Source organism: Bacillus sp. PK5-006 (assembly GCF_054161415.1).
This window is the reverse complement of record NZ_CP096414.1, coordinates 632,907-690,577: the sequence shown is the minus strand read 5'-3', so window position 1 is coordinate 690,577 and position 57,671 is coordinate 632,907. Positions and strand designations below refer to the sequence as shown.

Below are 57,671 nucleotides of genomic sequence, written 5' to 3'. Positions count from 1 at the left end.
TTAGGGCCTCCTGCAAATCGATAGGCAAACCTAGCATCTGCCCATTTCACCATTTGATGTCCGAAGGCAAGGCTCACACCAATATAAACAGCCGCAAGCCCGTGGATGACACTCGCCACAGCCCCTTGCCTTAAATCTATATAAGTAGCCGCAAGAAGGATGAGATCTAAAACTGGCGTACAGACAAGAAAAAAAGCACCCCACTTTTTCTGTTTAAACACATAACGAAGCGTTAAGCCCATTAGAATAAACAGCCAAAAACCAATTTCGCATGCCACAATCAATAACCCGACCAATTTCTCCACATCCTTTTTAATACAATTGTATTAAATAAAAAATAACACATCTGTGTTAAAAAAACAACAGCTATGCTAAAATCAATGTATGCCAAAAATCGTCGATCACCATAAACAAAAACAAAAGGTCGCTCAAGCTGCAATGAGAGTGATTAAACAAGAGGGATTGGAAAACGCTTCTGTACGAAAAATAGCAGTCGAAGCTGGAATTTCAGCCGGCTCTATGCGTCATTATTTTTCCACACAGCAAGAGTTATTTCTCTTCTCTATGAGTTTAATTCAGGAAAGAGTCAAGGAGCGGATTACAGGGCTTTCATTAAACGGTTCAACGGAGGAAAATGTTCTCACTTTATTGGAGCAGCTTCTTCCACTTGATGAAGAACGAAAATTTGAAATGGAGGTGTGGCAGGCTTTTACAGTCAAGGCGCTGACTGAACCAGATCTACAGCCGCTCAATGCAAAGATGTATGAAGAGCTTTTCCAAACGGTCCAATATTGTTTAATGAAATTGAAAGAGGATGGGCTGCTGCTAACTGATATCGATCTTTTATTAGAAACTGAGCGGCTTTATGCGGTCATCAATGGGCTTGCATTGAATGGAATCTTGCAGCCCGAACGTATACCGCCTCAGCTCATACGCTCCGTACTGCAGATGCACCTGCAATCCATCACAAAAAAAGACATGTCTCCTTAATTGGAGAGCATGTCTTTTTTTAATCTTCCATAAAAATACGTTTCGCTTCGTAGTAAAGCACCTGCACAAATTTCTTCACATTGATACGGGTGTGTTCTTCTCTTCCGCTCATCTCTTTCGTCAATTCACTCATTTTCTTTCGTACGATGGTGAAATCGAAAAATTTAGATGCGTAATTTTCAAACGTTGGATGAGAAAAATCGGTTAGCCCAAGTGATGCGATGTGCTTTAATGATTGATTGATCGCACGTCTTACTCGCTGTTCGGCTGCCTTTGCTTCTCTTGCGATGTCTGCCGATGTGTAGGGCTCACTTAACTTATCCTCTGTAATCCCAGTGAAAATGATCTTTAACGAAGGAAAGGAATCATGATGATCAGCATGCAGTGCTAAATACTGGTCTGTAAACAGAATCATATCTAATAAATCTTTAGACCCCTTCTCCCCAACAATGCCAAGCTCCGCCAGCAAAAACTGCCCCGCCTCTGCAAGACTTTTCCCCCGCTGCTTCGTTTTCGTCTGACCGCGCTGCTGAAATTGCATGACCGATTTGAGTGAGTGCTGAATATTTTCAATTGAATGCTCTAAATGAAGACGTTCAATCATGAGATGGAGGACACTTAAGACCTCTACACGATTGATCGGCTTTGTCACATAATATTCGACGCCAAGCGTATACGCCTGTCCGATTAATTCCTTTGTTTCAACCTGTGACAGCATTAAGTATTTCCCATGAAACTCATCCTTGATCGCTCGAATCGTTTCAAGCCCGTCCCTTTCCGGCATCAATAGATCAATACATAAGATATCAATGTGCAAATCATTTAAGTAGCTGGCTGTTAACTCTGCGCCATCCTCTGCTTCCCCGGCCACAATGCCAAGCTCTTCATCTTCAATGAGCTGAGCCAGTGAAGAACGAACGGCTTCATCATCATCAACAATAAAAAATCTCATCTCCCAATCCCCTCTTTTCTACTGACTTGATCTACTGGTATCGTTAATGTAAAAATCGTTTGTTCATTTGGGATACTCTTCATCTCAACACTTCCGCCAAGCTTCTCCGCTGTATCCTTTACATAGGCAAGCCCGATACCGCTCGATGGATTCCCAGCCTGATCGTATTTTAAAGTGAAGCCCGGTTTAAAAATCACATGATAATTACGTTCTTTTATGCCAGGCCCGTTGTCGCTGATTTGAAAAATCACGTGGTTTTCTTTCTGTGAAATAGAAAGTGACACCTCTCCTTCTACAGGAATGGCTTCAACAGCGTTGGATACGATGTTATTTAACAAAGATAGAATGGTATACACGTGATAGGCGGGATGCTTTCCATCTTCATCATAATGAAAGACGATGTTTTTTTTAAGAGATTCTGCATAATTTTCATGAATGCGAATAACAAGCCCAGCGATATGAGAAGGACTCTCATAAGCCTGGAAGTTTTCCTCATGAATCAGCTTTGATAAGGCAGAAAAAATCCGCTGGTTATCCTTTTTGATTTCATGCACCTCTCCTGCAATCTGCAAGGCGGTTTTACCGAGCTTTTTCAAATCCAATGATTCCGCATCCTTTGCGTGGTGAAGGGATTGATACAATTGATAGGATGTAGCCGTAATATGCTCAGCATGTGCGAGTGTTTTATGAAAATATGTAGATTCTGTGTAAAGATTAGACAGAAGCATCAGCAGATGTTCCTTTTCCTTTTTCATCTGACGCTCTCTCGCCTGCTCTTCATATAAGCGAATCATTGTATAACAAGCCAACACGAAAAAGCTTCTGAATATCGCCAAAACAAATAATTGAAACAGCGTCCTCACCGTTAAAATTTCATCCATCGTGCCTCGAAGTGCGATGATTTCAACAACGCTTGCGCACAGCTCCATGACGATGCCTGTTGCTCCAATCAGCCATGGCTGATCGCGGAAACGTCTGACCTTCAATAAATAAAAGAGTGTGCCATAGACAACATAATAAAGCAGGGAAGGAAATCTTAATGAAACTGCCTCTTCCAGCGGAAGATGCCCTGTTACGGCTGTATCAAGCAGCACGCGAAACGCAAAAACAGATATCCCAGCGATGATGCCGCTTGCCCATGCCGGAAATCTTTTCATTTGAAGCAGGATAAAGAAAAAGACAACGGTTCCAAAGCTGACCCGAAAGCTGTCCTCAAACGGATAAAATTTAAACTCTCCGCCAATCGGCGTCAGTACAATGAGCAGCACAATTAAATAAGGCTCTGTATTCAGCCATTTTTTCAGTAGATTCAAACGCAGTCACATCCCTAATAATTGACGATAGTATACTATGTGAGCTAAAGAAAAACAAACCTCCAAGAAAAAGCGCACACCGGAACTTTGCCGGTGTGCGCTTCTCATGATGCCGCTTAATCTTCTAAACGATCCTTTTCTAAAAGTGATGCACCAGCAATACCTGGTTTTGTCATTTCAAAAGGATTTAAGATGACATCAAGCTCTTCCTCTGTTAACACATCATTTTGCAGACAAAGCTCACGTACAGATGCACCTGTAAGGATGGCTTCTCTTGCAATTCGTGCAGCCGCTTCATAACCAATGTGCGGGTTTACCGCCGTCATGACACCGGCACTCTTTTCTACATATTCTTTTAATCTAGATTCATCTGCTTTTAGGTCACGCAAGCAGTTGTCCACGAAGGACTCGAATACATTTTTCATCATGCTGAGAGATTGAAGCAGGTTGAACACTAACACTGGTTCCATAACGTTTAGTTCAAGCTGGCCAGCCTCTGATGCAAGACAGATTGTGTGATCATTCCCAATGACTTGGAATGCCACTTGGTTCATGACCTCAGGCATAACTGGGTTAACTTTCCCTGGCATGATAGATGAACCTGGCTGTCTCGGCGGCAGGTGCAGCTCACCAAAGCCTGCTCTTGGACCTGAAGCCATCAGACGAATATCGTTCGCCATTTTGGACATGTTCATCATACATACTTTAAGTGCAGCCGATACTTCTGTATAAGCATCCGTATTTTGCGTTGCATCGACTAAGTCTTCAGCGCCAACTAACGGTAATCCGCTAATGTCAGATAGGTAGCCAACCACTTGGCGAATATATTTAGGATCTGCATTCAATCCAGTTCCGACTGCTGTTGCACCCATATTGACTTCATATAAATGCTGTCTAGACTGCTTGATACGTTTAATATCACGAGCAAGAACTTTTGCATACGCACTAAACTCTTGTCCAAGTCTGATTGGAACAGCGTCCTGAAGATGCGTGCGTCCCATTTTGATGACATGATCGAATTCCTGCGCTTTTTCGGTCATGACTTGATGCATGTTTTCCATCGTATAAAGTAGTTTTTCAATCATATTCAATGTTGAAATATGAATCGCTGTTGGGAAAACGTCGTTTGTTGACTGCGACATGTTCACATGCGTGTTTGGACTTAGCTCAGTATAAGCGCCTTTTTCCTTTCCTAGTAGTTCAAGCGCTCTGTTTGCAATGACTTCATTGGCATTCATATTCATTGAAGTGCCAGCCCCGCCTTGAATTGGATCGACAATAAATTGATTGTTCCATTTTCCTTCGATGACCTCATCTGCGGCTTGAACAATTTTTTCTCCAAGACCAGAATATAGTCGCTGTGTATCCATATTTGCAAGTGCGGCTGCCTTTTTGACAATCCCTAATGCTTTGATGAGTTCCTCATGAATACGGTAGCCTGTAATTGGAAAGTTCTCCACTGCACGTAATGTTTGAATTCCATAATATGCTTGAGTGTCTACTTCCTTTTCACCTAGAAAGTCACGTTCGATTCGAACTTGCTTGTCCTGTAGCTTCGTCATTTGAAAAGATCTCCTTTTTTACGCTGCTTTTGTTTGTTGTTTTAATTCCTCAATATACTTCTTCGATTTCTCTTGATCAAATACTTTTTCCCACTTAGACATGACAATGGCTGCAAGTGAGTTACCAAATACGTTCACTGTTGTACGAACCATGTCAAGAAGTCGGTCGATCCCAACGATGAAGGCAAGTCCTTCAAGCGGCAGTCCCATAGCACCAAGAGTTGTGATGACAACAACGATTGATGCACCTGGTACACCAGCCATTCCTTTAGATGTCAGCATTAAAATTAATAGTAACGTAATTTGCTCATAGATGGAAAGCGGCATGCCGTACATTTGTGCAACAAATATCGCAGCAATGGATTGATAGATGGCACTTCCATCTAAGTTAAAGGTGTAGCCTGTTGGAATAACGAACGACGTGATCGCTTTCGGGCAGCCGAACTTCTCCATTTTGTCCATTAATCTAGGCAGTACAGCTTCTGAACTTGCTGTTGAGAATGCAAGAATGATTTCTTCTTTTAATACTTTAAATAGTGTAAAGACGCTTGTTCCAGCCATTTTCGCAATAATGCCAAGTACAACAATGACGAAGAATGCCATTGTACCGTAAACAACAAGTACCAGTTTACCTAGCGGGAGAAGCGCTCCGACCCCGAATTTGATCACCGTCACACTGATGAGCGCGAATACACCAAATGGTGCAAACTTCATCACTTTATTGGTCACCCAGAACATCGCTTCGAGTATCCCCTCAAAGAATCCTAATACTGGTTTTCCTTTGTCTCCTACTGCGGCAATTCCTAATCCGAATAAGACTGTAAAGAAGATGGTTGGTAATAGATCACCTTCTGCAATAGATTGGAAAACGTTTGTTGGTACAAGATGCACCAACGTTTCAGAGAAAGTCGCTTTTTCAGAAGAAGCCTTAGATGTCTCTTCATATTTAGAGATATCGCCTTTCTCCATGTTGCTCATATCAATTCCTGTACCAGGATGGAAGACGTTTGCTGCAAGCAGTCCAACTGCTAATGCAATCGTTGTCACAATCTCGAAGTAAAGAATGGTTTTTCCGCCGAGTCTTCCGATTGTTTTCATATCTCCTACACCTGCAACTGCTACAATCAATGCAGCAATAACAATTGGAAGAACGATCATTTTAATTAAATGGATAAATATATCGCCAATCGGCGTTAACACATTAATAACGGTTTCATTTTGATAAAACAGCGCTCCCACGACAACACCCAGAACAAGTGCAATGAGTATTTGAGAAGCTAACCCTAACTTTTTCATACGTGAACCCCCTTTTTTTGATAACGCTTTCTTTGTTGCTTAATCGCATCTTAACGACGAACCTACAAAAAACGACAAAAAGGAACAAAAAGAAGTGAATTTTTTATGAAAAATCTTTAAAAAGGTGGGTTTTTCCACAATATTGTAAAAAAAAGACTTCGCTTTTGGCGAAGTCTTAGAATATAGACAACGTGCTAAAATGATTTTGTTTTAGCACGTTGTCTTCTTTTCAGCGTAATAGAAAACCTTTGAAGTCTAGGAAGGGCGAGCACCAGCGCGGAGCGAATAGACATTCGTGAGCACTGGCGCACAGACCTGACAAAGAATGCGAGGGTTTGTCTACACGCTGGGACTTCGCTTTTGGCGAAGTCTTAATGATTTTGCATCTGTTCACTTGGTGTATGTTGATTTGGAAAAAATTCATTATAAATCGTATATCCAATGAGCACAAGAGCAACGTAGAACAATGCACTAACGGTCCAAATCCATTTGACATTCAGCTTCATTCTGCCACTCCCTCTCTAACTGGCTTCAATCGCTGCAATCTGAGCGCATTCAGCACAACGGACACGGAGCTAAAGGCCATTGCTGCTCCTGCAAGCCATGGCGCAAGAAAACCAAATGCAGCAATCGGTATCCCAATACAGTTATAGGCAAGCGCCCAAAATAGGTTTTGTTTAATGTTTCTCATTGTTTTTTGACTAAATTCCAGCGCATCTGCAATGGCATGGAGATCTCCCGTCATGAGCGTAATATCTGCTGCTTCCATGGCAACGTCTGTCCCTGTTCCCACAGCCATCCCAATATTCGCTGTTGCAAGAGCTGGGGCATCATTGATACCGTCTCCGACCATGGCGACTTTCTTTCCCTGTTCCTGAAGCGCTGCAATGTGAGCCGCTTTTTCTTCAGGCAGCACTTCAGCAATGACATGATCAATGCCCGCCTGTTTCGCAATCGCCTCAGCTGTTAGTTTATTATCACCTGTCATCATCACAACGTGAATCCCCTGCTCTTTTAGACGAGCGATGGCTTGTCGAGAGGATGATTTGATTGTATCTGCGACCGCGACAATGCCGGCGACTTCGCCGTCAATTGCAACAAGCATAGCGGTTTTCCCTTGCTCCTCCAGCGTTGTGACGGATGCTTCGACTTGATCATATGGGATATGATGTTTCTGTAATAGCTTACGCGTTCCAATCAAAAGCTTGTATCCTGCTGCCTTTGCTTCAATTCCATGACCTGGATCTGCTTGGAACGCTTCAACCTCGACCGCTTCAAGACCTTGTTCCTTCATTCCATCTGTGATGGCTCTAGCAAGCGGGTGTTCCGACTGCTGTTCTGCCGAGCCTGCTAACTGAAGCAGCGCATCTTCTGTCCAATTAGTATATGCCTGCACATCTGTCAGACTCGGTTCCCCTTTTGTCACAGTTCCCGTTTTATCTAACACCACCGTGTCGAGTGATTGAGTCACTTCTAAATGCTCTCCGCCTTTAAACAGAATGCCTGATTCAGCCGCACGGCCGCTGCCAGCCATAATAGAGGTTGGTGTCGCAAGGCCGAGCGCACACGGACATGCGATGACAATGACGGCTATAAAGGTTTCAAGTGCTGACGTCACATTTCCTGGGTCCACAAAGAAAAACCATATGAGGAATGTGAGCACAGCAATTCCTACAACAATAGGAACAAATATCCCTGATATTTGATCGGCCATCCTTTGAATCGGTGCTTTTGAGCCCTGTGCTTGTTCTACGACTCGGATAATCTGTGAAAGGGCGGTCTCTTTCCCAACCTTTGTCGCTTTCACTTTTACAAATCCATTTTTATTGATGGTTGCCCCAATGACCGAATCACCAGTCGTTTTATCAACAGGCAAACTTTCGCCCGTAATCATGGACTCATCGATTGCGGTTGTGCCCTCCATGATCTCTCCATCGACCGGTACTTTCTCTCCCGGTTTGACAAACACAAGGTCATTTACTTTCACTTCAGAAATAGGGACGGTCATCTCTTTCCCATCGCGCTCGATGACCGCTTCTTTCGCTTGTAGGCTCATCAGCTTTTGAATCGCTTCTGATGTTCTCCCTTTTGCTCTTGCTTCCATTAATTTACCGAGTACGATCAACGTAATGAGGACAGCACTTGTTTCATAATAGAGGGCTGCCTCATGTGTGCCTTGAACCGCTGACTGAATGCTTTCATATAAACTATAGAAAAACGCAGCTGATGTCCCAAGTGCGACAAGAACATCCATATTGGCACTTTTATTACGTAACGCTTTATACGCACCTACATAAAAGGGCCAGCCGACAATGAACTGCACCGGCGCTGCTAACGCCAGCTGTACCCATGGATTCATAAACGCTTCTGGCAGCCAAATAAAGGACGTAAAAGAAAAATGGCTGACCATTGCCCAAAGAAGCGGCAGTGATAAAATCATCGAGAATAAAAAGCGTGCCGTTTGCTTTTCTATTGCAGCTTGCCGGTGGTCTTTTTTTCCTTCCTCCGCTTGATCTGCATCTGGTTCTATTAAAGAATACCCAATAGACTGCACCGCATCTTTTATGTCATTTGCAGACGTTTGGCCCGGATGATATGTGACCTGAAGTGTCTCAAGGGCAAAGTTTACAGACCCGTGATCGACACCGTCCATTCGGTTAATTTTTTTCTCGATTCGGTTTGCACAAGCTGCACAGGTCATTCCCTCTATATCAAATTCTGCTTGCTCCATCACCACATCATAGCCAAGAGATTGAACTTTTCGCTTCAAATCATCTGGTGTTAGCTGCTCTGTTTCATAAATGATATGAGAAGTTTCAAGCGCCAAATTCACACTGGCATCCTCCACACCTTCCAGCCTGTTCAATCCCTTTTCGATGCGGCCTGCACAGGCAGCACAGGTCATCCCCGTAATTTGAAAATCAATTTCCTTTTTCATTGATCTCACCTCTCCACATACTCCATGGGGGTATAATATTTTGAAAAAAATACGTGCTGTCATGCAGCACGTCTACTTATTTATACAACATCATATCCCTGTTCTTCTATCACATCAGAGATACGGTGTAACGTGACTTGATCTGGGTGAAATGAAACCTCCACCTGTCCTTTGTCTAAATGGACTTTCACAGATTCAACACCTGCTAATTCTCCTACATTTCCTTCGACTGCTTTCACGCAATGTCCGCAAGACATGCCCTGCACTTGAAGTGTTGCTTGTTCCACTTCTCATCGCCTCCATCAATCATTTTCTACAATTTACTATACCCTAGTAGGGTATCAATGTAAACATAAATGCTACGATTTTGTCAGTTTCGTAAAGACCGTCATTAACTCTTCAATGGCTTCATCCCCATTGCCGCTCTTGATAGCATCTGCAACACAATGGTGTGTATGCTTTTCCATCAAATGAAGACTGACTTTTTTCAAAGCCGCATTGACTGCGGAAATTTGATTCACAACATCTATACAGTAACGATCGTTTTCAATCATTTGCTGAATCCCGCGCACTTGTCCTTCCACTCGTTTTAAGCGATTGATCAATTGGTCCTTTTCCTTTTCGGCTCTAGGCGAAGCCATATGTCTTTCTTCATGTTCTGTCATGTGATCACCTTTTTTCCATTATGACTTGTCTGTACCTAAATTAAAGCATATCTCCACCGGAAAAGGCAAAGATATGCTGAGCACCGCATATAAAGCTGTGTTTGTCCTAATTTGTTAATTGTTCGATATCCTGCAAAAGATTGACGGATTGCTGAAGCTGTTTCATCAATCCCTGCTGATCCTCCAGTATGGCGGCAGCATCGATATCGCCTGCTTTCAATTGCTGTAAATACGTTTGGATTTCCTCTGACAGCACTTTATTTTTTTCAATGATTTGCGCATGCAGGTCTTCTGCCATTTTTGGCGCTGTGACTTCATTAAAATCTTGAATGTCTTTCTTCAATGATTCAAGCTGCTGCGTTAATTCTGCTTTTTTGGCGGTATTTTGCACAGCTTCTTCAGCGAGTTTTGGAAAATCCTCTGTAAATTGCTGAATGTCTGTCACATAGTCATTTGCCTCAGTGACATATGTCGTTGTATCGTTGACCTGATCAAGCAAGCCGGAGCACCCGCTTAATACAAGCGTTCCGGAGAATAGGAAAGCCATCACATATTTTTTCAAGATCGATCATCCTTTCATCTGTAGGATTAAAAGCATCATTTGTTCCGCTTCTCTATCACACAGATGCAAAAAGACCTTAAAAATAGCCAGACCTTTGCCCCATGTGTGATAGGCAAAGGTCTGGCTAACATTGTTCATGCCGGAATAGCCGAGAAACAACGAATGTTTCTGTAGTGACGACCAAACCGTAAAAGCTACTCCCCTTTAGGAAACCGTTCAAATGTTATGTTTATCATATCGAATGTCAGGACAACAGTCAATTCGGAAGATCCTGCTCTTGATACAGCACATGGCCCTTACCAGTGGATGCATAAATCCGGTTCCGTCCTTGGCGTTTTGACATATACAAGGCCTGATCCGCTTCAAATAGAAGTGTCTCTAATACACAAGGATCATTGGCTGTGTGAGCAATTCCAAAGCTCGCTGTCACTCGCACTTTTTCTTCATCATTTGTAAAGAAACTTGCTTCAAACGAATGTCTTATTTTTTCCGCGATATGACATGCCTCTTTAAATGACTGATGAGGCAGACAAATGGCAAACTCTTCTCCCCCATATCGTCCAAATAAATCATCCATTTGTAAATGCTCCTGACAAATAGAGACAACATGACGCAGCGCTTCATCCCCGATATGATGTCCGTGTGTGTCATTGATTTGTTTAAAAAAATCAATATCAAACAGCATAACAGCCGTATCCTGTGCATCCTCTTCCAAGATCATCTGCGTTCGTTCGATGAAAGAAGAACGATTGTAAATATTTGTCAAACCATCGATATACGCACGACGCTCCAGCTCTTCCTGCAGCAAACGCTGCTCTGTTACATCACTGATCACTATTTGCCTGCCCTCGATCTCTCCTCTTCTATTAAATAGAGACGAAGCGGTCAGATGATAATAGCAGGACTGGTCTTTTTCCTTTTTCCACATTAAATCATATTGCGAATGATCCTGTGGAGAGCGCAGCCATTGAATGAACGCTGAATCTTTGATGATTGCTGAGAAAATATCGTCGATTTTATAGCCAATTCCCTTTTTATTCGCAAGTGCTGGAATGATCGATGCAGCAGCGGGATTGTAGTCAATGAGTGTCCGATATCGATCTAAAATTAGAACCCCTTCAGACATATGCTCAAACACACGCTCCATTGCAATGGGAGAGATTTTAAAGAGCTGGAACGACATAATCGCCCATAAATAGAGTGCGTTGGTTAAAAACATCACCACTGGGACTGGATCAATATGTAGGGGTGTAACACCTAATAAATAAATAAAAGAAGTCAAAATTGGTAATGACATTCCCACTAACAGTATGAGAATCTGCTTTAAATATTCTTTTTTTGTGACACGTAAAAACCAAAGCAGCATAAAGATAGCAAGCATCGAACAGCCAAACGTATAAACGCCATGAATGACATACCAATAGCCAATCGTAAAATCAGCCAATAAAAACCCATCTACTGGATTCATCGTGATGCTTCGATAAAAGAGTGAATGTAAAGAGTTGGTGAACACCATAATGGTTGTGAGAGTTGGAATCAATAAGATGAGAAGCACGCGGCGCTTTGTGAAATATTGATGGAACCCCGTAAATTGCAGCACAATCAGCAGACTGAGCGGTGCGATAAACGGAAGACCTATGTATTGAAAACAAACCCAGAACATGATTTCTCCAGGAGTACGAGCCAATAATTCAAACGTATGCCCAAAGATATAAATCGCAGTTGCTCCAGACATGTACATAAACAATTGACAGCCAATATATCGATGGCGGTTTGCATGAGCAATGATTGATAATATCACGGACAGAATGCCAGAAACACTCATGATCACAATAAAATGTAAAACAATCGAATCCATGTAAACGCCCCAATTTCAGTTATTTAGAACTAGTCTAATCTTACTATATATGAGGACGTCTCAAATGGGAAGATGTGATTTTGAATTGGTTGGAGATTTTTTGTAAAATTTCAGGCGTTATCGGTTCGAGATTCCTTATATTTTCACTACTTTTTGCTTAATTTGAGGGAGAAGTATGTTGCGTCTGGAGAAATATATGTACAATGTGGAGATCAATGGAGAGGAGACTCGAAAGGAATATGACTTTTTGGATGATTATGACGGGGCTGTTTATGCTGATTCTTTTAGAAAAACCGTTTAAAAAGAGAAGTTCTGGATTGTTATTTTTGATCAGTTACTTGCTGCTGATTGCGGTTTATGTGATTCAGACAACGTTTGTAAAACTTATGCCGGATGGATTTTTGATGATGATTGCGGTGGTTGTCGTTTTTCCTTTGTTTGTTCGGTTGGTGCAGTCTTCTTAGATGAAATTGATAATGGGAGATAAAAAAGATGCCGGTGCTGGCATCTTATCTTTATGTATTGAAAATATCCAATCCCATCAGGAATTATAAAAATATTATAATACTTTCTTTATCCTATTAAAATTGCACTTGTAAATTTTTTAACATTTCGAAGGTGTTTACATAATTAACTCCGAAGTTTTCACAAACAACTGGAATTAATATTCTTTTTTTCATTTGTGGATTGTAAACTTCATGTGTAACTAAAGTGTATCCTTTAGCTTTAGCATATGCAATTAACCAAGCATCAGCATTTCTAGCAAATTCATCTTTTGCGGCATCTGTAAATTGTGGATTGTTAAAGGACCATTGCTGAATTAACGCATAATTTTCTAAAACATCTACTGCATCAGTTCCTTCAAAATAATCTTTAAAATTATCTGTTGTCCATTCATGTAATTTATCCGGATCTTTATCTTTTGGATTAATTATCTCATTCTGAATTCTATCAATACTACAAATTTTTGAATTACTTGCTAAGTTAACTAAAGCATTCCAAAAACTTGGAGCAACCTCAAATGCATAGTATCCTCTATATGCTCCTATAAAAACATTTGCATCTAATACGTACAAGTTACATCCTCCTCTCATTCAAAAACCTAATATATTTTTGAAAACTTGAGCTTTTAAGACCTGTCAGTCTTTGCGCAGTTGTATGTTGGATATCTCCTGATTGGGTCTGATATATAACTACTCGAGAAAATAAGTCTCCTAACCTGACCCTTGTTGTATTAAAAAAGTCACCACCAGAAGATGATATTTTCTGTTCCATTTTCAGTTCTTCTATATATTTATTGTAGAATTCAAAGAACTCTGCTTTAGTTATAAGACTAAGCTCCAAAGCTCTTCTTCCAATTACCAAAGGACTGACTTTAAAAACGCCACCTAATGTTTTATAAAGGTGTTTATCACCATAATGAGTATGCCAATCTCTTATAAAACTATCTTTAGGGCACAAAAGCTCTGCCGCTGCTTGATTACAGAATTTCTCCAAAAGGTCGTTAACTTTATTCAACGGTGATGCTTCAACAATTGCACTTGAACCAATTATAATATGTGCAATTTCATGAATAAGAGTAAATATTTGAGCGGACTTAGCATCCGCCCCATTTATAAAAATTAGTGGAGCAAAATCATCAACTAACACAAATCCTCTGAACTCTTCCACATTTAAACGTCTATGAGTATTACTACCGACTACACCATTTATCATTATCATAATTCGGTTTTCTTCACATCTATTTACCAAAAATCTAATAGCATCATGGAAATTTTTGTTTTTTCGAGCCCAATCAAATTCTAAATCTAATAATTGTCTTATTTTATTCACCAGTTCAACGACAGATTGACCTCTATAAGAACCAACAAATGATAATGGGTCTCCTATATATTTTTCATAATAATCTCTCATAAAGTCCTGTCTTCTTTGCATTGTATATAAAGTCTCAATTAAATCTGGACTAGCAGTATCGCTAATGCTATCTTCTAAAGTGCGATAATGTGGTATAGGCAATCGTTCAATGGGGGGGTGTTGTAAAAAAAAGTAGCCCAATGGTGTTGCAGTGGATTTAGAAAACTCTTCTAATTGTTTAAAAGTAGGGCGAAGCTTACCTTCTAACCACTTATCTAAATTTTTAAATTTTTTATGTAATTTCTCTTTATTAGAAGCACGATTATATGCCCATTCTAAAAGTTCAACTTTCACGAAAACCCTCGTTGCCATATTCGATAAACACCTCCCAAAGAACAATATTCTATTACCATTTTTTTATAAATATAACAAAATTATTATCTTGTGTGAAGCTTATTCTTAAAATTATATATAAAGTGTAAGATATTTTAATGATGATCTAAGCTAAAATAGTATTAGAACAAAATAAAAAACCCTTGTTTACCAAGGGTTTTAACTATATGGAGACGGTGGGAGTCGAACCCACGTCCAGAGACATCGATTACTTAAGCGTCTACGAGCGTAGTCAACATATTTTGTGTTCACTCATCCTCATGCCTGCTGACGGGCGCTTGGAGAGCTAGTCTGATGGATCTCTTCTTACGTCCTCAGACGGAAACGTAAGCGTAGCCTACTTCATTGGGCTCCTCACAGACACATAGGCGATGTCAGGAAGAGCTCGCTGCGCTTATTAGGCAGCTAGTGCTAAGTTTTGGTTAAAACTTTTAGTTTTGCCAGTTACATTTAAGTGCGTGTTAACGAGATCGCCTCTCGGCTCGCAGCCTAAGCTCGAACCATCCCTGTCGAATCCGTAACGTCCCCTTGTAAAAGGGATATACGGGATGGAAGTTCAGCTTCACTGCTTCCGTATATAACTATTATAACAATCTCACTGCTCGAAACAACTGGTGGTTTCTGTCAAAACAGCGCTGATTGTTTACTGCATAACATATTGTAGCATAATGCTTCCGCTCTCAGCAAGCCATCAGCATCAGGCTAGAATTGCTTTTGACGATCGCGGAAGGCACGTTCGATTTCACGTTTTGCATCTTTTTTCTTCAGATCTTCACGCTTATCGTATTTCTTCTTCCCTTTTCCGATTCCGATCAGCACTTTGGCAAAGCCATTTTTCAAATAGAGTTTCAGAGGCACAAGTGAATAGCCTTCTTCCTTCGTCGCACCAATCAATTTGCTGATTTGCTTGCGATGAAGAAGCAGCTTTCTCGTTCTCAGCGGATCATGGTTATAACGGTTCCCCTGCTCGTATGGGCTCACATGCATGTTATGAAGGAACACTTCTCCTCGTTCGATTTTGGCAAAGGAATCTTTTAAATTCACTTTTCCAGCACGAATCGATTTGATTTCAGTTCCTTGCAACACAAGACCAGCTTCATACGTTTCTTCTATAAAGTAATCATGATTTGCTTTTTTGTTTTGGGAAACAACCTTTCCCTCTCCCTTTGGCATTGGCGTACACCCTCCTTTTGACACAAACACGGTCCAAATCGTACGGATTATTTTATCAAACAATCCAGCTTTCGACAATGCTGACGCCATGTGGTCAAAAAGCAAATAGAGCGTGATGCCCTATTTGCTTTTTGGCACGTTACTTTTTCTTTTTGCGTTTTTGTTTCGGTGCGTTTTCAAATACGCGTTTTTTCTTTTTCTTCTTTTTACGGCTTGTGAACCAGTCACTTCCGCTTTTATCCTCTTTGCCTTTTTCCCCAGAGGCTTTTTGACCTCCACGGCCTTTTTTCGCTGGTGGATCTGTTCGTTTTTTGAACTTGAAATCTTTTGGTGATTTACGGCGAGTGCCCTTCATACCGACGATTTCAAAATCAATTGAGTGCTCATCTTTATTGACATTCACGACTTTGACAGTGATTTCGTCACCGATACGGTAGACATTCCCTGTACGTTCACCGATCATAGCAAAGTGCTGTTCATCAAAGCGATAGTAGTCGTCAGTCATATAGCTGACATGGACAAGACCTTCTATCGTATTCGGCAGTTCAACGAATAGTCCGAAGTTCGTCACGGAACTAATCATACCATCAAACTCTTCACCGATTTTATCTAGCATAAACTCTGCCTTTTTCAGGTCATCTGTTTCACGCTCTGCATCGACTGAGCGGCGCTCCATTGTAGATGCATGATCTGCGATTTCAGGCAGCAGCTGGCCCCACTTTTCTAAGGTCGCTTCATCTGTCTTTTTCTGAATCAAGTAGGTTCTAATCAATCTATGCACGATTAAATCCGGGTAACGGCGGATCGGTGATGTGAAGTGTGTATAGAATTCCGTTGATAATCCAAAATGGCCAATGCTTTCTGGATCATACTTCGCCTGTTTCATAGAGCGAAGCATCACAGTTTGAATGACGACTTCTTCTGGTTGATCCCTGACAGCATCGAGGACACTTTGAAGTGCGCGCGGGTGAATGTTCGTTGACGTCCCTTTCACAATGTAACCAAACGTCGTCACGAACTCTAAAAAGCGCTGAAGTTTCTCAGGATTTGGTTCTTCGTGAATTCGGTAAATGAACGGAACATTCATCCAGTGGAAATGCTCTGCAACCGTTTCGTTTGCAACAAGCATGAATTCTTCAATTAATTTCTCTGCAACGGAACGCTCACGAATGACAACATCTTTCGCAGCGCCTTCATCATCTACAAGTACTTTTGCTTCCTTGAAGTCAAAGTCTACAGCTCCGCGCTCCATTCGTTTGTCACGAAGAATCTCTGCAAGCTTCTCCATCTCTTGGAACATCGGCACTAGCGGCTCATATTTGTTTAGAAGCTCTTCATCTTGGTCGACTAAAATCTTATTCACATCGGAATAGGTCATTCTCTCTGTCGTTTTGATCACACTTTGGAAAATCTCATGTTTGACGACTTTCCCGTTACGATCAATAACCATTTCACAAGACAGGGTGAGACGATCGACCTTTGGATTTAATGAACAAATACCGTTTGACAAACGATGCGGAATCATCGGAATGACGCGGTCGACGAGATAGACACTCGTTCCACGTTCATAAGCTTCCTGATCAATCGGAGAATTCTCTGTGACATAATGAGAAACGTCTGCAATGTGCACGCCAAGCTTATATTTGCCATCATCCAGCTTTTGCACGGTTACGGCATCATCTAAGTCCTTTGCATCTGCACCGTCAATCGTCACAATCGTTTCATTGCGCAAGTCGCGTCTGCCTTCAAGGTCTTTTTCATCAATCGTTTCCGGTGTGTCTACTGCCTGCTGAAGTGCTTCTTCCGGGAACTCACCTGGCAGACCGTGTTTATGAATGATCGACAAAATATCAATGCCAGGGTCATTTTTATGACCGAGGATTTCAGTCACTTCACCCTCTGCACTCATTCTTCCTTCAGGGTAGCTTGTCAGCGTCACAACGACTTTATGACCTTCGACCGCACCGTTTTTAGCGGATTTCGGAATGAAGATATCGTTTGTGATTTTTTTATCATCAGGAATGACAAAGCCAAAGCTTTTCGTTTCTGTATAGGTACCGACAACCGTCTGAGTATTACGCTCGAGAATGCGGATGACAGTTCCTTCTTTTTTCGTGCCGTTTGATTTGTGGCTGACACGAACCATGACGGTATCGCCATTCATCGCTGTGCCTAACTCATTTGGCGGAATGAAAATATCATCCTGTCCAAACTCTTCAGGCGTTACAAATGCAAATCCTTTTGCATGGGCAGACAGCTTTCCTTTTACCAAATTCATTTTTTCTGGTACACCGTAACGGTCGCTGCGCGTGCGAACGATGAGTCCTTGATCCTCCAGCGTCACAAGTGCTTTGACGAGCTCTTTATAATCATCAGGATTGGTAATCTCCATCATGACTTCCAGCTCTTGAACAGTTAACGGTTTATATGCTTCTTCTTTCATAAAAGCGAGTAATTCATCCATAAATTCTTCTTTTTGCACACTCTAACCCCCTATATATTTAAATTGACCAATCAAGTGATTCTAAGAATGCATAGACATCCTGATGAACCTTCTCCCGCTCTTTATCAAGCGTGATGACATGGCCTGATTCTTCATACCATTTCAAATGCTTATCATCTGTCTCTACTTCGTTATAAATGATATTTGCACTGTCTGTATTAATCATATGATCGTGACGTGCCTGCACAACAAAAGTAGGTGAATAGATCATGTCGACATTGTTTCTGACATCTGCAATCAGTTCTTGCAGGCTCTTCAGTGTATCCATTGGTGTTTTCTTGAACGCTTCCATTTCTTGTTCAATTTGGTCCTCTGACTTACCCTCAAATTTCTTATAGTTACGGGCATAATCTAGTACACCCTGGTACATGACTTCTTCACTTTTTATGTACATAGGTGCACACATAGGTACAATTCCCTTTACAGGTACAGTGTAACCTAATTTCAATGAAAAAACTCCTCCGAGGGATAGTCCGCAAACTGCAATCTCCTCATAGCCCTCATCTTTTAAGAATTGATAGCCTTCTTCTACATCTTTCCACCAGTCAGCCGGGCCTGTATGGACAAGCTCTTCTGGCGGCACACCGTGTCCTTTATATTGAGGTGCATGGCATGTATATCCTCTTTCGTTCAAATAACGGCCAAGCATTCGAACATCGGCTGTATTTCCAGTAAAACCGTGAAGAAGAAGCACCGCCTTTTCTCCACCTTTAAACGTAAATGGTTTTGGTGTAACAACTTTCATGATGTGACTTCCTTTCCTTCTGATATGGTTTATATTTTCCACTTGTATGTATGAAACAAACACAAAAGAGTGCTGATAATAAAAAAAGGTCTGAAAAAAGATCAGACCTTCTGTTACTCGCGCTTTACACGCCTAAATATGCCAATGCAAGTGTTAAGATGAAGAAAAGCACTGACAAAATAACCGTTAATCGGTGAAGAATCAAGTCAAGGCCTCTCGCTTTTTGCTTACCGAAAAGCTGCTCGGCTCCACCTGAAATAGCGCCTGACAGTCCAGCACTTTTACTTGATTGTAGTAATACAACGATGATAAGTGCGATACTGACAATTACGAGTAATGTGATAACAAATGCGTGCATGAAAACACCTCCAGACAAACTGGTACACATAACTTTATTTTACATGAAAACAAGGTGCATGTCACGAAACATCAAAATAAAGATTTCCTATATATTGTCGACTTGATTCGTTATTTTGATACAATTTCGTTCCAAAGTGCTGATTGCAGCATTTTTATATGAATTTTTTCGGTTAAAAACACATTTTAATGAGTTGCTTCTTCCTTCAATAGCTGTTTTAATTCTACTAACAAACGTTCAGCTCCTTCAGGACTCAGCATCACGTTCCCATTTCCATAGCTTTTGTTGTACTTCGTCACTTGTCCCGTTAACAGGCAGCTCTTATCTGCATCATATTTTTTCAGCATAATGGTTTGATCTTCAATGAAAATTTCTAACAGCTGCTCTTCTTTAATATTGAGTACCTTGCGCATTTCTGAGGGCAGAACAATTCTGCCGAGAGAATCAATGTGTCTGACCATCCCAGTCCTTTTCAATGACATTTCCTCCTTGATGATGATATCATTTATTGACTTTTGTCAATATCCTCATAGTAAAATAGATCTTCAAATTTTTTATCAAAGTAATGAATCATTTTGCCAATGACAAGCTGTCCTGGTTTTCGGTGACCATTTAATACCCTGCTAAGTGTGGCAGGAGAGATGCCAATTTCATCAGCGAGCTGATTTAACGACATATCGTTCTCGATCATATACTGCATGACAAAAGCCCGCCTGATCTGAATCTTTTCGACCATCATTACAACCTCCTATGGAATCATTATGTACAACATGTAAGACTCTCACATCAAGCAGATTCATTAACTTATGTCAACACTTTTACCCCTCTGCTATTTCCTTTGGTCAATGATCATACTAAAATAAGTCATATACTGAAATGTGAGGTTCGATGTCATGAATCACTTTGGTGAACAATTACGCATTTTAAGAGAAAATAGAAAAATGTCGGTCAATCAGCTTGCCATGTATTCAGGTGTAAGCGCTGCTGGAATTTCTCGTATTGAAAATGGAAAGCGCGGTGTGCCAAAGCCTTTAACCATAAAAAAATTAGCACACGCCTTGAAGGTGCCTTATGAGGATTTAATGCTACTTGCCGGTCATATTGAACAGGAACAAGTTCATGAAATGAAACCGAAATATGAGTCCATGTTAAAAATCTATCAAACGGCGCTTCAAAAGGATGTAGAACATCTCCCCATTTTTGACGGAGACAAATGGGAAAGGCTCTCCGCACAAGACATCAGCCAGCTGAATGAATACTTTCTCACGCTCATCGACCAAAAAAAGGCGAACAAATAGCGGGGCATAAACCTAATGTACATCCACCATTAACTAATGTCAATATTTTCATGGTGTGCTTATTGCCAATAGTCAACAAATCAAGTAAAATAGACATATCGAATCTATAACCATGTGAGGTTTTGCGTTGATGAACTTTGGTGCATATTTAAGAGCATTACGTGAAGAAAAGAAGCTGTCGGTGAACCAATTAGCGATGTATTCTGAGGTCAGCGCTGCCGGTATATCTCGTATTGAAAACGGGAAACGCGGCATTCCGAAACCTCCTACGATTAAAAAGCTAGCTGGTGCGTTAAAGGTACCTTATGAAGACATGATGCAGGCTGCGGGCTATATTGAGGAGGTCTCTTCTGTCCATCAGCACGAGGAAGATGATCTTTCTTTTTCCAAAATAAAGGAAGCCGCAGCGCAATATGAACTTGATGATCTCGAAATATTTGATGGTGACATATGGTCAACCCTTTCGAAAAAAGAAATAGAGGACCTCAACCGCTATTTGTTATTTATGTTAAACAGCCGTTCGTCCTCGTAAATGTTTAAGCTTTTTGCGCCGATTTATGACAGATTTACGGTATAATGAGTTCAGATTGGAGTGAAGAAAGATGAATCAATCTGACATGTGCCCGCGGTTTGAAAAAGCAGTTGAGTTATTGAGTAAACGCTGGGTGGCACTGATTGTTTTTCAGCTTCTCTCAGGTCAGCAGCGCTTTAGTGAAATTGAGGCGGCTCTGACAAATTTAAGTGGAAGAGTTTTATCTGAGAGATTAAAAGAGCTGGAGGCAGCAGGTATTGTAAAACGGGAGGTTTTTGCTGAAACACCCGTGCGCATTGAGTATTCTTTAACAGATATGGGGCGTTCACTTGCACCCGTTTTTGAGGAAATTGCGAAGTGGTCCTCTGACTGGATCACGCTTGAATCATAAAATACCAGCATGCGAACCGCCTGATCATCATAAAACAACCTCCCTTACAGATGTAAGGGAGGTTTTGTCTTTTCAACCGCTTAAGCAGATGTGATGTTTTTTTCAGCTAACGCTTTTCTTTCCTTTTTCTTGTTTGTCGGGCTTAAATAGCGTTCGAGCCAGCCCATGACAAGGTCAGCCATAATAGCCATGAGTGCAGTTGGAATCGCACCTGCTAAAATGATAGCTGTTCCGTTTGTGGCGTTTGATCCTCTGATGATGATATCACCAAGTCCTCCCGCGCCCACAAATGTTCCAATCGCTGTAATACCGATGGCAATGACCAGTGCGGTTCTTAAACCAGCCATAATGACTGATAAAGCAAGCGGTAATTCAACCATTCTCAGCACTTGCCATTTCGTCATGCCCATCGCTTTACCTGATTCTAAATAAGCATGTTCAATGCTGACAATGCCCGTATACGTGTTTCTGATGATCGGCAGAAGCGAATACAGAAAGAGTGATAGGATGACTGTATTTGCGCCAAGTCCTAATACAAGCATCAATACGGAAAGCATCGCTAATGCCGGTATCGTTTGAATGACGTTGGTAACGGCGAAGATCCAATTGCTCAGCTTGCGGTAATGCGCGACAAAGATGCCTACTGGAATCCCGACAATCGCCGCAAATAACACCCCATACGCCGACATGAGAAAATGGCGATAAAATTCTTCTAACACATATGACCCGTTCTGCTGATAATACGTCCATAATTGCTGCAGTGTGTCCATCAGCCGTGACACCTCCCCATCTTACTCAAAGTAATTGTGTTTTTTCAGGAAATTCTTCGCAACGGTTGCTGGTTCTTGAAGCTCCCCGTCGACTTGATAGTTCAGCTCTTGCATTTGTTCTGTATCAATTTTTCCGATCAGCCTGTTGATCACCTTATCAAGCCCTGGATTTTCTTTTAAGACTTTCTCCGGGACTACTGGTGATGCATCATACGGCGGGAAGAACCGTTTATCATCTTTTAAGATTTTAAGGTTATAGGCCTTGATTCGTCCATCTGTTGAATAGGCAAGCACAATATCCATTTTTTCATTCTTTAGAGCATCATAGACTAAACCAATCTGCATCGGATACGTGCTGCCAAATTTGATTCCGTATGTTTTCACGAACCCGTCATAGCCGTCGCCTTTCTTTTTGAGCCAAATATTATCGACACCAAATCGGTAATTGTTCGCATTCTTTTTTAAATCAGATACCGTTTCTAACTTGTTTTCCTTCGCCATCTTCTGCGTCACAGCAAAGGCATACGTATTATCAAATCCATAAGAATCAAACCATTTGTAATCATAGCGTTTTTTAAATTCTTTTTGGACGATCTCCATCGCACGCTCTGGGTCTTTTTCCGCATCCATTCCAAGCGTACTTGTTAAATCCGTGCCTGAATATCTTGTCGCAGAAATGTCGACATCTCCGTTTTCCATTGCTTTCTGCTGCACAGTATTGGAGCCTAGGTTTTTCACAATGGTCGTCTTTTTATCTGTGTAATGTTCGATCATATCGCCAACCATATAGGCCATAATTTCTGATTCGGTAAAGTTTTGTGCTCCAATTCGCAGCGTGCCCCCTGAGGAGCCGGCTAGTCCAGGAAGTGAACAGCCGCTTATCAATAGCAAGCATCCGGCAAGCAGTGCACTGATCCATGTTGTTTTTCGATTCTTCACATAAGCCAACTCCTTATGAAACTTCCTTCAATCCTTTTAAGCCTTCTGGTGTTACTTTTTTCTCCAGCTTCATTAATGATAGGTCGATGATGACTGCTAAAATTGTGACTGGTATCGCACCCGCAATAATAAATTCCGGCTGATACAGCTGAAGTCCAATCAAAATGTAGTCACCTAGACCGCCTCCACCGATAAAGGCTGCAAGTGTTGTCCAGCCAATCAAATATATCGTTGACGTTCTGACACCTGCCATAATGACCGGTACAGCAAGCGGGAGTTCAACAAGACGAATTTGTTCCCATGTTGTCATCCCGATTCCTTTACCGGATTCAAGCAAGTTTTTGTTCACACCTTGGACCCCGGCATACGTATTTCTTAAAATAGGTAAAACCGAATAGAAAAAGAGAGCAACGATTGCAGGTATTTTCCCAACCCCCAAAATAGGAATAAAAAAGGCAAGAATCGCTAAACTAGGGAGTGTTTGAAAGATATTCACAACACCGATGATAAAACCTGCGCCTCGCTTCATTCGTGTGAGTACCACACCTAAAGGAACGGCAACAAGAATACCGAGTACGACAGCAATTAAGGAAATATATAAATGCTCCCACATTTTTGTGAGGAGTTCCCCACCATTTTTCTCTAGAAAGTCGATGATTTGATCCATGTGTACACCTCCCTTAATTCATTTCAGTGACAGCCGCCGGCGTATCGTCTCCCCAAATGGAGTCGTATACAACATCTACAAGACTTGCACGTGTCACAATGCCTTTTAAGTGCCCTTCTGCATCCACAACCGGTACATATTTAATGCCGCGTATTAAGATTTTCCGGACAGTGTCTCTTAGAAGTGCGCCTTCTTGTACGGTATAGAACTCTGTATTTAAAATATCACCAACGAAAGCTGCTTTTCTGCGGTTCGCATCGATTGTTTCAATATCGATATAGCCTTTTAGCACATGATGTTCATCTACTACAAGCAAGGAATCGACCCGCTTTTCTCTCATGATGTAGATGGCATCTGTTAATGTTTTTTCAACTGTAACGGTGACTGGTGACGTGTTCATCATTTGTTCTACACGTTCCATATTCGGATTTGATTGAAGCAGACGTTCTTTGCCGATGAATTCTTCTACGAATTCATTGGCTGGGTTCCGCAGAATATCGTCAGGCGTACCTACTTGAACAATCTCTCCATCTTTTAAAATCACAATTCGATCAGCTAGTTTAATAGCTTCGTCCATGTCATGTGTGACGAATACGATGGTTTTATTTAACGTTTTTTGCAGTTTCTTAAATTCTTCCTGCAATGAATCTCGTGTGATTGGATCAAGTGCGCCAAACGGTTCATCCATGAGGATCAGAGGGGGTTCCGCTGCTAGTGCGCGAAGAACACCGATGCGCTGCTGCTGTCCTCCGCTGAGTTCATGAGGGTAGCGCTCTAAATATTCCGGTCCCATGTCGACGAGCTTCAGCAGTTCACGCGCCCGTTCTTTTCGTTTTTCTTCCGGCCATTTTAACAGCTTCGGAACAAGTGAAATGTTTTGTGCGATGGTCATATGGGGGAACAGTCCAATTTGCTGAATCACATAGCCAATTTCTCTTCTTAATTGAACTGGATCTTTTTTCATAATGTTTTCTCCCTCGATGAAGATTTTTCCTGAGGAAGGTTCGATAAGTCGGTTGATCATCTTCATGGTTGTTGTCTTACCACAGCCACTCGGTCCAATAAAACAAATAAATTCTCCTTTTGCTATTTCTAAATTAATATTTTTGACAGCTTTTTTTCCGCCTTTATACGTCTTAGATACATTCTCTAGTTTCAGCAAATGAGACACCTCCAATTAGTCGGATCAATATTTTCAGAAAATTTACACCTTATTTATTATAGTGCAAACTTTATAAAATAAAAAGTTTATGATGTGTTTGTATTGCATAACATTTATTTAAAATTTTCAGTTAACGGCCTGATAGATAGAGATCTCTCCTTTTTCCTCCAAATTACGAGCAAATACTCAATATTTATTGTTTTCATCAACAAACAGGTATATGATATATTGTGTTACAAATTGTCAGTCGTGAAGGGATGAATCGGGGAGTGGACAAGCAAGCGTTAGGCGCCATTCAAAAAGCACAGGATCATTATATTGAAAAAGCTGCCGAGAACATGAATGCCTTTGGTCTTTCTTCTACAGTGGGTAGAGTGCTTGGTATCATTCACATGAACCGTAAACCAATGACGCTTGGAGAGCTATCAGAGGCGACAGGCATGAGCAAAACGAGAATGAGTCAAGTCGTTCGAGAAATGCTTGATTTGAATATTGCGGAAAAGGTTTATGAAAAAGGAATACGTAAAGATCTATATGACGTTGAGCAAGATCAATACCAAACGTTTATTTCCTTGTTTGCAGCCAATTGGTCCCGAGTTGTCAGCAAAAATCGCAAGGCACATAAGAAAACGTGCAAGGAATTGCTGGAGCTGCTTGAACAGGACGACCTGCCAGAAGAGACAGAGAATAAAATCAATCTGCTTCTTTCAGAAATCAAGGAAAGTCTTGATTACTATGATTGGATTAGCCGCTTAATTGAATTCTTTGAAAGTGAAGAAGTGTTTAAGCATGTGCCGAAACCTTAAAAAAAGCTGTTTTATTTTACATCATTGTAGAAAAAAACAGCTTTTTTATATACACTTATTGCATAAACATTGGAAACATCCCTTTTAAGCCTGCGCCGATCATCTCAACTGCCACTACAGCAAGAATTAATCCCATTAACCGCGTCACGACATTCATCTCTGTTTTCCCCATTTTCCGCATAATGAAACTTGAATAATGAAAGGCATAAAAGGTCATTGCCAGAACGATGACAATGCCGATTAAAATCGCAAACATGTGAAGCATCCCTTGACTTCCCGGGGTTAAACTCATCACTGTAGCGATTGTACCGGGACCAGCGATGATCGGAATCGCCAGCGGCGTAACGGAGACATCCGCCTTTTCTTTGCTTTCTGCCTTTTCCTCAGAATGAGGATTTTGGACATGTGACTCCTTTGCATTCAGTAAATTGTAAGCGATACCAAAAATAAAAATACCTCCGGCGATACGGAGTGCATGAATATCGATCCCAAACAATTTGAAAATGAGCCTCCCTGCCAATAGAAAGGCAACCAGAATAATGAAAGAGACCACAATGGCTTTTTTGGCTGTCTGGGAGCGTTCTTTTTCTGTATATCCCTCTGTTAAAGTGATGAAAAGAGGCACGTTTCCAATAGGGTTTGATACAGCAAATAATGAGACCACAACATGAATCATAAAGGAAATCAACAGACACCCTCCTTTTTTCATAGTGTCTGCCAATCTGATGTGAATATTCCCTTGTGATGTTAAAACCTGTATATATTTAACCGATGATAATAAAGGTTTAAAGAAAGGGGAATGACACATGAAGAAAACGATCACCATCATCCTTCTATCTGTTGCGGTTTTAGGAGCAGCCGGCTGGATGGTTTGGCAGCAGCAGACCATCAAAGCAGCTGAGGAAAAACATCAGCAAGAAAGCAAAACGAACGACGAGAAGCTTTCGAAGTTAAAATCAGATCAAGCGGATATGAAGCATGAAAACGAAAAACAAAAAAAGAAACTGTCTACCATCACCAAAAAGCTCAAAAACGAAAAGAAAGCCTATCAAAAAGAAGTCAAGCAGCGTAAAATACTTGAGTCAAAAATTGACCAGCTTCAAAAAGAGCTGACAGCAGCGAAAGCCACTGCTCAAGCGAATAAACAGAGCGCACAGGCTGCAAGGCAACCAACTGTTAAAAAAGACCCAAATGTCACTCACAATCCGCCCTCACAATGGGTACAGGATCAATATGATTGGGGTGTGAAACAAGGATATATTAAAGAATAGAAAGGATGAAAAAATATGATACACATTCGGCCATTGTCAGGTGATCAATCCGTCCCTATAGATCTTTTACTCTTAGCTGATCCTTCAAAGGAAAAGGTTCTTACTTATGTGCAATCCGGCTCTTGTTATGCCGCGTATCATGATCAGGACGTGATTGGTGTCTATGTGCTTTTATCTCTGTCTCAGCAGACAGTCGAAATCATCAATGTCGCCGTGAAGGAATCATGGCAAGGGAAAGGAATTGGGAAGCAGCTGATCCGCCATGCCATTGCTGAAGCGAAAGCCGCAGGTTTTCAGACGGTTGAAATCGGCACAGGCAACTCGAGCATTCAGCAGCTCGCACTTTATCAGAAATGCGGCTTCCGCATGACATCTATTGACCACGATTTCTTTCTTAAGCATTATGATGAACCGATTTTTGAAAATGGCATTCAGTGTATGGATATGGTACGGCTGTCACTCACTTTGCAAGCAGACTGATGTTTTGTTCCGTCCGTCTGCTTTTTTATGTTCTGCGTTTTTTTACCACATGCTTCACATATTGAATGAAGAAATAAAGCACGGCGCCAGCTAAAAAGCAGACCACACACCCAAAGAGCGTCGCCTCTGAGCTGAATTGATACTCTTCAATTTTCATGATATAAAATGGCATGCCAAACAATGTTGGGCTTGATTCAACATGATTGACCTCTAGCAGCAGTAAAAAAACAGGGGTCATAAACACAGCAAATACATACAGCATCGCAAGTGTTATACCGCTGGAAAACGAATGAAATACTTTGATCATCTCTTTCTCTCCTTCATTTCTTTTAAACTGGCTGTGATATTTTTTCCGTCAGGGCAAGCTGGATGCAGCATCACCGTATTCAGTAAAGAAAAAAACAGCAGCTGATGACTGACCGGATACTTCCATATCATAAAAAGCACAAGCGAACAAAGCACCGGAAAGAGCGGGCCTGCAAGTGCCACCATCATATTGAAGCTCGGCCGGACAAATTTCTCATGGACGACCGCCACATGCTTCCAATCAATCGTTATCACAAAATCAAAGAGCGGCCTTTTTTCGATTTTGTTACACAACATGATCATCAGCATATGACCGAGTTCATGTATCACCACAACCGCTAGGAAACTACACACAAGCTCTATCATCGCAAGACAGGCCTCTTTAACATGACCGTATATATGCAGCTATAAAATGCAAGTGAACCTAGCAGATAAGCAGTGGCGAGAAGATACACATCTGATGAAAGCCACTTCAATAAAAGCATATCGATGAAGCTAAATACAGCAATCATCATCACGATGACAAACAGTTTATTAAACTCACTGATCTTTACGATAAACCCTATACAGGCCGCCATGACAGTGATCAACAAAATGGACAAACTTGCGAGGCCATGACCTTCACTTTCAATACCTATCACCATAGATGCAAGCCCAATAAACACAAAATATATCAACAAATTAATAGCGTAATAAAATAAAATTCTCGACAATAAGTAAGCACTCTTTGATGTATTTAACATAAAGATGGCCCTTTGATTCATATGATATTCTCTGCCAATCATCAGCGGAAGCATGATCAATATTTCCTTTAACGCATACTGCACAATAAAGGCATACATCCAGCCGGTTTCTACCGGTGTAAAAACAAATGGCAGCCCCGCCGTCAAACAAATGAGAAATAGAAACAAAATGCCCTGTTCTTTAAAAACAGCTGACCGGCTGAAATAGACCAATTCCTGCCGCAGGTGCGACAGAAAGGAAGATTGCGTTCTAATTTTCTTGTAAGAAAACGACTTTACCTCTGTTTTCAGCTGCAAAAACATCTGATGGACATAAGAAGCCGCTAACCCCTTCAGCCAGAGCCAGCCAGCGCTTAGAAGGATCACGAGAAATATGAGATAGACTGATGGCCATACTCGGATCATCTCCATTGCTTTTTTCAAAAGGAGAAACACCAATAGATTCAGCACCGCAAAGCCGAGCGTTTGCAGCAGCAAATGCTCTTTTGTTTTTGATACGAAATGGCTCACAGCAATCCGCATCACCATCCAAGAAGCAAGTGCAAGCAGCGCCAGTACACAGCAAGTCATGCATACAGCCGTTATCCAATACAAAGATGGCGTAACACCGCTGATCAAAAGGCCTAATACAATCGGTAAAAAAAGCAGTCCAACCATAAGGAAACAAAAGAGCACTGGAAAGAAATACACACAAAGGACAAATGGCACACTTTGTATCGCACTATTCAAAAAGTAAAATTGATATTCCTGACGCTTTAATTTATTGCGGGATAACACAATACCTGCACCTAGAAGTAAAAGCGTCATTTTCATCAATTGGAGATATAAAGCAGCCGGCTCACTTTCTCCTGCCTGCATGAAAAAGCGAAGGCTGATGACGACATATATCGCATACATGAGCAAGAAAAAAACCACGGCTGCGAGAAGCTGTATAGGGTACTTTTTTGCGAGCTGCTTTCCTTTCGTTGTCAGCATTCCCCATTCTATTTTATGAAGAACGTGTCGTGTCCAGATCATTGAGCAACCTCTCCACCTGCATATAGTAATCTCGATTCACTTCTTTATAAATTTCTTCAAGTGCCTGATGAGGAAATGTCTGAGTCGTTTCTTGGCGGGACATATCCAGCTTGACGTCCCCATTTCTTAAGATCATGAGATGGTCATAAAGCGTATCACCAAAGCTCAAATGATGGGTTGAAATGAGAATGCCAGCGCCTTGATCTCTCAGCTTCATGAGCACCTTTTTTAAGATGATCATCATATCTGGATCAAGACCGTTCGTTGGCTCATCAAACACATAATAATCACATGGCCTGAGGAGCTGTGAAATGATCTGCGTTTTCTTTTGATTGCCATGAGACAGCTGAGCGATAGGCTGATCCATATACGAACCCAGCTCAAACAGATCGATGAACGTCTCTTCCCGTGTGACATCTTGCTCATTTGGCAGTTGAAGTAATTGAAAGTATTCCCTCGGTGATAAATAATCGAACAACGAATGCTCGTCAGGAATATAGGACACATGTTTTTTCAACAAGGAGATATGTTCTGAGGATTGAAGATTCAGCTGTTTACCATGTAAAGTGACGCATCCTTTAAATGGCGTCAGCCCAAACATGGATTGGATTATCGTCGTCTTTCCCGCACCATTATGCCCCAAAAGCAACAGCATCTGCCCTTTCTCGACATTCATTTGAATATTTCGGAGAGAGAAGGTGCGGCTATATGTTTTTTCTTTTAATCGTAATGTCAGCATCATATCCCTCCGTTTGTTTCAGATAGAACAGATGCCCTTGCATCTGTTCTCATCCCTGTTAAAAACCGCACTGGATTTTAACGTACATGCCTAATAATTTGAACTCTCCTAAAAATTTGGAGCCTCGTCCGAAGGTCTTGCATGCCCAAATCAATGCTCCAAGTGAAATAATGCCCAATATAGCGGCAAGGACATAAATCCAAAATGCGTTTTTCTGTACATTCTTAGAAGTTAGAATTCGTTGCTTCCTTTCATCATATGCCGCCAATAGGTGAAGAACATACATATATACACCTACTGGAAAACGAAGGCTAAAAGGATTCAGCATCTCATCACCCCCTAATATATGTAAAATGATACCACCCCCTTACAGAAAGCATAAGTTCATTTCAGATCATATTTTTAGTCGATTTTTCATGATTTAGTGCTTATAAATGGAGGGGATTTTGCTTTTTTCTCTAACTGAAGGAGGATTTTTTACAAAAATAGGATAAGTCAAATGAATTAGCCAGCGGATTTCGCTTAACACAAAAAAACGCTGCGCCCCGCTCTCATGAAAGAGCGGAACGCAGCGCATAGCTGACATTATTTATTCAAGTTATAGAATGTTGCAATGCCGTGATATTGTGCTGTTTCAGCCAATTGATCTTCGATGCGAAGTAATTGGTTGTATTTCGCCACACGGTCCGTACGAGACGGAGCACCTGTTTTGATTTGTCCAGCATTTGTTGCAACAGCGATGTCTGCAATCGTGCTGTCTTCAGTTTCACCAGAACGGTGAGAGATAACAGCTGTGTATCCTGCGCGTTTTGCCATTTCGATTGCATCAAATGTTTCAGTTAATGTACCGATTTGGTTTACTTTGATCAGGATTGAGTTACCAACGCCGTTTTTGATTCCTTCAGATAGCTTCTTCGTATTTGTAACGAATAAGTCATCTCCTACTAGCTGAACCTTGCTGCCAAGGCGCTCAGTTAATAGTTTGTGACCTTCCCAGTCGTTTTCATCAAGGCCGTCTTCGATAGAGATGATTGGGTATTTCGATACCATATCTTCATACCAATCAACCATTTCAGCAGATGTTTTCACAACACCTTCGCCTGATAAATGATATTTACCGTCTTCTTTGTTGTAGAACTCAGAAGATGCAGCATCCATTGCAAGTTTCACTTCTTCACCTGGTTTGAAGCCAGCTTTTTCGATCGCTTCAACGATTGTTTGAAGTGCTTCTTCGTTAGAACCAAGGTTTGGAGCGAATCCACCTTCGTCACCTACAGCTGTGTTTAAGCCTTTTGCGCTTAATACAGATTTCAGACTATGGAAGATTTGAGCGCCCATGCGAAGTGCTTCACGGAAGTTCGGTGCACCTACAGGCATAATCATGAATTCTTGAATGTCTACGTTGTTATCCGCATGCTCTCCACCGTTGACGATGTTCATCATTGGTACTGGAAGCGTTTTGGAGTTGAATCCACCAAGGTATTGATAAAGTGGAATTTGTAAGAAATCAGCAGCCGCACGTGCTACAGCGATAGATACGCCAAGGATTGCGTTTGCGCCTAATTTCCCTTTGTTTTCTGTTCCGTCAAGTTCGATTAACATTTTGTCAATCGCTACTTGTTCTGTTACATCAAAGCCTAAAAGCTCTGGTGCAATGATTTCGTTTACGTTGTTTACAGCTGTCAGAACACCTTTTCCAAGGTAACGGTCTTTGTCTCCGTCACGTAGTTCTACTGCTTCATATTCACCAGTAGAAGCACCACTTGGAACAAGCGCACGGCCAAAGCCGCCAGATTCTGTGTAAACTTCTACTTCAACTGTTGGGTTACCGCGAGAGTCTAATACTTCGCGTGCATATACGTCAACAATGTATGGCATCGTTATTTCTCTCCTTTTGAATCAATTTTTTTATTTCTGAATTAATGATGTTCCTGTCATCTCTTTTGGTTTTTCAAGACCAAGTAAGTCTAAAAGCGTTGGAGATAGATCAGCTAAAATGCCGCCTTCTCTAAGCGTCGCACCTTTTTTCGTCACGATGACTGGTACAGGATTCGTTGTATGTGCAGTATGCGGCTTTCCTTCTTCGGTAATCAGCACGTCTGCGTTACCGTGGTCTGCCGTGATGATGGCATGTCCGCCTTTTGCCAGGATTGCGTCGACTACAGCTCCTAAGCACTCATCTACTGCTTCAATGGCTTTGATTGTTGGCTCAAGCATACCTGAATGACCAACCATATCCGGGTTAGCAAAGTTCAGAATGATCGCATCATGCTTGTCAGCATTGATGTCTGCAACAAGTGCATCCTTTACCTCATAAGCACTCATTTCTGGCTTGAGGTCATAGGTTGCTACATCTGGTGAATTGATTAAGATGCGGTCTTCACCAGGAAATTCTTCTTCACGTCCACCGCTCATAAAGAACGTGACATGAGGATATTTCTCTGTTTCAGCAATCCGCAGCTGTTTCAATCCGTTTTGAGAAAGCACTTCTCCTACTGTGTTATCCAAATTCACTGGTTTGAAGGCAACATAGCCATCTACCGTTTCACTGAAGTGTGTGAAGCAGACGAAGTGTAAATTCTTCGGATGAGCTTCTCCGCGGTCAAACGAGCGGAAATCTGCATTTGTGAAAGTGTTTGAGATTTGGATGGCACGGTCTGGACGGAAGTTATAGAAAATCACAGAGTCGCCGTCGTTTACTTTGGCAACCGGCTCACCATTTTCTCTCGTAATGACAGATGGAATAACGAATTCATCGTAGATTCCATTTTCATAGGAGTCATCAACGACATCATAGATGTTTTGATAGCTTGGCCCTTCACCATATGCCATCGCGCGGTACGCTTTCTCCACACGATCCCAGCGTTTGTCACGGTCCATTGAGTAATAGCGTCCTGAAAGTGTTGCCACTTCACCGACACCGATTTCTTTGATTTGTTCTTCCAGCTGTTTTAAGTACACTTTGGCTGTCTTCTGACCAACATCACGTCCGTCCAAGAAACCATGAATGTATACCTTTGTTAAGCCTTCTTTTTTCGCCAGCTTCAGCAGGGCAAAAAGATGCTGGATGTGACTGTGCACACCGCCGTCTGACAAGAGTCCAAATAAATGAAGCGCCTTGTCATTCTCTTTTGCATACGTCATTGCATCTAGGAACGTTTCGTTTTTCTCAAATTCCCCTTCACGAATGGCAACATTCACCCTTGTTAAGCTTTGATACACAATGCGTCCTGCACCGATGTTCAAATGCCCAACTTCAGAGTTACCCATTTGACCTTCCGGTAGACCTACTGCCTCACCTGAAGCCGTTAAGGTTTGATGCGGAAATTCGTTCCAGTAGCGGTCAAAGTTCGGCTTTTTTGCTTGTGCGACAGCGTTACCGACTGTTTCGCCTCTTAAACCGAACCCGTCTAAGATGATTAATGCAGCTGGTTTCTTACTCATATTGACCTTCCTCCAATAATTGAACGAAAGACTGAGGTTCTAAGCTTGCGCCGCCTACCAAAGCACCGTCAATATCGGATTCTGCCATATATTCTTTAATATTTGCCGGCTTCACGCTTCCGCCATATTGAATGCGAAGGCTGTCTGCCGCTTCTTGACCAAATTCGCTTGCAACGGTTTGGCGGATGTGTGCGCAAACGTCGTTTGCATCTTTCGCTGTAGAAGATTTTCCTGTACCGATCGCCCAGATTGGCTCATATGCAATCACAGATTCAGCAACTTGCTGCTTCGTTAAACCAGCTAGTGCTTTCTTCACTTGATCAGCGACAAGTTCATTTGTTTTGCCAGCTTCACGCTCTTCAAGCGTTTCACCTACACAAATGATTGGAACGATGCCATGCTTGAATGCAGCATGTGCTTTTTTGTTCACTGTTTCATCTGTTTCAGCAAAGAATTCACGGCGCTCTGAATGCCCAATCACTGAATAGCCGATGCCTAAATCTTTTAGAGCAGCAGGGCTGATTTCACCAGTGAATGCACCATTTTCTTCAAAGTGCATGTTTTGTGCACCAATTTTAAGGTCTGTTCCATTTGATAGGCTGTTTAGCTTTTCAAGGAAAAGAGCTGGCGCACAGACAATGGATTCCACTTTGTCAGGAGATGGAATAGATGACTTGACTTCTTCAACGAAGCTGACTGCTTCGCCAAGTGTTTTGTTCATTTTCCAGTTCCCAGCTATAATTGGTTTTCTCATGATTGACACTTCCTTATAGCAGTTTTGGTCTTATTTATCGTTTAATGCAGTAACACCAGGAAGTTCTTTGCCTTCCATAAATTCAAGTGAAGCGCCGCCGCCTGTAGAAATATGGCTCATCTGATCGGCAAGACCAAATTTCTCAACAGCTGCTGCTGAATCTCCACCACCAATGACAGAATATGTATCTTTTGCTTCTGCCAGTGCTTCTGCGATAGCTTTTGTTCCTTTAGCGAATGCATCGATTTCAAATACACCCATTGGTCCGTTCCAGACAACAAGTTTGCTGTTTTTAATAACGTCAGCATACTTTTCTCTTGTCTCTGTTCCAATATCAAGTGCTTCTAGATCACTTGGAATTTCAGAGATTGGCACAATGCTTGTATTCGCATCATTTGAAAAGTCGTCGGCTACCAGAACATCTGTTGGAATCAGGAAGTTCACGCCTTTTTCTTTTGCACGGTCCATAAAGGATTTCGCTAAATCGACTTTGTCTTCTTCTAATAGAGATTTCCCTACCTCGTGGCCAAGTGCTTTCACAAATGTGTAAGCAAGTCCGCCGCCGATGATGAGGTTGTCCACTTTATCAAGAAGACTTTCAATTACACCGATTTTATCCTTTACCTTTGCGCCGCCGATAATCGCTGTAAATGGGCGATCAGGATTTGAAATGGCTTTCCCTAGAACCTCAAGCTCTTTTTGCATGAGGAAGCCTGAAACAGCCGGAAGATAAGCTGCAATACCAGCTGTCGATGCATGTGCACGGTGTGCAGCACCGAACGCATCATTGACATACACATCGGCTAAATCAGCAAATGCTTTTGATAATTCAGGATCGTTCTTTTCTTCACCAGGATAGAAACGAACGTTTTCAAGCACTAGCACATCTCCATCTTTTAAGTCAGAGATTTGCTTTTTCACGTTGTCGCCGTAAGCTTCATCTGCCTTTTTCACTTCTTTTCCAAGAAGCTCTTGCAGACGTTTTGCCACAGGTGTCAGACGCAGTTCTTCAGTAACTTGACCCTTCGGACGACCCAAATGACTAGCTAGCAGTACCTTTGCGCCTTGTCCTGTTAAATACTCAATTGTTGGTAATGCTGCGCGGATACGAGTATCATCCGTCACTTCTCCGTCCTTCATCGGAACGTTAAAATCTACGCGGCAGAACACAACTTTACCTTTTACGTCAATGTCTTTTACTGATTTCTTATTCATGCTCGTCAGGAGATCCTCCTTTATTCTGGTTTCCTTACGCATTGGACAAGACTCTCTTTATCCTTTTCCCATTTTGCCCTCATCAAAACGAGAAATCGTGCAGAACGGATAAAAACAGAGAAAAAGGGAAAGGGATGCTTCCCCTTCCCTTGTCCGTCTTCATTATATCGTGTCTCTAGGAAAGAACCAAGTGAGTTCCTTCAGTGTGAGAAATTAAAGACCTTGTTTTGCAATGTAAGCTGCAAGGTCAACAACGCGGTGAGAATATCCGCTCTCGTTATCGTACCAAGAGATTACTTTCACCATGCTGCCTTCCATTACCATTGTAGAAAGAGCATCGATTGTTGAAGAGTTTGCATTACCATTGTAGTCACCAGATACTAATGGCTCTTCGCTGTAGCCAAGGATTCCTTTAAGTTCTCCTTCAGCTGCTTCTTTAAGTGCTGCATTTACGTCTTCAGCTGTTACATCTTGGTTTAATTCAGCAACAAGGTCAACTAAAGAAACGTTAGGTGTTGGAACACGCATAGCGCCACCGTTTAATTTACCTTTAAGTTCAGGCAATACAAGTGAAACAGCTTTCGCAGCACCTGTAGAAGTTGGGATGATGTTTTCCGCAGCTGCACGAGCACGACGGTAGTCTTTGTGCGGAAGATCAAGAATTTGCTGGTCATTTGTGTATGAGTGAACAGTTGTCATCATACCGCGTTTGATACCAAATTTATCGTTAAGTACTTTTGCAAATGGTGCTAAGCAGTTTGTCGTACAAGATGCATTAGAGATGACATCGTGGCTAGCTGCATCGTATTTGTCTTCGTTTACACCCATAACGATTGTGATATCTTCTTCGTTAGCAGGTGCAGAGATGATGACTTTTTTAGCGCCAGCTTCTAAGTGTTTCGCAGCGTCTGCACGTTTTGTGAAGAATCCAGTAGATTCAACAACGATTTCTACGCCTTGTTTACCCCAGCTTAATTTCGCAGGGTCACGCTCAGCTGATACTTCGATTGTTTTACCGTTCACTACTAAGTTTGTACCGTCTACAGAAACCTCTGCATCTAGTTTTCCGTGAACAGAGTCATATTGTAAAAGGTGTGCAAGCATGTTAGCATCTGTTAGATCGTTAACCGCTACTACCTCAACTTCAGGATTATTTAATGCTGCACGAAATACGTTACGTCCAATACGTCCAAATCCGTTAATACCGACTTTTACTGCCATGATGTTTCCTCCTTTTATAGGTCACAATGTTTTATATTGAGGGATCAATTGACTCCCTTAATAACTCTTTTGCGGCTCCTTCGTCTGTGACGAGAACCGTTCGGCGCGGTTTTTTGAAATAAGCTTCAATCGCCCCCGCCTTTGATGATCCACCTGCAACAGCAATGATATGTGGAATGCTTTCTAGATCATCTAGCTGCATGCCGACGGAGTGCACTTTGTGTACGACCTCACCATCACGATTAAAGTAATAGCCAAAGGCCTCTGTCACTGCGTCATGCTCATCAATCTTTTTTAAATCTTCAGCTGGTGTATTTCGTCTCATCGCCATTGTTTTTGCTTCACCAATACCATGAATGAGCATCGTGGACGATTTAATCGTTTGAAGCACTTCTTTGACGGACGGCTCTTCAATAATGGAAGAGTAAGCACCTTCTGACAGCTGCCCTGGAACAAACAGCAGTTTGTAAGTACCGGAAGCTTTTTCAGCCATGTGGGCACAAATGGTGTTTGCCTGATTTTTTACATTCTCCCCAAGACCGCCTCTCGCAGGGACAAACATCGTATCGCGGTTTTTGGCATCAGGGGTCATCATTTCGGCAACGGCTTCCATCGTCGTTCCGCCAGTGACGGCGACGATATTATTTCCAGTAAACCTTTTTTTCATGCATTGGACAGCAGCTCTTCCCATTTCTTGCTTCACCCACGGGGATTCGTCACTGTCTCCAGAAACGATCATGACTTCTTCCAGGCCTAACTTTCTCTTTAATGTATTTTCCAAAAAGGTTAAACCTAAAACGTCCTTCATCATTCCTTCAAGCATTTCAAGCAAAGCGTGACCCTCACTCGTCAGCATCATACCGCTCGTTTTCACATCCAGCAGATTTTGTTCTTTTAAAAACTGAACTTCAGCACGTAAGATGCGCTCACTGAGACCAAGACTTGTCGCAAGACTTCTGCGGCCAATCGGTTCAGCTAATCTGATGTACTGCAAAATGTCGTAGCGTTTTTGCATAACAATGAGAAGATCTGGCAATAATTTTTTTTGAGCTTCCAATAAACGATTCATGGCTAACGACCCTTCCTTTTCACGTTGGACTAAAAACGTCCCACTGTGACAAAAAACGTCCCGCCACAGCCAAAAAAAATCAATCCCTGCTTTCTTTAATTATTTTAACAGGATAATCTTGCATTTTCAACTCTTACAAACACATTTAGACAAAAAATAGACACATTTTCACCGATAGCCTGCTTGTCATCAAGGTTCTTGCGATGATATTTCTTTTCAAAATATTTATTTTCTTTTATATAGAATGTATTCACGATGGAAAATGTGCATGCTGGTGATATGAGCATGCACATTTTTTCCAGGACCTGCTTATGTTTTTGTGATGGTTCCAAATTGTTTTGCCTCTTCCTTCGGTTTGATTTTGAGATAATAAATAATGTAGCAGGCAGCCATGAACGGGATTCCGCAATAAAGGCCGATCCGCTGATCCTCGATAAAAAATAAGCTGATGAGGACAATACCAAATGCGATAAAGCCTGCTATTGGAACAAATGGATAGAGCGGTGTTCGGAAGACGAGATCCTTTACATCTCCGCCCGCCTTTATAAATTGTTTTCTAAAGAAATACTGAGACAAGCAAATAGACATCCACACCACAACAAGAACCATACCAGAAATAGAAATGAGCCACACATACACCGTTTTTGGTGCCACAACACTTGTCAGCAGAGATAGTGCAGATACGCCCATTGTCACCAATAGTGCATTGATCGGAATTTTACGCTTGGACAGCTTTTTCGTAAAGTCAGGTCCTTTCCCGTCTTTCGACAGCGCCCAAAGCATACGTGATGATGCATATAATCCAGAGTTTGCTACAGATAAGACGGCTGTGATGATGATAAAATTCATGATATCTGCTGCATAAGGTATACCGACCTTGTCCAGCACGACGACAAACGGGCTATCGACAGTGCCTGCTGTCTGCCACGGAAGAAGCGCGGCCAGAACCGCAATGGATAAAACGAAAAAGACCATCGTTCTCCAAATAATATTTCGTATAGAACGAGGCAATGTTTTTTCAGGGCTTTCACTCTCTCCTGCTGCAATCCCTACAAGTTCTGTTCCTTGAAAGGAAAAATTGACCGTGACCATGGTTAATAAAATAGCAAAAACGCCGTTAGGAAATAGTCCGCCATGATCCGTTAAATGACGAAATAAAGGGGCTGGTTCTCCACCTTTCAGATGAATCATTCCGAAAATTGCGCCAATTCCAATGATAATAAATAATAGGATGGCAGCGACCTTAATGGCTGAAAACCAAAACTCGGTTTCAGCAAAGCTGCGAGCTGAGATGGCATTCACGGCAAATAAAATCACGCTAAATGCAAGACACCACAGCCAAACAGGGATATCTGGGAACCACCTTTGGAGCAAAATGCCTGCTGACGTAAACTCCAGTCCTATTGTACATGCCCAGCTAAACCAATAAAGCCAGCCGATCATAAAGCCTGTGGACGGACCTATATATTTGGTTGCATACTCCTGAAAGGAACCCGCTGTAGGCATCGCCACCGCTAATTCTCCAAGACAGAGCATCACCAAATACATTAACAATCCGCCAATGATAAAGGATAGAATGGCTCCCCCGGGTCCAGCCTGATGGATAATGAGTCCTGACCCAAGGAAAAGACCAGTACCAATGACGCCGCCTAAGGCAATCATAAAGAGATGCCTGCTTTTCATGGAACGTTCTAGTTCATTATGCTGTTCTTGGTTCAAATCCGCTTCCCCACTTTCACTCTTCTATTCATCATCCTTTGACAAAATTCGCTGTTCGTTGAAAGAGAAAGGGAGAAAGTGAAGGTTTCTCCCCCTTTGACATTTATGCTTGAAATAATGCTTCAATATGACCAATCGCCCAGTCTAAATCTTCTTTAGATATCGTGAGAGGCGGTGCAAAGCGGATGACGGTCTCATGGGTTTCCTTACATAACAGTCCTGCTTGTTTCAGCTTCTCACAATAAGGTCTCGCTGCCTCTGTCAGCTCCATGCCGATAAATAATCCGCGACCGCGCACTTCCTTGATGACAGGACTTTGAATGCGCGTGAGTTTGTCTTTTAAGTATTCGCCAAGCTCCATAGAACGCGCTGCAAGGTTTTCGTCGATTAAGACATCCAGTGCAGCCAGCGACACCGCACACGCAAGAGGATTTCCACCGAAGGTAGAGCCGTGAGATCCAGGGTTAAACACACCTAATATATCGCGGTTTGCGACCACACACGAGATTGGGAATACACCGCCGCCTAAAGCTTTCCCAAGAATCAGCATATCTGGCTCAATGTCTTCCCAGTCACATGCAAACATCTTACCTGTTCGCGCTAATCCGACCTGAATTTCATCCGCAATGAACAGCACATGTTCTTTTTCACAAAGCGCTTTCGCTTCCTTCAAGAAGCCTTCTGGCGGCATGACAATTCCCGCTTCTCCTTGAATAGGTTCGATCAGAAAAGCCGCTGTTTGTGGTGTGATGGCTTCACGTAACGCTTCAATATCTCCGTAAGGAATCAGTTTAATGCCTGGAAGCATTGGACCGAAACCTCTTTGATATTCTGCTTCAGAAGAAAGGGAAACAGCCGTCATCGTTCTGCCATGGAAGTTACCGACGCACGCAATGATTTCTGCGCGATTGTCTTCGATTCCCTTGACGTCATAGCCCCAGCGTCTTGCTGCTTTTACAGCTGTTTCTACAGCCTCAGCGCCAGTATTCATCGGGAGTGCCATCTCTTTATTCGTCAGTTTACAAATTTTCTCATACCAAGGGCCAAGCTGATCATTGTGAAAAGCTCTTGAAGTCAGTGTCACACGGTCTGCCTGTTTTTTGAGCGCCTCAATAATGCGGGGATGGCGATGGCCTTGGTTCACCGCGGAATATGCACTCAGCATATCCATATATCGATTGCCTTCAGGGTCTGTCACCCAAACTCCTTCAGCCTCTGAAATCACAATTGGCAGCGGATGATAGTTTGCCGCACCGTATTGTTCGGTTTGTTGAATCAATTCATTTGTCTGTGTCATCGTCTATTCCTCCTTCTATAAGCTAGCCTCTTTTATCTACACCCATATGATATGCAAGGATCGTGCCAACTTTCTGCCCGCATTGTGGCGGTGATTGATCTGATTCTTCATGCAAAATATCTTTGCATATGCCAAATTATTTAGAGGAAACCGCAAAATTTTTCATGTAAAATAGAGGTAACGTCTGGAGGTGCAACAATGAAAGAAGATCAGTATACTGCAAAGCTGGAAAATGAGATTGATCTGTATAAACAAATGCTTGATTTAATAGATGTCGGGGTTCATGCAATTGACGAGAATGGCAATACTGTTATTTATAATAAAAAAATGATGGAGATTGAGTCTTTGAAACGCTCTGATGTTCTCCATAAAAATGTATTAGATCTCTTCGTCTTCCAAGACGAAATGCACAGTACGCTTGTCCAAGCGCTGCGTACTGGGAAACAAACCGTTCATGCAAAGCAGACGTATCATAATTACAATGGAAAGGAAATCACAACGATTAATCATACATACCCGCTCGTTCGAGACGGCCTCATCCAAGGAGCGGTTGAAATTTCGAATGATGTGACCAAGCTGGAACGGCTGATTCATCACAATATGAAGAAAAAAGGAAGCACACGATTTACCTTTGATTCCATTATTGGACAGAGTCCTGCGTTTTTAGAGGTGATTGAGCATGCAAAACGAGCGACACGCACCTCTTCCTATGTGCTCATTGTTGGAGAAACAGGGACAGGAAAAGAACTATTTGCGCAAAGTATTCATAACGGCAGCAGCCGGTCATCTGGACCATTTATTACCCAAAATTGCGCGGCACTGCCTGATAATCTCATTGAAAGTCTGCTCTTTGGTACACAAAAAGGGGCTTTTACAGGCGCAACTGATCAGCCCGGCTTATTTGAACAAGCGCAGGGAGGTACACTGCTGCTTGATGAGATCAACTCATTAAATCCTGGTCTTCAAGCAAAACTGCTGCGTGTATTACAGGAGAAACGTGTGAGAAGGCTTGGCAGCACAAAAGAAATCGCTGTTGATGTAAGAGTCATTGCCAATATGAATGAGGATCCTGTAGATGCAATCGCAGGCGGACGCATGCGCAAGGATTTATTTTATCGGCTGGGTATTGTCACCTTATTTATTCCGCCGCTTTCTGAGCGAAAAGAAGACATTCCTACATTTGTCAGTCATTTTATTCAAAAATATAATGAACTGTTTCAAATGAAGGTGAAGGCGGCTGACGAAGAGGTGCTAGCCCTTTTTCAAGCGTATGATTGGCCGGGTAATGTACGAGAACTGGAGCATGTGATTGAAGCGGGGATGAATATGATGATGGATGAGGATTACTTATGCATGCATCACCTTCCATATCATTTTAGATTTAAACATAGGGAAGGCCGTCCTGCAGCGCAATTACAGACGAACCCTTTGCAGCATACCGCAGCTGACACGTTTATTTATACAAGCCCAGAACATACGACTGATTTTCAAATCCAAATGGAACGATTCGAAAAACAATACATCGTCCATTACTTAGAAAAAATGGACGATAATATTTCACAGACTGCAAAGTTATTGGGCATGAGCAGGCAAAGTCTGCAATATCGCATGAAAAAACTGCATATTTCTCGTTCATAATAGAGCTGTGCCCTCATTCGGCACAGCTTACTGTGGTTCTGACTGTCCTGCCGGTTCTTGACTCACATCACTCAGCAGTTTTTCTACATTTTTTAAATGCGTGAGCATCGCTCTTTCTGCTTCTTCTGGCTGTCTTGCCATGACGGCTTTGTAAATGTGTTCATGTTCTTTGTAAAGCTGCCGAATGGAGGCTTTCCTTGAAAATAAGACGACTTTTCTCGTTTCCCGCATTGTTTCTACCAGCAAGGTGGAGACCTGATTCATTAACGCCTTTAATAAATCATTCTTTGAGGCTTTGGCTAAGGCGAGATGGAAGGAGAAGTCTGCTTCTTCACCAGTTTCTTTATGTGCTTCTGCGAGTTTCATTTGTTCGAGTGCCTCACGCAGCTGATGAAGGTCATCGTCCGTTCGCAAGAGCGCTGCCTTTTTGACAGCACCCGTCTCAATTAAGGTTCTTAATTCAAGGAGCTGTGTAACATCATGCTGCTTCATCAAAAATGCAGGAGACAGACTAAATGTGAGCTGCTCAGGATCAAACTGCTTCACATACGTGCCTTCCCCTTGCTTCATCTCTATTAATCCGATCGCTTTGAGAGCAGACAGTGCCTCTCTTACAGCGGAACGGCTGACTTGAAAGCTTTCTGAAAGCGCTTGAACCGAATCTAATTTTTCCCCTGGAAGAAGCTCACCTGTACGAATGGATTCAATTAATGCATCCGCAATTTCTTCATATATTTTTTTCGTTTTGATTTGTTTATATTTCAATTGGTCTCACCTCATCACTGTTGTCTATCCCTATCGGCTCATGCCCTATCTTATACTTTACCCCAAAATTTCCGATCACACGTCTCCCCTCTTTAATTTTCAAGAAATCTTCGAGCAGCCTTGCTTTCAACAAAAAAGAAGCACGTGCCATGTTCTGGCAAGTACTTCTTTTTAATCGTATCGCTTCCGAAGCGTAGAGGACGGAAGATTCATTTGTTCGCGATATTTTGCAATGGTTCTGCGCGACGCGCGGATACCAAAGGTTTGCTGAAGCAGTGTCATGATTTGCTGATCTGAATACGGTTTTTTCTTATTTTCCGTTTGGATGAGCTCTGCAATGTGCGTTTTGACTGTGTAGCTGGACGCCTCTTCTAGCGAATGCCCTTCTAATTTGGCTTGGAAAAATTGTTTCATTTCCATAAGACCATAAGGGGTTTGCACCATTTTCCCTTTTACAGTCCGGCTGACTGTTGACTCATGGACTTGCAGTATATCTGCAATCCGCTTCATCGTAAGCGGTTTCATTTTATGTTTCCCTGTTAGAAAAAAATCGGTCTGATGTGAGATAATCTCACGAACGACATGAGTCATCGTTTGCTTTCTTTGCTTCAGCGCTTGGACAAGCCAATTGTACTGCTGCTCTTTTTCCTTTAAATACGCATATGCTTCATGCCGCTTTTGGTCTTGAATCATGGCGAAGTAGCCTTCATTCATTTCTACGTCTGGAAAAGCGCGCTGATTCAGCTCAAATGTGATGTGATCCTGCACCACAGTAATTGTCACATCAGGCTCTATATACATATGCTCTTCATCATATGAGAAATGAAGGCCTGGTCTTGGTTCAAGCTGAGACACTTCATCTTGTACCGCCTGGAGTGTTTTCATTGAAACACCTGTTTTGGCCGCAATTTCCTTCCAAGCCTTCCTCGCAAAAAGAAAGAAATGCTCTTCGATGATCAGCTCGGCTTCATACCAACGCTTCTTTTTCCTTCTCAGCTGAAGGAGGATGCATTCCTGCAATGATCTTGCGCCAATCCCGGCAGGCTCCAGCGATTGCAGCTGATGAAGGACAGCTTCTACTTCTTCAGCTGGCACCTCTAAGACAGCTGCCATTGCGTCAATCGGTTCATTTAGATAGCCATTGGAATCAATGGACTCAATCATAAAGTGAAAGATTCTTTGATTCTTTTCACTTAAATTCAAATCAATCGCCTGTCTTTTTAAAAACATTTGCAGGCTTTCTTTTTGATACGTTCGATACGGCTCTGTCATTCGATCTTGTGATTTTTTATGATAAACTGGTTGATAGCTGTCCGTGTCTTTCCGCTCAATCAGAGGGTTCTCAAGCGCTAATTGGTCAAGATACTCGCCGAGCTCTGCGCAATTCAGCTGCAGCAGCGTAATGGCCTGCCTAAGTTCTTGTGTGAGCACCTGCTTTAATACCTGTTCTTGTTGCAGTTTAAGGCTCATTGTCTCCCCTCCCTCTCATCATTTTACATGAAGATTGACGGACCGTATATACGAAATAGGAGTGATTTCTATGTCTGAACTTTTTTCCGTTCCATACTTTGTCGACAACTTGAAGCAGCACATCGCCATGAACCAAAATGAAGACAAGGTTCATGCCATGAATGCCTATTACCGCTCAGTAGTGTCAACGCTTGTTCAAGACCAGCTGACCAAAAATGCGGTTGTATTGAAGCGAATTCAGCATCTTGATGAAGCCTATCAAAAGGTGAAAAAAGAAAGCGAATGAACGAAAAAGAACACCCTTTGTCAAGATGGCAAAGGGTGTTGATCATTTGCGAACAGCTTCTGATCCAGCCTCGATTTGTACATCATTAAAAAGCCAGACCGTCCTACAGTATAGATGATAAAGGCAAACCATAGGCCATGATTGTGCCAAATAGGCGTGACCGCGGTTTGAACGATGATAAACAAAATCATCGCAAACAGCATCGAGTTTCTAACAGGGGCAATTTCTGTTGCACCTGTAAATACGCCGTAAATGACCAAACCGAAACAAGCCGCAAACGGATAAAGAACAAGCCAGTCTGCATAGCGTAATGTCACATCTAGCAGCTGAGGGAGATTTGTAAACAAGCTCAATATCGGCTCTTTTAATAGAAAATAAACCGCCGCAATGACACATGCCATGACAAGTGCCCACTGCCTCGAAAGGGTTAAGGTTCTTTCATAGAGGGTGCGGTCATTTGCACCAACTGACCGGCCAACAAGGATGCTGGACGCATTGGCAAAACCATCGAACAAATAAGCCATGATGTAGTGAATTTGAAATAAGATGGCATTGGCTGCCAGCAGCTCTGTACCAAAAGAAGCACCTTTTGCCGTAAACATATTGATGACCACTAGCAGACAGATCGTCCTGATAAACAAATCTTTATTCACATGAAACATTTTCTTCACTGCCTGAGTATCCATGATTTTCTTGATGGAAGGCATCTGGAATCCGTTTGACGAATGCTTCAGAATAATCCATGCCCCCAACACAAAAGCGGTTAGTTCAGATATCAATGTCGCCGCCGCAACTCCTTTGACCGCAAACGAAAACACATGAACAATCAGAACTGCGAGCGCCATATTCATAACATTGATCAAGATTTGTAATGAAAGAGCTTCTTTCATTTTAGCCATCCCCATCAGCCAGCCCAATATGACATAATTCATTAAGGTAAATGGCGCTCCCCAAATGCGAATATGAAAATAGTCTGCGGCAAATTGACGGACATCAGCATCAGGAGAGATCACTAGAAAAGCAGATTGAATGATCGGCCATTGCAGGGCAATAAAACAAAGTCCGACAATGATGGCGACGAAAAAAGGTCTTAGAAAAGCAAGAACGCCCTGTTCCTCATTCTGCGCACCGTTTGCCTGGGCGGCAAAAGCAGATGTACTGACCCGCAAAAAACCAAACAGCCAATATAATGTACTGAAAATGAGACTGCCAACCGCAACGCCTCCAATATAAGCGGGATTTGCGAGCTGACCGACAACCGCTGTATCAACAGCTCCCAGTAATGGAGTGGTCATCGTTGAAATTGTTAAAGGAATGGCCAAAGCTAAATACGCTCGATGGTTCACGATGCCACCTGCCTTTCATGAAAAATAGCCTCTTTCCTAAAAGAGGCGCAGATTGCCTGCAAAGAGGCTTTCGCTCTTTGCTTTTTACCGAATGCGACGCTTTGGTTGCACGCTGAGGCATTGATAAAATGAAGTTTTACCGAACCGGTCTGCCAATCGTTCGTGACAAAGGATGGTCTGCGAGCATTGCATCTCTCATTTTCCGCACCGCTTCCTCTTCTGATGAAAAGAAGTCAGCCTTTGATTGAAATTGAGCAGCAAGCTCTCCTTGATCAAGAATCGCCAATTGATCACATAAGTGATAGGCTGCTGTTATATCATGTGTAATAAATAAGTAAGCCACACCCAGCTCCTTCTTTAATTCTACTAATAAATCTAAAATGACAGCCTGCGTCACCATGTCTAAGCTGCTGACAGATTCATCAAGCACAATGAGCTTTGGCTGGAGCAATAAAGCTCTAGCGATGTTGATCCTTTGCAGCTGGCCGCCGCTGAATTGGTGTGGATATTTACACAAATCCTTTTCACCGAGCCCGACTCTTTCCAGCCAGTGAATCAATACATTTTTACGTTCCTTCCGGCTCATGGATTCGTAGTTTTCAAGCGGCTCAGATAAAATTTGTTCGACTGTCCACCTTGGATTTACCGCCGAATAGGAATCCTGAAACACCGCTTGCACATGCCGGCGAAAATGCTTACGTGTTTGCTGATCTGCACGATAGACATCCTGACCTTCGAAAAGAACCTGTCCAGCTCTTGGCTTCTCTAGACCAAGTATGATGCGGCCAAGTGTACTTTTCCCTGCGCCGCTTTGCCCTAGCAGCCCAAGGCAGGTGCCTTCTTCAATAGTTAAATCGATGCTTTTCAGGACAGGGGCTGCTCCTTTTTTTCTCATTAGAAACGACCGGTTCGTGTATGCATGACTGACTGCTTTCACTTCTAATAAATGCAAGGGCCTTCTCACCTCAAATCGGGCAAACAGCTGGAATCGATGGACGAGCTGCTAATAGTTTTTTTGTATAATCATGTTTTGGTTGTTCAAAAATCTCAAGAACTCCTGCCTTTTCAACAATTTCTCCTTGTTTCATGACGACAACTTGATCTGCCATTTCAGCAATGACACCAAGATCGTGGGTAATGAGTAAAATGGCCGTTCCATAGTCATGACGAATTTGGTTCAAATGCTGAAGCACCCGTTTCTGATTGTGTACATCTAATGCGGTTGTCGGCTCATCTGCAATGATGAGGGGCGGGTGCATACAGGCAGCCATGGCGATCATGACACGCTGCAGCATCCCTCCGCTTAATTCAAAAGGATACTTATTGAACAGCTGGTCTGGCTGCGGCAGATTCATTTGCGCTAACGCATCTATTGCCTGTGATCGTGCCTGACTTTTACTGACAGCAGTATGCCGGCGGATCGTTTCAACCAGCTGATGGCCGATTGTCCATACCGGCGTAAAGCTGTTCATTGGATTTTGCATAATATACGAGATGTCTTTGCCCCGAATGGAACGCATATCCTTTTCACTTATACCGATCAATTCTCGTCCCTGTAATGTGATACTGCCAGTGACTTCCGTTGTTTTTCGATCAAGCATATGCAAGATCGACATACTTGTCACTGTTTTTCCGCAGCCGCTCTCACCAATTAATCCAAGGATTTGACCGTGCCCTACTTCAAACGAGACTTCTTGAATAAGAGGGGTTGTCCCTTGAGGAGTTATCGTCTGCACATGCAGGTTCTCTACTTGTAAAATGGACTCTTGCACATTGATCATTCCTTTACACACGGCGTTTGATGCCATATTTCTCTGAAAGGGCTTCTCCTAGTAAATTAAACAGAACCACCACAGCCATGATCACAAGACCTGGGTACAGCATTAACTGAGGATTCGTTTGAATGTAAGATTTCCCTTCATGAATCATCGCTCCCCATTCAGGCATAGGAGGCTGAACCCCTAATCCGAGGAAAGACATCGCAGAAATGTCCATAATCGCCCATCCCATTTCAAGTGTTCCAATGACTGCTAATGGCGGCAGGACATTGGGAATCATATGCTTTCTCATGATGTTCCAGTGCGAGGTTCCACTGATTTTTGCAGCTGCTATAAAGTTCTGTTCTTTTAAACTGAGCACCATTCCTCGGAAGACGCGGGCATAATATACCCATTGCACAAGCATCAAGGCAAGTACGACTTGAGGAAGTCCCGGACCGAAGATGCCGACTAATCCAAGAATCAGCACCAGGTTGGGAAATGCCATGACGCCGTCACAGATTCTCATCAAAACATGATCGATCCAGCCGCCTTTGTATCCTGAAAAGAGGCCGACAATTAATCCAATGAATAACGAAGAAAGAAAGATTAATAACGCACAGCCGAGCGAAACACGCGCACCATATAAAATACGAGATAAATTGCATCGTCCTAATTGATCTGTTCCAAGAGGATACTCCCACGAAGATCCCTTTAGCTTCATTGCTAGATTGACAGCAGCCGGATCATGTGGAGCGATCCATGGTGCACATATTGTGACAATGAGCAGGAGACCGAGCAGCAAAGCGCAGATCGAGATCATCTTTTGATGAACGAAGAGATGTTTTACTTTTGTCATCATTGCTGGCGGCCTTCCTTTCTAGAAATACGGGGGTCTATGATCAGCTGAACTAAGTCAACGATCAAGCTGCTCAAGATAAAAATACATGCCGACATGAGGACATAAAATTGAATGACAGGCAGATCTCTGTTAAAGATCGCTTCAATAAAAAAGCGGCCAAACCCTGGCCATGAGAAAACGGCCTCTACAATAATGGTTCCGGTTAACAGCTTGCCAAGGTTCACCCCTAGTCCGGTCAGCATCGGCGATATCGCAATTCTGAACACATGCTTGAACATGATCGATTGTTCCTTCAAACCTCTGATTCTCGCATATTGAACGAAAGGCTCTTGAAGCGCCTCACTCACACTTGACCGTAACAGCCTTGTATACGTAGCAATTAAAGGGACTGCAAGTGTGATCGAGGGCAGAATGAGATGCTCCCATGTTCCAATCCCTTCAACTGGTAAGAGGTCAAGTTTCACTGAAAAAAAGAAGATGAGCAAATACCCCAAGACAAACGTCGGGATAGATGCTCCTAAGAAAGAAATGAGCCGGCTCACATGATCAACGGCACCATTTTTCCTCATGCCGCTGAAAAAGCCGAGAGGAATGCTGACACAAATAGCGATCAGCAGACTGGTAAGCGCCAATTGAATTGTCGCCGGTATTCGATAAACCACCTCATCAACGACAGGCTGATTGGACATATACGACCGGCCGAAATCAAGATGAATGACTTTTTCAATGGTATGAAGATACTGCATATAAAACGGCTCATCTAAGCCGAATTCACTTCGTTTTTGCGCTAATATTTCATCCGTAGGCTGGATATGAGCCGCTGCTAAATATGCCTCTGCCGGGTCAACTGGCGAGAGGTGAATCATACCAGTTGTGAGCAGTGTGGCTAATAAAAATACAGGAATAATTGATAGCACTCGTTTGACGATATAGCGGCCCATTTCCTTACCTTCCTTCTGTTACTTCAGCTTAATGCCTGTGAAAGGATGTTCATCACGATTTGCAGGGAATTCAAAGTCCTTCACAGCTTTTTGATAAACGGCTGTCTTTTTAAAATAAGAGATTGGCACAATTGCCCCTTGATCCTGTAAAGAGGATAAGACAGACGAATACAGTGCTTTGCGTTTCTTTTCATTTGTTGTGGATGGAATTTCCGTCATTTCTTTGATCAGTTTTTCCTTATTTGGATAGGCTGAAATGGCTTCTTTGAATCCAAAACCATCTGATGAAAGAACGTTCATAAATGTATGCGGATCATACGGCGCTCCGTAGTTGCTAAAGAAGTTCATATCAAACTTATTGGCTTTAAAGCGTTGAACCTGTGTGGCCAAATCCACACCCTCAAGCTTGACGCCGACACCAACGGCTGCCCATTCTGCTTGCAGCGTTTCCGCCATCGCTTTTTGAATTGATTCCGCTGAGTCATACATCATACTAAACTCAAGCTTTTTCCCATCTTTTTCACGAACGGATTTTCCTTTTGGAAGTGTCCAGCCCGCTTCATCCAGCAATGCTTTGGCTTTGTCCACATCATATTTGAAAGACTTCACTTGAATGTGTGACGTATACGGCATATTAGTCGGCAGGATGTGATCTGCTTCATCCTCTAAACCTGAGGTGACCCCTTCTACCATTGATTTTTTATTGAAGGCATATTGAAGGGCATGACGCACTTTCTCATCTGACAGCTGATCCACTTTTGTGTTCATAACAAGCTGTCTCGTTGCAACAGGCTCTGACATTTTCGTTTCATACTTACCGCTTGCTTCCAGCTGTTTGTAGGAATCAAGGCTAATGGTTCCTTCTCCGTAAAGTAAATCCACATCACCTTTTTCAAATGCCATGACTCTCGTTTCCGCATCTGGGATGACCTTTACCTTGATTTCTTTTACCTTTGGTTTTTCTCCCCAATAATGATCGTTTCGTTCGAAAATGGCATAATCATCTTTCTTATATGTTTTTAAAACCCAAGGGCCTGTCCCCACTGGTTTTTCAATTCCTTTTGACGTATCTCCGTTTTTAGGGAAACCTGCTTCACCTAAGAAACGAACTGGACGAACAACGGCTAATTCTTGCACAGTTGGATAGTATGGTGCTGTTAAAGTGAGTTTAAATGTCTTTTTATCAACGGCTTCTGTCTTTTTGATTTTCTTAATGACACCTAACCAGCTATGTAAATCTTTATTTTTTAAAATTGTATCGAAGTTCTTTTTGACAATGTCCGCATTAAATTCAGAGCCGTCTGAGAAAGTCACTCCGTCTCTTAAATGGAACGTATACACCTTGCCATCCTTTGAAACATCCCATGATTTCGCTAATTCAGGTTTCAGCTTACCATTCTTTTGATAGCTGACCAATGGCTCATAAATCATTGATTGCGCAAATAATTGTGATGGGTTGTATACGTGTGGATTCATTTCACCAATATCTCTTGGCCACGCCATTGTGATCATATCAGGATGATCATTATTGCCTTCTGCTCCATTGTTTGTTTGAGAGCATCCTACTAGTAAAAAGAAAATAAGCAGGAATGGTAATACTGAATTTATTTTAATTTTCGGAAAATTTCTCCAAATAGACATAAGTTGCTCCTCCTAATTGATGCTGATAATCATTTTCATTTTAAGGAGGAAGGAAGCCGTTGTCAATATCATATTTGAAACGAAATGACAATACTTATTCCGATTTATTCCATAAATTGAGGAATTTGATAGAAAGAGAGGCAGGCTGCTTATGAATGAGCAGCCTGTGAAGAGGTAAATGTTTTTTCTCGCAGCATGTCATGGAGTATATGGATGATACGTTCCTGATCTGCATCTGTCATGCTCGTTCCAGACGGAAGACAAAGCCCCCGCTCAAATAACAGCTCAGATACAGGAGTGCCTTTTTCCGCGGTATAAAAAGGGCAATGGCGAAAGAGCGGCTGCTGGTGCAGCGGCTTCCATACATGCCTTGCTTCGATTTGTTCTTTTTCTAAAGCACCAATGATATCTGCTGGAGACAATTGTGTGTCACGATCGATGGTCAATGCCGTCAGCCAGCGGTTGGATTTCGTTTCTTGATATTCTGGCATCAAATGAAGTCCCTCTGCTTCTGATAAAGCGTCCTGATAACGCTGGAAAATGCGGCGCTTTTGTTCAACACGCTCGTCCAGCACTTCCATTTGAGCAATCCCGACTCCTGCTAAGAGGTTGCTCATGCGATAGTTGTATCCCATCTCTTGATGCTCATAGTGCATCGCTTGTTCTCTGGCCTGTGAAGCAAGAAAGCGGCATCGTTCAATCGCAGCTTCATCATCACTCACAAGCATTCCGCCCCCTGATGTTGTAATGATTTTATTTCCATTAAAAGAATAGATACCGAACCTGCCCATTGAGCCGCTTTTTCTTCCTTTATAAAGCGCACCTAACGATTCAGCCGCATCCTCAATGACTGGTACATCATATGCTTCACACAGAGCCATGATTTCGTCCATTTTTGCGCTTTGCCCATATAAATGGACAACGATGACCGCACGAGGTTTTTTCCCAAGACGTTTTGATTCAACAAAGGCTTTCTCTAAAGCAAGCGGGCACATATTCCATGTCTCCCTTTCAGAATCAATAAAAACAGGCTCCGCTTGTTCATATAAAATCGGATTTGCCGTTGCAACAAACGTGAGGGTGGAACAAAAAACAATGTCTCCTTTTTGCACACCTATCAGCTTTAAAGCAAGGTGAATCGCTGCTGTTCCTGAAGATAAAGCCGCTCCTGTCTTCACTCCTGCATAGTCCGCCACCGCCTGTTCAAATTCATTCACAAGCGGTCCAAGCGGCGCAATCCAGTTGCTCTTGAAGGCTTCCTCTATTTTGAAAGACTCTTTTCCGCTCATATGCGGAGGAGATAAGTAAATTCGCTTCCTTTCTTTCATCACTTCCCACCTTCTCTCCGATCTTTGATTTCTATTGCAGGAATTCCTACAGCGACCTTCTGATCATGTATATCTCTTGTCACTGCTGCTCCAGCGCCAATGACGGACCAGCTTCCGATCGTTGTACCCGGTGTCACCACAGCACCAGCCCCAATATGGGCACCCTCCCGCACGGATACACCGCCAGTCAGCACAGCGCCTGGTGACAGGTGCACAAACGATTCGAGTATGCAGTCATGCTCGGCGATAGACCCTGTATTTATAATCGTATGCTCACCGATGGCTGCATCTGCTTGAACCACTGCCCTTGCCATCACAACAGTCCCCCCTCCAATGACAGATGACGGACTCATGACCGCCTCTGGGTGAATGAGTGTGGCATATGCTGTGTCTTCAAATGAGAGGCGTTCCTTGATGAGCTGTCTGATCTCATTTTGTCCGATCGCAATCAGCCATTTCATATGAGGCATTGTCTCTCTCAGCTGCTCACTCATGGAGATCGGTCCATACAAAATCCCGCTTTGAGTGACCGTCTCTTCAAATTGATCATCTAATACTGCACATAATGAGTAATCGGCATGTGCAAAAATGAGATCTTGGATGACTTTGCTATGTCCTCCGGCCCCAATTAAACCAATGGTTTGCTTCTTACATATTGGTTCCTTTAAATTTTTCAGCTGTGGCATGATCCGGCTGCTGCACCCCCTCTGTTTTCATGACTTTCAGCAAGGTCATCCATAAAATTTTCATATCGAGCCAAAACGATTGATGCTCGACATACCAAAGGTCATAGGTGAATTTCTCCTCCCAAGAAAGCGTGTTCCGGCCGTTCACCTGTGCCCATCCTGTTATGCCGGGCTTCACAAGATGACGCCTTGCTTGTTCTTCTGTATACATAGGCAAATACTCCATTAAAAGCGGTCTTGGCCCGACAAGACTAAGCTCTCCTTTGAGTACATTGACTAGCTGCGGCAATTCATCAAGACTAAGCTTTCGAATCAAGGCACCGGTTTTTGTTAATCGCAGATGATCTGGCAGCAGCACCCCATGTTCATCGCGTTCATCGGTCATCGTCCGAAATTTATATAGCATAAAAGGCCGGCCATACAGACCAGGCCGCTTCTGCCGAAACACCACAGGCGTTCCAATTTTCCATCTAATCAGTCCATAGATGAGAAGAAAAAGAAGACTGCCTGCGATGAGCAGCGTCAATGCCACCATCACATCTATCATTCTTTTCATCATTGCATCTCCTTTTCATATTAGCGGGAGACCGCATGTTTTACCTTACGCATCAGCTGAATCCGCTCTCGTTTCGTTCCTGCAAACAGATACAAGTAGCCCATATAGAGAATGAAACAAAGCCCTCCAATACAAAACAGCTCCCACCATGAAGTCACGTTATATACCGCCTGAATCCCCGCACAGATGCCCCAAATAAATAGCCCTCCAGCAAGTGGAACCAGTGTATGTTTATAAAAGATAGTGCGTTTCTGATTCGTGATCCTGGCCGTATAAAATGGCAGAAACACAATATTTTTAATCAATAAAACCATTGCCCCCGCTGATGCAATGCCATATAAACCAAGCTGCAGCATATGAGTCAATCCATAGGCAAAAAGCACATTAGACACACCTAATATAAGGGTGACAACTGCAGGAACTTTCAATCGATTAAACACGGTTGGCACATATGTGAGCGGTAAAAACATCAAGGTCAAACATAAATAAGCCGCATGAATCATAAGAAGCCATTTCAGCTCCTCAAAGGCTGGCCCAAGCCATAAAAGCATGAGCGGACCAGCGAGACCTCCTAGAAGTGCGGCTGGGAACGCAACAAATAAGCCGCTCCACTTAATGGCGTTTGCAGCATATTGAATGAGTCCCTCTTTGTCCTGATTCGAATAAAATTTCGTGATTGTTGGTGCAAACACAACGGCCAGTGTCCCTGCCAGTGTGCGTAATAATAATGGAAACTGTAAAATTGCCGCATATTGGCCCGTCGCTTCCGCTCCAATGAGTAAGTTGGTCATCAATAAATCAATTTGTAAAAACAGCAATATCCCCATTTGCTCAAATGAATGCCAGACCCCTGATCGAACAAGTGTGAGACTAGACGATAATGAGAAGTGCCGCCACTTAAACGAAAACCAAGGGATGAGTTTCTTAAAATAATAGATACCGATTCCCATAGCTGCTAAGCTTCCAATGACGGCCGCAAGCGGGATATGCCAAATGGCTGGTGTCGTCCATGTAAACAGGATGACAATCATCAGCGCCCTCAAAAACATTTGAATCGCCTGTCCAATACTTGATACATAGAGCTTATTCGCATAAAACGGTGCAGCCCCAATGCCAGACATGACGAAATTGAGCATAAATAAAAGACCCCCTAAAATAAAGGCGGTCTGTGTGTCTTTTGCGAGATGAACAGGTACATGAAGCCATTCAACCAGCTGATGAGACACGAAAAGACAAAGCAAAAAGAGACTAATAGATAGTAAAAACGAACTGACAAAATAGGAAGCGAGATAGCGCTGCGCCTTCTCCATCTCTCCTTTATGAGCCGCCACAGAAAAAAATCGCACAACAACCGCACTTAACGAAGCCGTAATGACCGATAAATAGTTGATCATATTTTGCGTCAGATGGATTAAGCCGAATGCTTCCACTCCAAGCGTATGAACAATATAAGGTGTTAAACAAACAGACATAAGCATCATCAGGACAAACGTGATTAAGTTCGCACTGGCATTATAAAGAAACGCTCGATTCATTGTGCTTTCACGCAGCGTTTAAGAGCCCTCATCCAGCTTCCTCTCCCTTTTGACCGCTTGTTTTCATCAGCTGATGAACGGCCTCTTTCACAGCGGCCTCATTTGGTTCTTTTAAAAGGGTCATAAACGGAAGATGAGCCACCCACTCAAATCCCTCCATCACCTTATGATCAAACGATCTAAGGACAACACACGGTGTATGAGTGATCGCACAAAAGATCATGCCATGCAGACGATCTGTCACGACGACCTGTGCTTGTTTTAACTCCGTCCATAAAGCCGTTAATTCATCTAAGCGAGTTGTTCGATCGACCCGTCTGCCAATTGTCGTTGTGATTAAACCGACTTGATCATATGTCTCTTGAATATATTGCTGCAGCTGTTGGCGCTCCTTCTTTGTAAGATATGCTTCTTGATCCTCACGCAGACAAAGCAGAACCCCTTCACGTGTTTCATCCTTTGATGATTCGTCTAATGACAGCACCATATCAGGCTGTTTCCACACATCTTGATCAGGAAAATGAAGCTTCATCCATTCATAGGTTGTTTGATCTCTTGCCATGAGGAGCAGTCTTGGATGCTGACTATACGTGTGAATGGCGCGGTGTTCCTCTCGTTTCCCTCTCTTTGTTTCTGTAAAATGTACAGTAGCAGGCAGCTGGATCATGGGATAGGACTTGAAGGTCTTGATGATAAATTGTCTCGTCCATTCTTCGTACCGGTATAAATCCCCCATATTGCCCCCACCGATCATACAGACGATGTCTTCTGGATGCCGGCTGCGCTTTAGCGGACGGGCAAGGCGATAGATCTCTTTCATGTCCACTTCTATGATGTCATAGGCTGGAAAGTGTTTCTTTAAAAAACAATAACTCGCATAGGCAATCGCATGATCCCCTAAATTATCATGGCCCGGCAGCAGCGTGAGAATGATTTTCTTCTGATGACTCAGCTCTGGCAGCCTTTGGCGGCTCAGTCTATACTCAAGCGGATATTTGACCTTTAAGAGCAGCCACTCTGCGGTTTTTGCCTTCAATTGCTGCACTGTCAATCCCATCACCCCTATTTCCTTGTCTGATATTCGATCCATTTTTGATAGCTAGAAGCCGCGGCAGAAAGCGGATAAACCAATCGGCACTTAGCAAGAAATAAAATCATTCGCTTTCGTACTGTGAGCTTCGATGGTTCCACTTGTTTGACGGCATGCTGAAAAGCATCATGTGTGACCATTTCACGCATGTGATCAAGCTTTTCCTGAATAGAGAGATCATTTTGGCTCTTCCATTCGTTGAGCATACAATGAAGCGTATGATTGACGATAAAAAAGTCTAATGCTTTCTCATACAGAGAGATGTCATCATGCTCTTTTAAAAAAGAGCGCTGTGCATGATAAAAGGTCAGTCCATGATGAAAATACTGCTTCTGATATCGCTGTACAATAGATGACAGATGAACCCTGTAATAATAAAGAGGCTCATGAACAAAAGCGATACTGCGTGCTAAAGAAAAACAGCGCAGCGTCACATATTGATCTTCAATGTTTTCAAGCTCACCCCGCAGCGGAAATCGAATGTGGTGTTTTTCCATAAAGGCACGCCGATACAGCTTATTCCATGAGAATCCAGTCAAGTCTCCGTGTAATAACGCTTTGATTACATCCGTTTTTTCGGCTGAGCGCTTGTCTAACAGCGTCGTTGCTATCGTTCGCTTTGACTGTTCAAATTGAATCCAATACTCGCTCACAACAAGATCTGCCCCGGTCATTTCGGCTTTTTCATACATAGCTTCACAGTAATGAGGAGCGAGAATATCATCTGAATCCACAAAGGCGAGATACGTCCCTTTCGCTTCCTCGATC

General features: G+C 42.5%; 61 protein-coding genes and 1 other RNA gene (2 of these 62 cut by a window edge). 10 read left to right on the top strand and 52 right to left on the bottom strand.

Annotated features, from left to right (window positions below):
• Positions 1-296, bottom strand: the 5' portion of a protein-coding gene (locus M1D84_RS03430) for a hypothetical protein (protein WP_041108485.1). Its footprint begins 253 nt before the window's first position; 296 of the gene's 549 nt are visible here — the first part of the coding sequence; it begins with the start codon at positions 294-296; its stop codon lies beyond the left edge, outside the window.
• Positions 297-384: 88 nt separating this feature from the next.
• Between M1D84_RS03430 and M1D84_RS03425 the strand changes: the two genes are divergently transcribed.
• Positions 385-990 carry a TetR/AcrR family transcriptional regulator gene (locus M1D84_RS03425; protein WP_458106406.1) on the top strand — a complete coding sequence of 202 codons (606 nt, stop codon included), beginning with the start codon at positions 385-387 and terminating at the stop codon, positions 988-990.
• A 19-nt stretch (positions 991-1,009) separates the two neighbouring features.
• On the opposite strand, the gene M1D84_RS03420 is transcribed toward M1D84_RS03425, so the two are convergent.
• The 10 genes from M1D84_RS03420 to M1D84_RS03375 all read right to left on the bottom strand — a co-directional run bounded on the left by M1D84_RS03420 (position 1,010) and on the right by M1D84_RS03375 (position 12,136).
• Positions 1,010-1,942 carry a response regulator gene (locus tag M1D84_RS03420; protein WP_034280916.1) on the bottom strand — a complete coding sequence of 311 codons (933 nt, stop codon included), beginning with the start codon at positions 1,940-1,942 and terminating at the stop codon, positions 1,010-1,012.
• Positions 1,939-3,255 carry a sensor histidine kinase gene (locus tag M1D84_RS03415; protein ID WP_122631917.1) on the bottom strand — a complete coding sequence of 439 codons (1,317 nt, stop codon included), beginning with the start codon at positions 3,253-3,255 and terminating at the stop codon, positions 1,939-1,941. Before M1D84_RS03415 ends, M1D84_RS03420 begins: the two co-directional genes overlap by 4 nt.
• Positions 3,256-3,371: 116 nt before the next feature.
• Positions 3,372-4,817 (bottom strand): aspartate ammonia-lyase, encoded by a 1,446-nt coding sequence (gene aspA / locus M1D84_RS03410; RefSeq protein ID WP_024426050.1) that lies wholly within the window; start codon positions 4,815-4,817, stop codon positions 3,372-3,374.
• Positions 4,818-4,835: 18 nt separating this feature from the next.
• Positions 4,836-6,113, bottom strand: a complete 1,278-nt coding sequence (locus tag M1D84_RS03405; protein WP_024423473.1) for a cation:dicarboxylate symporter family transporter — start codon at positions 6,111-6,113, stop codon at positions 4,836-4,838.
• A 371-nt stretch (positions 6,114-6,484) separates the two neighbouring features.
• Positions 6,485-6,619, bottom strand: a complete 135-nt coding sequence (locus tag M1D84_RS03400; RefSeq protein WP_259279817.1) for a hypothetical protein — start codon at positions 6,617-6,619, stop codon at positions 6,485-6,487.
• Positions 6,616-9,051: a heavy metal translocating P-type ATPase gene (locus M1D84_RS03395; RefSeq protein WP_458106405.1), complete on the bottom strand. Its 2,436-nt coding sequence runs from the start codon at positions 9,049-9,051 to the stop codon at positions 6,616-6,618. Before M1D84_RS03395 ends, M1D84_RS03400 begins: the two co-directional genes overlap by 4 nt.
• Positions 9,052-9,131: 80 nt before the next feature.
• A complete protein-coding gene (gene copZ / locus M1D84_RS03390; RefSeq protein ID WP_024423475.1) occupies positions 9,132-9,338 on the bottom strand; it encodes a copper chaperone CopZ in 207 nt (68 codons plus the stop codon).
• A 72-nt stretch (positions 9,339-9,410) separates the two neighbouring features.
• Positions 9,411-9,716 (bottom strand): metal-sensing transcriptional repressor, encoded by a 306-nt coding sequence (locus tag M1D84_RS03385; RefSeq protein ID WP_012011272.1) that lies wholly within the window; start codon positions 9,714-9,716, stop codon positions 9,411-9,413.
• Between the two features lie 106 nt (positions 9,717-9,822).
• Complete coding sequence (locus M1D84_RS03380; protein ID WP_122631919.1) at positions 9,823-10,278, bottom strand: DUF6376 family protein; 456 nt, start codon at positions 10,276-10,278, stop codon at positions 9,823-9,825.
• A 256-nt stretch (positions 10,279-10,534) separates the two neighbouring features.
• Positions 10,535-12,136, bottom strand: a complete 1,602-nt coding sequence (locus tag M1D84_RS03375) for a histidine kinase N-terminal 7TM domain-containing diguanylate cyclase (protein WP_122631920.1) — start codon at positions 12,134-12,136, stop codon at positions 10,535-10,537.
• 239 nt (positions 12,137-12,375) lie between these two features.
• On the opposite strand from M1D84_RS03375, the gene M1D84_RS03370 reads away from it, so the two are divergent.
• Positions 12,376-12,600 carry a hypothetical protein gene (locus M1D84_RS03370; RefSeq protein WP_122631921.1) on the top strand — a complete coding sequence of 75 codons (225 nt, stop codon included), beginning with the start codon at positions 12,376-12,378 and terminating at the stop codon, positions 12,598-12,600.
• 117 nt (positions 12,601-12,717) lie between these two features.
• Here M1D84_RS03370 and M1D84_RS03365 read toward each other — a convergent pair whose 3' ends face one another.
• From M1D84_RS03365 to M1D84_RS03325, 9 genes are all read right to left on the bottom strand, one after another.
• Positions 12,718-13,212 (bottom strand): DUF4411 family protein, encoded by a 495-nt coding sequence (locus M1D84_RS03365; protein ID WP_122631922.1) that lies wholly within the window; start codon positions 13,210-13,212, stop codon positions 12,718-12,720.
• A 1-nt stretch (position 13,213) separates the two neighbouring features.
• Positions 13,214-14,362, bottom strand: a complete 1,149-nt coding sequence (locus tag M1D84_RS03360; RefSeq protein ID WP_122631923.1) for an ImmA/IrrE family metallo-endopeptidase — start codon at positions 14,360-14,362, stop codon at positions 13,214-13,216.
• Between the two features lie 186 nt (positions 14,363-14,548).
• Positions 14,549-14,911: a transfer-messenger RNA gene (ssrA, locus tag M1D84_RS03355) on the bottom strand.
• Between the two features lie 174 nt (positions 14,912-15,085).
• Positions 15,086-15,556 carry an SsrA-binding protein SmpB gene (smpB, locus tag M1D84_RS03350; RefSeq protein ID WP_012011279.1) on the bottom strand — a complete coding sequence of 157 codons (471 nt, stop codon included), beginning with the start codon at positions 15,554-15,556 and terminating at the stop codon, positions 15,086-15,088.
• Positions 15,557-15,695: 139 nt separating this feature from the next.
• On the bottom strand, positions 15,696-18,038 hold the full coding sequence (rnr, locus tag M1D84_RS03345; protein ID WP_024426057.1) for a ribonuclease R: 2,343 nt from the start codon (positions 18,036-18,038) through the stop codon (positions 15,696-15,698).
• 19 nt (positions 18,039-18,057) lie between these two features.
• Positions 18,058-18,804: an alpha/beta hydrolase gene (locus M1D84_RS03340; protein ID WP_039181462.1), complete on the bottom strand. Its 747-nt coding sequence runs from the start codon at positions 18,802-18,804 to the stop codon at positions 18,058-18,060.
• 124 nt (positions 18,805-18,928) lie between these two features.
• Positions 18,929-19,162 carry a preprotein translocase subunit SecG gene (secG, locus tag M1D84_RS03335; RefSeq protein ID WP_003212746.1) on the bottom strand — a complete coding sequence of 78 codons (234 nt, stop codon included), beginning with the start codon at positions 19,160-19,162 and terminating at the stop codon, positions 18,929-18,931.
• Between the two features lie 185 nt (positions 19,163-19,347).
• Positions 19,348-19,638: an AbrB/MazE/SpoVT family DNA-binding domain-containing protein gene (locus M1D84_RS03330; protein ID WP_024423481.1), complete on the bottom strand. Its 291-nt coding sequence runs from the start codon at positions 19,636-19,638 to the stop codon at positions 19,348-19,350.
• Between the two features lie 29 nt (positions 19,639-19,667).
• Positions 19,668-19,901, bottom strand: a complete 234-nt coding sequence (locus M1D84_RS03325; protein ID WP_024426059.1) for a helix-turn-helix domain-containing protein — start codon at positions 19,899-19,901, stop codon at positions 19,668-19,670.
• Between the two features lie 154 nt (positions 19,902-20,055).
• On the opposite strand from M1D84_RS03325, the gene M1D84_RS03320 reads away from it, so the two are divergent.
• The 3 genes from M1D84_RS03320 to M1D84_RS03310 all read left to right on the top strand — a co-directional run bounded on the left by M1D84_RS03320 (position 20,056) and on the right by M1D84_RS03310 (position 21,383).
• Positions 20,056-20,460, top strand: coding sequence for a helix-turn-helix domain-containing protein (locus M1D84_RS03320; RefSeq protein ID WP_024426060.1), 405 nt, complete (start codon positions 20,056-20,058; stop codon positions 20,458-20,460).
• Positions 20,461-20,590: 130 nt separating this feature from the next.
• Positions 20,591-20,992, top strand: coding sequence for a helix-turn-helix domain-containing protein (locus M1D84_RS03315; RefSeq protein WP_122631925.1), 402 nt, complete (start codon positions 20,591-20,593; stop codon positions 20,990-20,992).
• A gap of 70 nt (positions 20,993-21,062) precedes the next feature.
• The gene (locus tag M1D84_RS03310) at positions 21,063-21,383 is read left to right on the top strand and encodes a winged helix-turn-helix transcriptional regulator (RefSeq protein ID WP_073207472.1); all 321 of its coding nucleotides are present in this window, start codon (positions 21,063-21,065) and stop codon (positions 21,381-21,383) included.
• Positions 21,384-21,463: 80 nt separating this feature from the next.
• On the opposite strand, the gene M1D84_RS03305 is transcribed toward M1D84_RS03310, so the two are convergent.
• Genes M1D84_RS03305 through M1D84_RS03290 form a run of 4 tightly spaced genes read right to left on the bottom strand, consistent with a single transcriptional unit; the run spans position 21,464 to position 24,921 of the window.
• Positions 21,464-22,153 (bottom strand): ABC transporter permease, encoded by a 690-nt coding sequence (locus tag M1D84_RS03305; protein WP_024423486.1) that lies wholly within the window; start codon positions 22,151-22,153, stop codon positions 21,464-21,466.
• A gap of 21 nt (positions 22,154-22,174) precedes the next feature.
• Positions 22,175-23,092, bottom strand: coding sequence for an osmoprotectant ABC transporter substrate-binding protein (locus tag M1D84_RS03300; protein ID WP_034621488.1), 918 nt, complete (start codon positions 23,090-23,092; stop codon positions 22,175-22,177).
• Between the two features lie 13 nt (positions 23,093-23,105).
• Complete coding sequence (locus M1D84_RS03295) at positions 23,106-23,759, bottom strand: ABC transporter permease (RefSeq protein WP_024423488.1); 654 nt, start codon at positions 23,757-23,759, stop codon at positions 23,106-23,108.
• A 13-nt stretch (positions 23,760-23,772) separates the two neighbouring features.
• On the bottom strand, positions 23,773-24,921 hold the full coding sequence (locus M1D84_RS03290) for a betaine/proline/choline family ABC transporter ATP-binding protein (protein WP_332284925.1): 1,149 nt from the start codon (positions 24,919-24,921) through the stop codon (positions 23,773-23,775).
• 269 nt (positions 24,922-25,190) lie between these two features.
• On the opposite strand from M1D84_RS03290, the gene M1D84_RS03285 reads away from it, so the two are divergent.
• On the top strand, positions 25,191-25,727 hold the full coding sequence (locus M1D84_RS03285) for a GbsR/MarR family transcriptional regulator (RefSeq protein WP_024423490.1): 537 nt from the start codon (positions 25,191-25,193) through the stop codon (positions 25,725-25,727).
• Positions 25,728-25,782: 55 nt separating this feature from the next.
• Here M1D84_RS03285 and M1D84_RS03280 read toward each other — a convergent pair whose 3' ends face one another.
• Positions 25,783-26,415, bottom strand: coding sequence for a MarC family protein (locus M1D84_RS03280; protein WP_041107823.1), 633 nt, complete (start codon positions 26,413-26,415; stop codon positions 25,783-25,785).
• 118 nt (positions 26,416-26,533) lie between these two features.
• Between M1D84_RS03280 and M1D84_RS03275 the strand changes: the two genes are divergently transcribed.
• The gene (locus M1D84_RS03275) at positions 26,534-26,998 is read left to right on the top strand and encodes a hypothetical protein (RefSeq protein WP_458106404.1); all 465 of its coding nucleotides are present in this window, start codon (positions 26,534-26,536) and stop codon (positions 26,996-26,998) included.
• A gap of 15 nt (positions 26,999-27,013) precedes the next feature.
• Entirely contained in the window at positions 27,014-27,478 is a 465-nt protein-coding gene (locus M1D84_RS03270) for a GNAT family N-acetyltransferase (RefSeq protein WP_122631927.1), read from the top strand.
• 25 nt (positions 27,479-27,503) lie between these two features.
• Here the strand turns inward: M1D84_RS03270 and M1D84_RS03265 are convergent, their stop codons facing one another.
• The 13 genes from M1D84_RS03265 to M1D84_RS03205 form a co-directional block, all read right to left on the bottom strand.
• Positions 27,504-27,785 (bottom strand): hypothetical protein, encoded by a 282-nt coding sequence (locus tag M1D84_RS03265; RefSeq protein WP_024426069.1) that lies wholly within the window; start codon positions 27,783-27,785, stop codon positions 27,504-27,506.
• Complete coding sequence (locus tag M1D84_RS03260; RefSeq protein ID WP_044333909.1) at positions 27,782-28,150, bottom strand: zinc metalloprotease; 369 nt, start codon at positions 28,148-28,150, stop codon at positions 27,782-27,784. The genes M1D84_RS03265 and M1D84_RS03260 overlap by 4 nt, the downstream gene beginning before the upstream one ends.
• The gene (locus M1D84_RS03255; protein WP_458106403.1) at positions 28,147-29,544 is read right to left on the bottom strand and encodes a hypothetical protein; all 1,398 of its coding nucleotides are present in this window, start codon (positions 29,542-29,544) and stop codon (positions 28,147-28,149) included. Before M1D84_RS03255 ends, M1D84_RS03260 begins: the two co-directional genes overlap by 4 nt.
• Entirely contained in the window at positions 29,516-30,283 is a 768-nt protein-coding gene (locus M1D84_RS03250) for an ATP-binding cassette domain-containing protein (protein ID WP_025094039.1), read from the bottom strand. The genes M1D84_RS03255 and M1D84_RS03250 overlap by 29 nt, the downstream gene beginning before the upstream one ends.
• Before the next feature lie 58 nt (positions 30,284-30,341).
• Positions 30,342-30,611, bottom strand: a complete 270-nt coding sequence (locus M1D84_RS03245) for a hypothetical protein (RefSeq protein WP_024423498.1) — start codon at positions 30,609-30,611, stop codon at positions 30,342-30,344.
• Positions 30,612-30,868: 257 nt separating this feature from the next.
• Entirely contained in the window at positions 30,869-32,161 is a 1,293-nt protein-coding gene (gene eno, locus M1D84_RS03240) for a phosphopyruvate hydratase (RefSeq protein ID WP_003212752.1), read from the bottom strand.
• A 30-nt stretch (positions 32,162-32,191) separates the two neighbouring features.
• Positions 32,192-33,727 (bottom strand): 2,3-bisphosphoglycerate-independent phosphoglycerate mutase, encoded by a 1,536-nt coding sequence (gpmI, locus tag M1D84_RS03235; RefSeq protein ID WP_024423499.1) that lies wholly within the window; start codon positions 33,725-33,727, stop codon positions 32,192-32,194.
• A complete protein-coding gene (gene tpiA, locus M1D84_RS03230; RefSeq protein ID WP_017359213.1) occupies positions 33,720-34,481 on the bottom strand; it encodes a triose-phosphate isomerase in 762 nt (253 codons plus the stop codon). Before tpiA ends, gpmI begins: the two co-directional genes overlap by 8 nt.
• 30 nt (positions 34,482-34,511) lie before the next feature.
• Complete coding sequence (locus M1D84_RS03225) at positions 34,512-35,696, bottom strand: phosphoglycerate kinase (protein WP_024423500.1); 1,185 nt, start codon at positions 35,694-35,696, stop codon at positions 34,512-34,514.
• 213 nt (positions 35,697-35,909) lie between these two features.
• Complete coding sequence (gene gap, locus M1D84_RS03220; RefSeq protein ID WP_007500174.1) at positions 35,910-36,917, bottom strand: type I glyceraldehyde-3-phosphate dehydrogenase; 1,008 nt, start codon at positions 36,915-36,917, stop codon at positions 35,910-35,912.
• Between the two features lie 31 nt (positions 36,918-36,948).
• A complete protein-coding gene (locus M1D84_RS03215) occupies positions 36,949-37,986 on the bottom strand; it encodes a sugar-binding transcriptional regulator (protein ID WP_024423502.1) in 1,038 nt (345 codons plus the stop codon).
• A gap of 309 nt (positions 37,987-38,295) precedes the next feature.
• Positions 38,296-39,669 (bottom strand): amino acid permease, encoded by a 1,374-nt coding sequence (locus tag M1D84_RS03210; RefSeq protein WP_458106461.1) that lies wholly within the window; start codon positions 39,667-39,669, stop codon positions 38,296-38,298.
• A gap of 139 nt (positions 39,670-39,808) precedes the next feature.
• Positions 39,809-41,002, bottom strand: coding sequence for an ornithine--oxo-acid transaminase (locus M1D84_RS03205; protein WP_458106402.1), 1,194 nt, complete (start codon positions 41,000-41,002; stop codon positions 39,809-39,811).
• A 198-nt stretch (positions 41,003-41,200) separates the two neighbouring features.
• Here M1D84_RS03205 and M1D84_RS03200 point away from each other — a divergent pair, with 198 nt between their 5' ends.
• On the top strand, positions 41,201-42,640 hold the full coding sequence (locus M1D84_RS03200) for a sigma-54 interaction domain-containing protein (RefSeq protein WP_458106401.1): 1,440 nt from the start codon (positions 41,201-41,203) through the stop codon (positions 42,638-42,640).
• 27 nt (positions 42,641-42,667) lie between these two features.
• On the opposite strand, the gene M1D84_RS03195 is transcribed toward M1D84_RS03200, so the two are convergent.
• Together M1D84_RS03195 and rpoN are read right to left on the bottom strand one after the other, a co-directional pair.
• Positions 42,668-43,405, bottom strand: a complete 738-nt coding sequence (locus M1D84_RS03195; protein ID WP_458106400.1) for a FadR/GntR family transcriptional regulator — start codon at positions 43,403-43,405, stop codon at positions 42,668-42,670.
• 171 nt (positions 43,406-43,576) lie between these two features.
• On the bottom strand, positions 43,577-44,875 hold the full coding sequence (gene rpoN, locus M1D84_RS03190) for an RNA polymerase factor sigma-54 (RefSeq protein WP_034621465.1): 1,299 nt from the start codon (positions 44,873-44,875) through the stop codon (positions 43,577-43,579).
• Positions 44,876-44,945: 70 nt separating this feature from the next.
• Here rpoN and yvfG point away from each other — a divergent pair, with 70 nt between their 5' ends.
• Entirely contained in the window at positions 44,946-45,161 is a 216-nt protein-coding gene (gene yvfG, locus M1D84_RS03185; RefSeq protein WP_024423509.1) for a protein YvfG, read from the top strand.
• Positions 45,162-45,181: 20 nt separating this feature from the next.
• Here yvfG and M1D84_RS03180 read toward each other — a convergent pair whose 3' ends face one another.
• The 12 genes from M1D84_RS03180 to M1D84_RS03125 all read right to left on the bottom strand — a co-directional run.
• Entirely contained in the window at positions 45,182-46,507 is a 1,326-nt protein-coding gene (locus tag M1D84_RS03180) for an MATE family efflux transporter (protein WP_034621463.1), read from the bottom strand.
• Between the two features lie 136 nt (positions 46,508-46,643).
• A complete protein-coding gene (gene nikE / locus M1D84_RS03175) occupies positions 46,644-47,459 on the bottom strand; it encodes a nickel import ATP-binding protein NikE (protein WP_122631934.1) in 816 nt (271 codons plus the stop codon).
• Positions 47,460-47,472: 13 nt separating this feature from the next.
• Positions 47,473-48,288, bottom strand: coding sequence for an ABC transporter ATP-binding protein (locus M1D84_RS03170; protein ID WP_187470515.1), 816 nt, complete (start codon positions 48,286-48,288; stop codon positions 47,473-47,475).
• Positions 48,289-48,292: 4 nt separating this feature from the next.
• Positions 48,293-49,126 carry a nickel ABC transporter permease subunit NikC gene (gene nikC, locus M1D84_RS03165; protein WP_024423513.1) on the bottom strand — a complete coding sequence of 278 codons (834 nt, stop codon included), beginning with the start codon at positions 49,124-49,126 and terminating at the stop codon, positions 48,293-48,295.
• Positions 49,123-50,067: a nickel ABC transporter permease subunit NikB gene (nikB, locus tag M1D84_RS03160; RefSeq protein WP_024426083.1), complete on the bottom strand. Its 945-nt coding sequence runs from the start codon at positions 50,065-50,067 to the stop codon at positions 49,123-49,125. The genes nikC and nikB overlap by 4 nt, the downstream gene beginning before the upstream one ends.
• Before the next feature lie 18 nt (positions 50,068-50,085).
• Complete coding sequence (gene nikA, locus M1D84_RS03155) at positions 50,086-51,708, bottom strand: nickel ABC transporter substrate-binding protein (RefSeq protein WP_332284942.1); 1,623 nt, start codon at positions 51,706-51,708, stop codon at positions 50,086-50,088.
• A 149-nt stretch (positions 51,709-51,857) separates the two neighbouring features.
• Positions 51,858-53,036 carry a DegT/DnrJ/EryC1/StrS family aminotransferase gene (locus M1D84_RS03150; protein ID WP_103131637.1) on the bottom strand — a complete coding sequence of 393 codons (1,179 nt, stop codon included), beginning with the start codon at positions 53,034-53,036 and terminating at the stop codon, positions 51,858-51,860.
• On the bottom strand, positions 53,036-53,722 hold the full coding sequence (locus tag M1D84_RS03145) for an acetyltransferase (protein WP_103131638.1): 687 nt from the start codon (positions 53,720-53,722) through the stop codon (positions 53,036-53,038). Before M1D84_RS03145 ends, M1D84_RS03150 begins: the two co-directional genes overlap by 1 nt.
• Positions 53,685-54,278: a sugar transferase gene (locus M1D84_RS03140; protein WP_080780828.1), complete on the bottom strand. Its 594-nt coding sequence runs from the start codon at positions 54,276-54,278 to the stop codon at positions 53,685-53,687. The genes M1D84_RS03145 and M1D84_RS03140 overlap by 38 nt, the downstream gene beginning before the upstream one ends.
• A gap of 20 nt (positions 54,279-54,298) precedes the next feature.
• On the bottom strand, positions 54,299-55,813 hold the full coding sequence (locus tag M1D84_RS03135; protein ID WP_103131639.1) for an MATE family efflux transporter: 1,515 nt from the start codon (positions 55,811-55,813) through the stop codon (positions 54,299-54,301).
• A gap of 28 nt (positions 55,814-55,841) precedes the next feature.
• Entirely contained in the window at positions 55,842-56,870 is a 1,029-nt protein-coding gene (locus M1D84_RS03130) for a polysaccharide pyruvyl transferase family protein (RefSeq protein WP_212048067.1), read from the bottom strand.
• A 5-nt stretch (positions 56,871-56,875) separates the two neighbouring features.
• A protein-coding gene (locus M1D84_RS03125; RefSeq protein ID WP_103131641.1) for a glycosyltransferase family 2 protein crosses the window boundary here: on the bottom strand, positions 56,876-57,671 show its 3' portion. The gene runs 227 nt beyond the window's last position; 796 of the gene's 1,023 nt are visible here — the last part of the coding sequence; its start codon lies off the right edge, out of view; the stop codon is at positions 56,876-56,878.

Excerpts from the sequence above, each read along its gene's own strand:
- M1D84_RS03425 (WP_458106406.1), top strand. The coding sequence starts at position 385 with ATGCCAAAAATCGTCGATCACCATAAACAAAAACAAAAGGTCGCTCAA.
- M1D84_RS03420 (WP_034280916.1), bottom strand. The coding sequence starts at position 1,942 with ATGAGATTTTTTATTGTTGATGATGATGAAGCCGTTCGTTCTTCACTG.
- aspA (WP_024426050.1), bottom strand. The coding sequence starts at position 4,817 with ATGACGAAGCTACAGGACAAGCAAGTTCGAATCGAACGTGACTTTCTA.
- M1D84_RS03405 (WP_024423473.1), bottom strand. The coding sequence starts at position 6,113 with ATGAAAAAGTTAGGGTTAGCTTCTCAAATACTCATTGCACTTGTTCTG.
- M1D84_RS03400 (WP_259279817.1), bottom strand. The coding sequence starts at position 6,619 with ATGAAGCTGAATGTCAAATGGATTTGGACCGTTAGTGCATTGTTCTAC.
- M1D84_RS03395 (WP_458106405.1), bottom strand. The coding sequence starts at position 9,051 with ATGAAAAAGGAAATTGATTTTCAAATTACGGGGATGACCTGTGCTGCC.
- M1D84_RS03385 (WP_012011272.1), bottom strand. The coding sequence starts at position 9,716 with ATGACAGAACATGAAGAAAGACATATGGCTTCGCCTAGAGCCGAAAAG.
- M1D84_RS03375 (WP_122631920.1), bottom strand. The coding sequence starts at position 12,136 with ATGGATTCGATTGTTTTACATTTTATTGTGATCATGAGTGTTTCTGGC.
- M1D84_RS03370 (WP_122631921.1), top strand. The coding sequence starts at position 12,376 with ATGACTTTTTGGATGATTATGACGGGGCTGTTTATGCTGATTCTTTTA.
- M1D84_RS03360 (WP_122631923.1), bottom strand. The coding sequence starts at position 14,362 with ATGGCAACGAGGGTTTTCGTGAAAGTTGAACTTTTAGAATGGGCATAT.
- smpB (WP_012011279.1), bottom strand. The coding sequence starts at position 15,556 with ATGCCAAAGGGAGAGGGAAAGGTTGTTTCCCAAAACAAAAAAGCAAAT.
- M1D84_RS03340 (WP_039181462.1), bottom strand. The coding sequence starts at position 18,804 with ATGAAAGTTGTTACACCAAAACCATTTACGTTTAAAGGTGGAGAAAAG.
- secG (WP_003212746.1), bottom strand. The coding sequence starts at position 19,162 with ATGCACGCATTTGTTATCACATTACTCGTAATTGTCAGTATCGCACTT.
- M1D84_RS03325 (WP_024426059.1), bottom strand. The coding sequence starts at position 19,901 with ATGATGGTCGAAAAGATTCAGATCAGGCGGGCTTTTGTCATGCAGTAT.
- M1D84_RS03320 (WP_024426060.1), top strand. The coding sequence starts at position 20,056 with ATGAATCACTTTGGTGAACAATTACGCATTTTAAGAGAAAATAGAAAA.
- M1D84_RS03315 (WP_122631925.1), top strand. The coding sequence starts at position 20,591 with ATGAACTTTGGTGCATATTTAAGAGCATTACGTGAAGAAAAGAAGCTG.
- M1D84_RS03310 (WP_073207472.1), top strand. The coding sequence starts at position 21,063 with ATGAATCAATCTGACATGTGCCCGCGGTTTGAAAAAGCAGTTGAGTTA.
- M1D84_RS03305 (WP_024423486.1), bottom strand. The coding sequence starts at position 22,153 with ATGGACACACTGCAGCAATTATGGACGTATTATCAGCAGAACGGGTCA.
- M1D84_RS03295 (WP_024423488.1), bottom strand. The coding sequence starts at position 23,759 with ATGGATCAAATCATCGACTTTCTAGAGAAAAATGGTGGGGAACTCCTC.
- M1D84_RS03275 (WP_458106404.1), top strand. The coding sequence starts at position 26,534 with ATGAAGAAAACGATCACCATCATCCTTCTATCTGTTGCGGTTTTAGGA.
- M1D84_RS03270 (WP_122631927.1), top strand. The coding sequence starts at position 27,014 with ATGATACACATTCGGCCATTGTCAGGTGATCAATCCGTCCCTATAGAT.
- M1D84_RS03265 (WP_024426069.1), bottom strand. The coding sequence starts at position 27,785 with ATGATCAAAGTATTTCATTCGTTTTCCAGCGGTATAACACTTGCGATG.
- M1D84_RS03260 (WP_044333909.1), bottom strand. The coding sequence starts at position 28,150 with ATGATAGAGCTTGTGTGTAGTTTCCTAGCGGTTGTGGTGATACATGAA.
- M1D84_RS03255 (WP_458106403.1), bottom strand. The coding sequence starts at position 29,544 with ATGATCTGGACACGACACGTTCTTCATAAAATAGAATGGGGAATGCTG.
- M1D84_RS03250 (WP_025094039.1), bottom strand. The coding sequence starts at position 30,283 with ATGCTGACATTACGATTAAAAGAAAAAACATATAGCCGCACCTTCTCT.
- M1D84_RS03245 (WP_024423498.1), bottom strand. The coding sequence starts at position 30,611 with ATGCTGAATCCTTTTAGCCTTCGTTTTCCAGTAGGTGTATATATGTAT.
- eno (WP_003212752.1), bottom strand. The coding sequence starts at position 32,161 with ATGCCATACATTGTTGACGTATATGCACGCGAAGTATTAGACTCTCGC.
- gpmI (WP_024423499.1), bottom strand. The coding sequence starts at position 33,727 with ATGAGTAAGAAACCAGCTGCATTAATCATCTTAGACGGGTTCGGTTTA.
- tpiA (WP_017359213.1), bottom strand. The coding sequence starts at position 34,481 with ATGAGAAAACCAATTATAGCTGGGAACTGGAAAATGAACAAAACACTT.
- M1D84_RS03225 (WP_024423500.1), bottom strand. The coding sequence starts at position 35,696 with ATGAATAAGAAATCAGTAAAAGACATTGACGTAAAAGGTAAAGTTGTG.
- gap (WP_007500174.1), bottom strand. The coding sequence starts at position 36,917 with ATGGCAGTAAAAGTCGGTATTAACGGATTTGGACGTATTGGACGTAAC.
- M1D84_RS03215 (WP_024423502.1), bottom strand. The coding sequence starts at position 37,986 with ATGAATCGTTTATTGGAAGCTCAAAAAAAATTATTGCCAGATCTTCTC.
- M1D84_RS03210 (WP_458106461.1), bottom strand. The coding sequence starts at position 39,669 with ATGAAAAGCAGGCATCTCTTTATGATTGCCTTAGGCGGCGTCATTGGT.
- M1D84_RS03205 (WP_458106402.1), bottom strand. The coding sequence starts at position 41,002 with ATGACACAGACAAATGAATTGATTCAACAAACCGAACAATACGGTGCG.
- M1D84_RS03200 (WP_458106401.1), top strand. The coding sequence starts at position 41,201 with ATGAAAGAAGATCAGTATACTGCAAAGCTGGAAAATGAGATTGATCTG.
- rpoN (WP_034621465.1), bottom strand. The coding sequence starts at position 44,875 with ATGAGCCTTAAACTGCAACAAGAACAGGTATTAAAGCAGGTGCTCACA.
- yvfG (WP_024423509.1), top strand. The coding sequence starts at position 44,946 with ATGTCTGAACTTTTTTCCGTTCCATACTTTGTCGACAACTTGAAGCAG.
- M1D84_RS03170 (WP_187470515.1), bottom strand. The coding sequence starts at position 48,288 with ATGATCAATGTGCAAGAGTCCATTTTACAAGTAGAGAACCTGCATGTG.
- nikC (WP_024423513.1), bottom strand. The coding sequence starts at position 49,126 with ATGATGACAAAAGTAAAACATCTCTTCGTTCATCAAAAGATGATCTCG.
- nikB (WP_024426083.1), bottom strand. The coding sequence starts at position 50,067 with ATGGGCCGCTATATCGTCAAACGAGTGCTATCAATTATTCCTGTATTT.
- nikA (WP_332284942.1), bottom strand. The coding sequence starts at position 51,708 with ATGTCTATTTGGAGAAATTTTCCGAAAATTAAAATAAATTCAGTATTA.
- M1D84_RS03150 (WP_103131637.1), bottom strand. The coding sequence starts at position 53,036 with ATGAAAGAAAGGAAGCGAATTTACTTATCTCCTCCGCATATGAGCGGA.
- M1D84_RS03145 (WP_103131638.1), bottom strand. The coding sequence starts at position 53,722 with ATGCCACAGCTGAAAAATTTAAAGGAACCAATATGTAAGAAGCAAACC.
- M1D84_RS03140 (WP_080780828.1), bottom strand. The coding sequence starts at position 54,278 with ATGAAAAGAATGATAGATGTGATGGTGGCATTGACGCTGCTCATCGCA.
- M1D84_RS03135 (WP_103131639.1), bottom strand. The coding sequence starts at position 55,813 with ATGAATCGAGCGTTTCTTTATAATGCCAGTGCGAACTTAATCACGTTT.
- M1D84_RS03130 (WP_212048067.1), bottom strand. The coding sequence starts at position 56,870 with ATGGGATTGACAGTGCAGCAATTGAAGGCAAAAACCGCAGAGTGGCTG.